A 57671-nucleotide genomic window follows, 5' to 3' on the forward strand; every position below is an offset into this window, starting at 1 on the left:
GCGCCGATGGTACTGCACCTGGGAGGGTGTGGGAGAGTAGGACACCGCCACAACACACTTACGGTGGGGTCTTGGAACACAATGTTCCAAGACCCCACCGCTTTGTCATACCCACAACACACACCATTCCCTGCTAGGCAAGCACGACTTACTCTCTCAGCAACCTTCCTACTCCAGCGTTAAAGTCGAGGTATGAGTGAAGTTTCCGAATCCTTAAGCGCTATGTCGCAGTTCCGTGATGAGTTGAATGCGCGCGAAGTTCTTGCTGAACTTTTCACTGACGCGCACACCGCCTACACCTTTACTGATGAACCGGTTACGGATGAGCAGATTCGCGCCGCTTACGATTTGGCTAAGTGGGCACCGACTGGAGTGAACGGCCAGCCGCTTCGCGTTGCAATCGTTCGTGGTGGAGAAGCGAAAGAGCAGCTGCTGAACGCCCTTCCCCTTGGCAACAGGGAGCAAGCTCAAGGCGCACCTTTAGTGTTGGTGTGCGGTGCCAAGCAGGATTTTCAGCATGACCTTCCTTCGCTTCACCCGCGCGGTGAGCGCTATGAAAAACTGCTCACGGCCAATGAGAAGATGCGCACGCTTATGGCCCATACATCAGCCACGATTCAAGTTGCTTATTTGATTCTGGCTCTTCGGGCACAGGGCTTGGAAACCGGTCCCATGAACCCCGACGACGCACGACTTCTTCATGACTACTTCTTCCCCGGAGAGGACATCGAGCCTATTTTGGTGATTAATGTTGGCCACGCGGGTGCGAATGCATACCAGGAACGCGGGCCACGGGTGGGGTACGATGAGGTGTTTCGCGAACCGCAGGTTAACGCCTGAAGCCACGAGGAGGATGCCATGGCTGATGAAGCACGAGTTCGAAAAGTTCAAGATCGTATCCAGGAGACGGTCGCTTCTCTTTTGGGACGTCGCATCAAGGATCCGCGCCTAGGCTTTGTCACGATCACCGACGTTCGCGTGACCGGAGATCTCCAACACGCCTCGATTTTCTACACTGTGCTCGGAAATGAAGACGACCGTGCCGGTACCGCGCGCGCCTTCGAATCAGCAAAGGGCCTTATTCGTAGCGAGGTTGGTAAAGCCCTTGGCATTCGGCTCACTCCCAGCCTGGAGTTTATCCCGGATGCTCTACCAGAAACGGTAGCCTCGCTCGAGACCGCACTCGCATCAGCGCGTGCACACGATGAAGAAGTCTCACGTCTCGCGGTCGGCGCAAGCTACGCTGGCGACGAGGATCCCTATCGCAAGGCTGATGACGAAGAAGACGAGCAGGACGAGCGTTAATGTCTGCTGCTTCGGTGAGCTCGGGGCTTCTGATCGTTGACAAACCCCAGGGAATCACAAGTCACGATGTTGTCTCGCGCGTTCGTCGCCTCGCGCATACACGCCGTGTTGGTCACGCAGGAACGCTTGACCCAATGGCGACCGGCGTCTTGGTCCTTGGAATCAACAAAGCGACACGACTTCTCACGTGGATCACTGACCATTCAAAACGTTACGAAGCTCGCCTACGCCTCGGCGTGGAGACGACAACTGAGGACGCGGAAGGGGAAGTGACGCTCGCGCGAGGGTGCACCGGCCTCGATAGTGAAGAATTTGCGCGCACACTGGAGCGCTTTCGCGGGCTAATCTCGCAAGTTCCCTCCGCAGTCAGTGCAATTAAAGTTGACGGAAAGAGGGCTTACGCGCGGGTTCGCGCCGGAGAAGAAGTGAAGCTCAAGCCTCGGCAGGTGGAAATTTCCCTGCTCGAGGTCAAGGGCGAATCGCATCCTCACAGCGTCACTTACAACGTTGAAGGGGAAGAACGCCTTATCCCCTGCGTAGATGTCGATATCGTCGTTGAATGTTCCGCCGGAACATATATCCGTGCTCTCGCCCGCGATATCGGTCATGCACTTGGCTGCGGTGCGCATTTGATTGCACTGCGACGCACTCGGGTTGGAGAGTTCTCTCTTGAAAGTGCATACACTTTAGATTCTCTTTTCGAGGCCCAGCACCGCGACGGGGAAGACCTACCGGAAAATGAAGGAGCTCCGCTCCCGTTGACATCGCTCAGCGAGGCAGCGCGTGCAATGTTCCCCGTGCTTGAACTGACGCAAGCCGAGGCTGGTGCTTTCGCCCATGGGCAGGCGCCTCGCCGTTCTGCCCATGAAGTTCGCGACTTTGCTGAGCGATGTGGGGGAAGGGACACAGCTTCGACCTGCGGTCCCATTGCCGCCATCAATGGTGAAGGGGAAGTCGTCGGACTTCTTGAGATTCGTGATTCTCGTTTGAAGACAATCCTTGTTTTTTAGAAAGTGACCACTGTGAAGATTTGGCGTTCGATTGAAGAAATCCCGAACGAGATAACGTCGGTGGTGACAATCGGCAATTTCGATGGGATGCACGAGGGGCATCGTCAGGTGATTGCGACAGCTGTTGCTCGGGCAAGAAATAGGGGGGTGAAGGCTGTTGCCTGCACTTTTGACCCCCACCCCCGCATCGTTCATAATCCTGACACTGCGCTCAAACTCATTTCTCCGCTGAGGGATCGTTTGGACGCGATGGCAGCAACCGGTTTGGATGCGACTTTTGTTATTCACTACGATGCTTCGGTCTATTCCCTCACCCCTCGAGAGTTCGTCGAGAAATACCTAGTGCAGGCGCTGGGAGCAGTTGAAGTTGTCGTCGGCAAAGACTTCCGTTTCGGCCGTGAAAATTCCGGCGATCTTACGACTTTGACGCAGCTGGGCCAAGAATTTGGTTTTACAGTCGAGTCAGTCGAGGACGTTGAAGCTCCTGAAGGGCGCCGCTGGTCATCATCTTGGGTGAGAGAACTCCTTGAAGCAGGCGACGTTTCTGGTGCGGCGCGTGTGCTTGGTCATCTTCACCGCATCCGCGGCACGGTTGAGCATGGGTATAAACGAGGCCGTGAGTTGGGTTTCCCCACCGCAAACCTGTGCAATGACATTGAAGGTGTCGTTCCAGGTGATGGTGTCTACGCTGGATGGCTTGTCAGGCATGTCGGGGACAGTGGTGCGGCAGAGTTCCTTCCCGCTGCGATTTCTGTGGGGACAAATCCTCAATTTGACGGTGAAGTACGCACTGTTGAAGCGCATGTTCTGGGCAGAAGCGACCTGAATCTCTACGGAGAGAACGTATCGATTATGTTCGTGAGTCGTATCCGAGCGATGGAATCTTTTGATTCCTTGGATGCCCTGCTGTGTCGTATGGATGAGGATCTTCGGGTTACTGCGTATGTTCTAGGCGTTGGTGTACCAACGCGCGTTGACCCACAGGCAGTGACTGCGCGCTGAACTGCGCCATAGGCTCTGATCTCGGTTGACGCTCGTGCTACAGATCACGACAAAAGCTTTGAGATGAGATGCTAAACTTGCCTATGCCGTCATGTCGGCCACGGATAGTATGCGCAGGGGATGGCCCTGTGGCTCCGTGCAACAAGTATGAAGGAGAAGCCTGTGCCACTGAGCAAGGACGTCAAGGATCAGATCATCGCCGAGTACGCTACCCACGAGGGTGACACCGGCTCCCCCGAGGTCCAGATTGCGCTGCTGACCCAGCGAATCAAGGATCTGACCGAGCACTTCAAGACTCACAAGCACGATCACCACTCACGTCGTGGTCTGCTGCTGCTGGTTGGTCGTCGTCGTCGCCTCCTCGGCTACCTCGCTGAGGTCGACATTGAGCGTTACCGCTCACTGATCGAACGACTGGGCCTGCGTCGCTGATTGTCATCCGGCTCGATTCCCTGTTGGAATCGAGCCGGATCACTACGTGTGGGCAAGGCGCTCGCACAATAACTCAATAGTTTGATAGAGGCGTGAACGTGCGCGGTTTTCGACAGTGGTTTACGGCTTCTCTGGCGCCCAAAGCGATATGGGAAGAGCCGGATCAAAGCCGTGGACTTCGATCGAAGGCCGATACGAACGCCCAAGTAGTGTGAAACACGTAAATTCAAGGAGAACACACATATGATGGAAGGCGAAGATATCGTCTCTGCAGAGGCGATCATCGACAATGGTCGTTTCGGTAAGCGCGTTGTCCGCTTTGAAACTGGCCGCCTCGCCAAGCAGGCCGCAGGTGCGGCCATGGCCTATCTTGATGATGAAACTGCGATTCTTTCCGCAACCACCGCGGGCAAGCAGCCCAAGGACCAGTTCGACTTTTTCCCGCTGACCGTTGACGTTGAGGAACGTTCCTACGCTGCGGGTCGTATCCCCGGATCCTTCTTCCGCCGTGAAGGCCGTCCCGGAACCGAGGCAATTCTTGCGGCTCGTCTGATCGACCGCCCGCTGCGCCCCGGATTCAAGAAGGGCCTGCGCAACGAGGTTCAGGTTGTCGCAACCGTCCTGGCTGCACACCCGAACGACGCCTATGATGTGCTGGCGATCAACGCGGCCTCCATGTCGACCCAGATTGCTGGTCTGCCCTTCTCCGGCCCCATCGCCGGTACCCGTCTGGCTCTCATCGACGGCCAGTGGGTGGCATTCCCGCGCTGGTCGGAGATGGAACGCTCTGTCTTCAACATCGTTGTCGCAGGCCGTATCGTTACCACTGAAGATGGCGGCGAAGACGTTGCGATCATGATGGTCGAAGCTGGCGGCGGCGAAAACGAATGGGACCTGATTCAGGCAGGCGCCGTTGCTCCTACCGAAGATGTGGTCGCCGACGGCCTCGAAGCTGCTAAGCCCTTCATTCGCGCGCTGTGCGAAGCCCAGATGAAGGTTGCTGCTGTCGCCTCGAAGGAAACCACCGAATTCCCGATCTTCCTCGATTACACGGATGAGCAGTACGCCGCTGTTGAGCAGTGGGTTGGCGACAAGCTCGCCAAGGCACTCCTCACTGAGGGCAAGCTTGCTCGCGAAGAAGCTGTGGACGCCGTCAAGGCAGAGATGCTTGAAGCGTTGGCCGAAGAGTGGCCCGAAGCTGAGAAGGAACTCAAGGCAGCTTTCCGCTCCCTCGAGAAGCAGACCATCCGTAACCGCACTCTGCGCGAAGAAATCCGCATGGACGGTCGTTCGCTGCGCACCATCCGCTCCCTGAGCGCAGAGGTCGAGGTTCTGCCTCGAGTCCACGGTTCCGCTCTCTTCCAGCGCGGTGAAACCCAGATTCTGGGCGTGACGACACTGGCCATGCTCCGCATGGAACAGCAGCTCGATAACCTTTCGCCCATTACGGCGAAGCGCTACATGCACCAGTACAACTTCCCGCCGTACTCGACCGGTGAAACCGGCCGCGTTGGCTCGCCCAAGCGTCGCGAAATCGGCCACGGTGACCTTGCAGAGCGCGCTCTTAAGCCCGTGATTCCTTCACGCGAAGAGTTCCCCTACGCAATCCGCCAGGTCTCCGAGACCATGGGATCCAACGGTTCTTCTTCGATGGGTTCTGTGTGTGCATCGACCCTGTCGCTGCTCCAGGCTGGTGTGCCGCTGCGCGCCCCCGTCGCAGGTATTGCAATGGGCCTCATGACCGGTGAAGTTGATGGCAAGCAGAAGGCCGTGACCCTGACCGACATCCTGGGTGCTGAAGACGGCTTCGGCGATATGGACTTCAAGGTCGCCGGTACCCGCGAGTTCATCACCGCTCTGCAGCTGGACACCAAGCTTGATGGCATCGACTCCCAGGTGCTGCGTGGCGCGCTGGCACAGGCTCGCGATGCACGTTTGCAGATCCTTGATCTGATGGAGCAGGCAATCGACGCTCCCGATGAGATGAGCCCCTACGCTCCTCGCATCATCACGGTCCAGGTCCCCGTCGACAAGATTGGCGAGGTCATTGGCCCCAAGGGCAAGATGATCAACCAGATCCAGGAAGACACTGGCGCGGAACTCACCATTGAAGACGATGGAACCGTTTACATCGGTGCATCGACCGGTGAAGCTGCAGAAGCTGCACGTGCAATGGTCAACCAGATCGCCAACCCGCAGATGCCCGAGGTCGGGGAGCGCTTCGTGGGAACCGTCGTCAAGACGACCTCCTTCGGCGCCTTCGTGTCCCTGACCCCTGGCAAGGATGGTCTCCTGCACATTTCGCAGGTCCGTCGTCTGGTCGGCGGCAAGCGTATTGATTCGGTTGAAGATGTGCTGCAGGTTGGCCAGCAAGTCGAGGTCGAGATTCACGAGATTGGTGACCGCGGTAAGCTCAGCCTGTACGCCGTCGTCGATGGTGAAACCGGTGAACTCGAGGCCAGCGATGAGCAGCCTCGTCGCCGCGAGCGCTCAGAGCGTCCCGAGCGCCGTGAGCGTCGCGAGCGTCGTCCCCGCACCCGCACCCGTCGTCGCCGTGAAGACGACGAGGCCGCGGCATCTGAGGGCTCCGACGAGGAGTGAGACTGCTCTGAGGACGCTGTCCTAGGACGCGTTGACGAACCTTAAACCCTGTGTGGGGCGAAGGAAATCCTTCGCCCCACACGGCATATTTGTGCCTTTGCAACAGCCTGTTTATCGCCATAAGGGTGTCATCTCAGTTATCTAAAAACGGTAATTATCGACGAATCTCGTCTGAAAAAATTTGATTCTTTGGGTCTAAAGACCCCTCATTTTCGTGTGGGGCCATTGATAGCGTTGGGGACGTGGCAGCAATTATTGCCTGTGACATATCGTGTTTCGACACCGATGTATGTTCGCAGAAATTCACCGCCCCCAGTGGTGGGATGCTGCACGAACAAGCCGCAATTATGGACGAATGTAGTCCAGGATATGTGCGGTATCACCCTAGTCTGATGAACTCTATTCTTCAGTGATAGAAAGGTCTTTCACATGTTGGGTTCTGCAGAGAGAAAAGCGAGTGACCTGAGCGCGGGTCACCGCATCTTCCTTCTGATCTTGGTCTCGATCGGTAGCTCGATCATTTACACCCCCGCCTATCTTCAGTATGTCTTCGAAGAACCGCTGGGTAAGGCCCTCATCGCCTCGGGTGGTGCTACGCCCGAAAACGTTGCCACCACGCTGGGTACGCTTCTGAGCGCATACGCTATGACCGCACTTGTGTGCTATCTGCCCTCCGGTATCGTCGCGGATATTGTTCGCGTTCGTACCCTTTCGTGGGTCGGTTTCGGTCTGACTGCGCTGCTGACCTTCTGGTACGCAATGTTCCCCTCGCTGACCACGATTCGCTTCCTGTTTGTCGCGATGGGCGTCACAACCATCCTCATTTGGTGGGGTATCCGTTACAAGCTGGTGCGCCTGATCTCCGATGAAAATGGCTACTCGCGCAACATCGGTCTTTCTTACGCTTTCTACGGCCTCGCCGGTCTGATCCTGGGCTTCTTCAACTCATGGCTGGTTGCCCACCTCGCATCGCGTGGTGACATCATCCCCATGCGTACCCTGCTCTTCATCCTGGGTGGCCTGATCATGGTCCTCGCTGTCCTCTCCTTCTTCTTCATCCCGAAGTTTGAAGGCGAAATCGGCTCCACTGAAGGCGGCTTCTCGGTTAAGCAGATCGGACAGGTCTTGGCGAACCCCGTCGTGTGGCTGGCAGCTGCCACCTTGTTCTTCGTCTACTTCTTCTACACCGGCGTGAACCAGACCACCGGCTACATGAATAAGGTCATGATGCTTGCTCCCGCAGTGGTTACCATGGTCGCAACCGTCCGTACCTATGGTATTTCTCTGGTCTCGGCTCCCTTCTTCGGATGGGTTGCTGAGAAGGTCGGTTCGCCTTCGCGTGTTATTGCAGCTGCTTCGTTGCTGGTTGCTGTGCTCTTTGCTGGATTCGCTGTCCTACCCTCGGGTGCAAACGCTATCCTCACCGCTGGATTGGTGATCGTCTTGGCCTTCATTGCCAACGGTGTCTTCGGCATTGTTTCCTCGCAGCTCACTGAGGGTAAGGTCGCTCCCGCGGTCTTTGGTACGGCCTCGGGCCTGCTCTCGGTCATCGGCTTCCTTCCCGATACCTTCTCCTACACCTGGTTTGGCTCGATTCGCGACGCCGCAGGTGATGCACAAGAATCAGCGTTCCATCAGATCTTCATGATCCTTGGCGGCGCAGCCCTTCTGGCAGCAGTTTGTGCGATCGCTCTGGTTGTCGTGATTCGTATTCGCGAGAAGAAGAACGTCGAGGCCTGAAAACCACGTACTGAGGAAGGAGGACGTAGTGGCACACAAACTTGATGTTCCCAGCATGTGGAGCGAGCAGATGGGCGCCGTCGTCGCCAAGCAAAACGAGCTGGCAAAAGACGCATACTCGACCGATCAGAGCATCGAAGAGATGCGACAGGCCTATCGCAGTGAACGCCGTTTCTGGAACGAGGGCGGTCCGCATGTAGAAAGCGCGGAAGATCGAATGGTCCCGACGCGCCACGGGAGTATCCCGGTGCGCCGCTACGTCCCCCAGGCCTCGGAAGAAGAAAATAACGAATCCGCTCGCCCCCTGATTGTTTATGTTCACGGTGGCGGCTGGTTGATCGGCGATGTCGATACCCACGATCGCATCACGCGCACGATTGCCTCGCTCACAGGAGCCATCGTCGTTTCAGTGGGCTATACGCTCTCTCCGGAAGCGCAATACCCGCAGCCGATCGAAGAAATTTCAGACGTCACCGACTACATCGTCCAGCACGCTCAGGAGTGGGGAATTGATCCTCAGGATGTCTCCTTCTCGGGGGACAGTGCGGGTGCAAATATGGCATTCGGTGCGCTGCTCTACCTTCGTGATCACGGCAAAGCTGTGAACGCGCGCAGCATGTTGCTCTTCTACGGAGCATACGGCTTGCGTGACTCTCGTTCGATGCGACTGTTGGGTGGTCCTTGGGATGGGCTTACCGAAGCCGATTACGAGTACTATCTCAAGGCCTACCTTGGGGACCTTGAAAAGATTCGCGAACCTTACGTGAATATTTTGGATAACGATATGTCTTCGGCAGTCCCTCCCTGTTTCATCGTGGCCGCAGGCTTGGATCCTCTCAAAGACGATTCCGAGGCGCTCCACGAACTGCTTGATATCGCGGGAGTGGATAACGAATTCGTCGTCTATCCGAAGGTCATCCACGCATTCCTTCATCATTCTCGGATGTTGGATGACACGATGGATGCGATGCGGCGGGCCGCTGACTTCTTCCACAGCCACAAAATCTAAGAAACTCACATATTTCATATCACTGACGATAGGAAGCAAAATGGACTTTTCATTGAGCGAAGACCAGCAATTGATGGTCGATGGATTCACCGAATTGATGGAGTCGCGTAACTGGGAGAAGTACTTCCAGGAATGCGATGAACGCTCCGAATACCCCCAGGAATGGGTTTCGGCCATTTGCGAGCTCGGTTTTGACCAGATCCTCCTTCCTGAGGAAAACGGCGGTCTGGGGGCCGATTGGGTAACGCTTACCGCAGCTTACGAGGCCCTTGGCCGCGCCGGTGGCCCCACCTACGTTCTCTACCAGCTTCCCTGCTGGGATACCGTTTTGCGTGAAGGTACCGAGGAACAGAAGGAAAAGATCCTTTCCTTCGTCGGCACCGGTAAGCAGATGCTCAACTACGCAATGACCGAGCCGAGTGCAGGATCATCGTGGGATGACATGCGCACGACCTACACGCGTAAGGACGGCAAGGTCTACCTGAACGGTCACAAGACCTTTATTACTTCCTCCAAGTACGTGCCTTACCTGGTTGTTATGGCTCGCGATAGCGACAACATGGACACCTACACCGAGTGGTTTGTCGATATGTCCCTGCCGGGCATTACCAAGGAGCCCCTGCACAAGCTGGGTCTGCGCATGGACTCTTGCTGCGACATCTACTTCGATAACGTCGAACTTCGCGAAGAAGACCTCTTTGGAACCGAAGGAAATGGATTCCGCCGCGGAGTCGCCGACTTCGATCTTGAGCGTTTCCTTGTCGCTCTGACCAACTACGGCCAGGCCTACTGCGCCTTCGAGGACGCAGCGCGCTACGCCAACCAGCGTGTTCAGGGTGGACAGGCAATTGCACGCCATCAGCTCATCCAGCTTAAGTTCGCGGACATGAAGGTTGCGCTCACCAATATGCGCAACATGCTCTACGAAATTGCATGGAAGCACGATAACGGTCTGCTTGGCCGTGGTGACTGCTCGATGGCGAAGTACTACTGCGCACACGCAGCATTTGAAGTCGTTGACAATGCTCTTCAGGTTCTGGCAGGCGTCGGTATTACCGGTGAACACCGTGTCCAGCGTATGTTCCGTGACCTGCGTGTTGACCGCGTCAGCGGTGGTACTGACGAAATGATGATCCTCACCGCAGGCCGTGCAGCTCTGAAGGAATACCGCTGATCGGCGGGAGGTGTATCTGATGTCATTACCCGTTGATAAGCCGTCCTACGGCAACCTTGACGGCCTGAAGGTCGTTTACTCGGCAGTGGAAATTGCCGTTCCTACCGCATGCGAAATCATGTCGGAGTGGGGTGCCGATATCACCTGGATTGAGAACACCTACAGTGGTGACTCTGTGCGTGATACCGAGTTCGTCAAGGAGATGGAACGACGTAATCAGCGCTCCATCTCGATGAATCCTTTCACGGATGAAGGAAAAGAGATTATCCGCGCGCTGGTCAAGGATGCGGATATCTTCATCGAATCCTCGAAGGGCCCGGTGTGGGCACGAAAGGGAATCACCGATGACTTCCTGTGGGAGGTCAACCCCCGCCTAGTCATTGTGCACGTTTCCGGTTTCGGCCATGTTGGTGATCCCAAGCGTGTTCACTCTGCGGCATATGATCTGACCGTCCAGGACTATTCGGGTTACGTGTACCAGAACGGTACGCCTGAAGAAGCAATGACGGCAGCTCCCTACACCGGTGACTACTTCAACTCGCTCATGGTGATCTCTTCTGCACTGGCTGCGGTCTTCCGCGCTCAGCGCACCGGAGAAGGTGAGTCGATCGACATCGCAATGTATGAAACGATGCTGCGCGTTGGCGCCTACTACATGATCGACTACATGAATAAGGGAGTGCTCTACCCGCGTGCGGGCGCACGCCATCAGAACCTGTGTGCGATCGGCCAGTACAAGACCAAGGATGGTGTTCTGGGTCTGTGCTGCTACGGCATTCCTCAGAACAAGTACCTGCTCGAGGTCATTGGTCTGGGTGATCTGTGGGGGACAGAAGAGTACCCCGAGGACACCTCAGCGCTGTGGCTTGACGGCCCCAAGGCCTCGTTGATCGAGCAAAAACTGGAAGAGTACCTGCTCACCCAGAACGTCGACGATGTTGAGGCAGATTTTGTTGCCCACAAGATCGCTGCTCAGAAGTGCTTGGATTTCGACGACCTCATGGCCGAAGAGCACACCAAGCTGCGCGGAAACTTCATGGAGTGGGAGAACCGCGAAGGGGAGACGATCAAGGGCCTGAATACGGTTCCTCGTTTTGCGCATCGCCCAGGTGGCTTCTGGCGTCCGATGCCCGCATTGGGTGAAGACACTCGAGATCTCCTCCACCGCAGCGGTTTCTCAGATGCGGATATCGAGCGTTTCAAGGCCTCCGGTTCCATCAAGTTCGCCGAAGAGGACTGATTCGTGACGATTCGGGATGAGATTCACTCGCGCACTAATCTGCGCGGCATCTGGGAGGATGCGGTTAATGCAGCCCCAGAACGCAGCTTCCTCATTTTTGAGGATGTGTGCGCTGGCGTGCGCGTTGAACGCTCCTACCGTCAGACAGATGAGCAAGTGAATCGATATGCGAATGTCCTTCTCAAACTGGGCTTTCGCAGCGGTGACCGCATTGCACTCTACCTGCCCAATAGCATCGAGTTCATCGAATGCTTCTTGGCGATCGCGAAGATCGGTGCGGTCATCGTTCCCCTGGACACGAAGGGAACATCTTTTGAACTTGCGGGGCTGATCGGTGCCAGTGGCGCTCGCGCGGTGATTTGTACCCGAGGCTGTTCGCTGACCCTCGACGAGGCCGTGTTGGCCTCGGGAGTTCAGGTGCTCTTGGTGGGAAGTGATGCCGGTGAGGAGGAGTCTTCTCTACCCGCTCTCAGTCGGAGCTGCTCGCCTCAGCTGGATTACGATCCGCAGCTTGAAGCGCTGAGTCTTTTGGAAATTATGTTCACCTCTGGGACGACCGCGTCTCCTAAAGGTGTCATGATCACGCATGCCAATGCCGTATTTTCAGGAAAATACGTCAACTGGGAACTGGCGATGACCAGTGATGATCGCTACGCGACTTCTATGGTTGCCAGTCACGTGAATTTCCAGCTCTCAGCCTTCATTCCGGTCATCACCGCTGGAGCGACGCTGATTCTTCTTAGCCGTTACAGCGCACATCGTTTCTGGAAATCGGTGTGTCAAACCCGAGCGACTTTGGTCCAGGGAATGGCACTGATTGTCATGACGATGCTTGCTCAACCCGTGGATCCAGAAGAACAGAACCACTGTGTGCGTCAGATGCACTATTTCCTGATGCTGTCTGATGAAGATAAAGAACGCTTTGAAAAGCGTTTTGCTGTTCCACTACTCAATAACTATGGCTCGACCGAGACCCTGGTTGGAGTTGTCACCGATCCGCCCGTGGGGGAGCGGCGCTGGCCTTCGGTGGGACAGGTTGGTCCTGGCTATGAGCTCAAGATTTGTGATGAATCCGGAGCAGAAGTAGCGCAGGGACACAATGGTGAGATCCGCATTCGGGGTGAGATGGGGATCTCGCTTATGCAGGGGTACTGGCAGCGCCCCGATGCGACTGGGGAGGCGGTCATCGATGGGTGGTATCACACCGGTGACTGGGGATACGTTGACCCCGACGGATGGCTCTTCTTCGTCGATCGGCGACACGACCTCATCAAGCGCAACGGTGAGTCGGTGGCCTCGGGTGAAATTGAAAACCTTCTTCGCCAAATCCCGGAAGTGAGCGATGCGGCGGTCGTTGGAGTACGCCACCCCGTTCGCGGGCAAGATATTCATGCCTTCCTCACCCTCCACCCGGGTAAGGAGCTGAGCCCTGACAGTGTGTTGGAGTTTTGCCGCCAACGACTGTCTTCCTTCAAAGTTCCCAACGAGGTACGAATCGTCGATGAGCTGCCTCGCGGTGAATACGGCAAAGTCAACAAAGAATTACTCAAAACCCTGTGAAAGGAACAGGCATGGCAATCAATACGGATATGGTCGGACAGACCTTCGGTCCTTTCGTCCGTGACTACACTTTCCGTGATCTTGAGCTGTTTGCTCTTGGCTGCGGTGCAGGTATCGATGGCAAGGACGGCCTCGAATACCTCAACGAGCACGATGAACGTAATCCTCAGCTCAAGGTTCTGCCCATGTTTGGTGCGATGCTCATCGTGGATTCCGAGGTCACTCGTACCATTGACTACGGCTACAACTATGCGGGCTCCCTGCACTGGGGCTTCGATATTCGTTTCCACCAGCCGATCACTAAGATGAGCGATCACTTGGAAACTATGGTTCGCCTTGAAGGCCTCTATGACCGTGGTGAGGGTCGTGGCCTGCTCGCTCAGCATATTGGCGACACCTACGATTCGGACGGAAACCTGCTTTTCACGAACGAATCTTGGGACTGCCTGATTTACGACGGCGGTTGGGGTGGCCCCAAGCCTCCCAAGGACATCGTTGAGATGCCAGAGCGCGAGGCTGACGTCGAGGTTGTTGAGCGTATTCCTGAGAACCAGGCTTTGATCTACCGCCTGTCGGGCGACTATCACCCGCAGCATATCGACTGGGATTATGCAGCTGAGAACGGTGAGCCTCGTCCCATTCTTCACGCGATCTCTTACGCGGGTGTTGTTATGCGTCATGCAATCAACGCTTTCGTTCCCGGAGAACCCGAGCGCATCACCCGTTTCAAGACCCGCATTACTTCGCCGGTTCTGCCCGGTAGCACTCTGAAGACGAAGCTGTGGAAGGTCGGAGAAGGCGAGCTCCGTTTCCAGCTGGTGGACGAAGATGCTGATGTCACCGGTGCGAAGCCGCACCTGAACTGGGGGATTATCGAATACCGCTGAAGTAACCTTGAAAGCATAGATGCGTGATCACACGATGATCTGCAGTTCTGCTATCGAGGTGTTAGAGGAGATACACGCAGTGAAAAAGGACGTAACAGATCTCGAAGATCTGGATATGTCGGGTGTGCTTTGGCGCATCATCGCATTTTCCAGTGGTGGTCCATTCCTTGAAGGCTATGTTCTAGGAATTATCGGCGTGGCGCTTTCACGCCTGGGTACCGATATCGAGATCAGTAATTCCATGTCGGGCTTGCTGGGAATTGCCGCTTTGGTCGGTCTTTTCTTAGGTGCCGCAGTCGGAGGATGGCTGACGGACCTCATTGGTCGTCACAAGATGTTCATTCTTGACCTGATTGTCATTGTCGTTTTGTCGGTACTGTGTGCCGTCGTTACGTCTCCTCTGCAATTAGTGGCTCTGCGCTTCCTCATCGGTGTGGCAATCGGCGCCGATTATCCGATTGCCACATCGATGATCGCGGAGTTCTCACCGCGCAAACATCGCGCAATGTCGATGGGCATGATCGCTGCTGCATGGTATCTCGGTGCCAATGTCGCAGCTCTTGTGGGCTACGCGCTTTACGAAACCCCTCACGGCTGGCGCTGGATGCTGGCGTCGTCTGCGATCCCGGCAGTACTAATTCTTATCGGACGTTGGGATATCCCCGAATCTCCCAGGTGGTTGGCATCGAAAGGCCGCCAAGAAGAAGCCGATCGCGTTGTCATGAAGCTTTTCGGTGAAAATGTCCGCCTTCCTGCGCAAGAGGTTGCCGAGAAAACTGAGTTTAAGAAGATCTTCAGTGGTGTTTATCTGCGTCGCGTGATCTTCGTTGGTGTGATTTGGCTCTGTCAGGCAATTCCGATGTTTGCTCTCTACACCTATGGCCCCACAATCGTTGGTTCCATTGGCCTTGGAGAGGGACGCAATTCGCTGATTGGTGAGCTTGTTATCGGCACCTTCTTTATGCTCGGTACATTCCCCGCAATGTACTTGGCTGAACGCGTGGGGCGTCGTCCGCTCATCATCTGGTGTTTCTTCGGCATGACGATTGCGCTTGGTCTGATCGGTTTCTTCCCGCAGGGGGGAATCGTTCTGATTTCCATTTGCTTCATCGCCTACGCACTTCTTGCTGGCGGTCCGGGCAACCTCGAGTGGCTTTACCCCAACGAGCTCTTCCCAACCTCCATTCGCGCCTCGGCAATGGGTGTTGCTATGGCTCTGAGCCGAATCGGCACCGTCTACTCAATGTTCGTCCTTCCGGCATTTATCGCCGATTACGGGATCTCGGCAACCATGCTTGCCGGTGCGCTCATTTCGGCACTTGGATTTGGTGTTTCCTTCGCTTGGGCCCCCGAAACCAAGGGACTGAGCTTGGACGTTACAGGATCAGCGGACTTCAAGGGGCGCTAAACGATGTATCGCATTGATTCAGTGGTTGTGAGCGCGTACCGCACGAATTGCTACGCGCTAACGAATGAAGGCGGGACGATTATTGTCGACCCGGGCGACCAAGCGAGCTTCCTACAGCAATGGACGCAGGACTTGGACGTCGTCGGTATCGTGCTCACCCACTGTCATTGCGACCACATCGGGGCAGTTAATGAACTTGTCGCTCAACACGGGTGCTGGGTCGCCTGTGGAGCTGCAGATGTTGCTGGAACGCGCGACTTGCATCTGTCTGGATTCGATGTCGAAGGTATCGACTACGTCGTGGATCACGTTGATCGGCCTTTGAAGGAAGGCGATGTCATTGAGTGGGGGAGCGATCGCCTTGAGGTGATCGATACCCCGGGACACACTCAGGGACATATCTGTTTGATCGATCGCGCCAACTCGATCCTGTTCAGCGGCGACATGCTATTTGCCGGAACGATTGGACGGACTGATTTTCCCGGGGGAGACCGGGCGCTTATGGCCTCATCCTGCGCGAAACTCGCAGAGGTTAATCAGGATCTTCGCGTACTTCCCGGGCACGGTCCAGCCACCACTTTGGCGGCAGAGAAGGCGCAGCTCACGCACTGGGCGCGCGTTCTCTGTCCGCGGGAAGTGGCTCAGGATACTGCGCGTAGTGACGAATTGAGATTGCCATGAAGCTGATCGTCAATCAAAGCTTCAAGGTAACGCGGAACCTTCAGCATGAAGCAGTCGATGTAGTCATCGGGCAGGCAGAAGGTGCGCATCAGAACCGAGCCTTCAATCGCGTCAAGCAGGCGGGTCACCGACAGGGTGTCCTTAATCTGCCCCGCGCTCTTGAACTCCCACAAGCGTGTGCGAATCGCACCCAGGGGGGTAACGAAAATCTGGTTGTGAATCAGGGCGATCGTCGGATCGTTCGTTTCACCAGCCTCGACGAACAGGCGACGAACTGCCCGACGATTCGGCCCAAGGTACTCGCGAAGGCGGAATTCGGCCTCGTTCATCAAAACTTCCCGCGCGCTATTCCCGCGTGGGCCAGGGCAACGAACCAATCGCGCGAAGGCGTCCTTCAGGAGGGCATCGCGGGTTTCCCAGCGTGTGTAAATGCTGGATTTGCCCACTCCGGCAGCGCTGGCGACCTTGGTCAGGTTGAAAGCGGCCCAGCCGACCTCTCCGTAGAGCGTCAGGGCGCTTTCGACGATCTTGGTTTCGACCACTTCATCGCGTGGCCGACCAACTTTGGGCGCGTCTTGTCGAGGATTCGGCACGACTTGCACCTTTCTTTCATAGCTGCTGGTAAGCGCCATATTACTCGCACCTTGCGGGTTAATGCGTGCGCTTTTCGGGAGCTGAGAAAACTTGGGGAGTCTTCCCTGTATCTATCCGAAAACAACACTCAAGAGAGAAGGACACGATGAGTATCGTTGTCGCGTATAAGTACGCTGCAAACCCGCAGGATACAACCGTGGGTTCTGATGGTGTCGTTGACTGGTCGCGTGCGAAGGCCGCGGTGAGTGAATACGACCCCGTTGCCATTCAGGTGGCACGCACTGTCGCAGATGCTAAGGGCGAAGAGCTCGTTGGTATTTCCGTAGGAGACGCACTGGTGTCCTCCTCAATGGCAAAAAAGGCTGCTCTTTCGCGCGGATTCGACCGTGCGTTGGTCGTTGCCGATGATGCCGCTCGTGATCTGAACGCCACTGCGGTCGCAGCTGCGCTTGCCGCTCTGGTTCGCAAGGTTGAAGGCGCGAATATCCTCTTGACGGGCGACTCTTCCATTGACGAGTCCGCCAAGATGATGTCTGCTCTGGTCGCAGGTTACCTGGGATGGCCCTGTTTCCAGGAGGTTTCCGCGGTTGAGGCCAACGGAAATGGATGGACCATCACGCAGGCTACCGCCTCTGGTACACGTACGATCACGGTCGATGGCCCCGTCGTCGTTGCCGTGACAACAGATGCTGCGACCGTCAAGGTTCCCGGTATGAAGGATGTTCTGCAGGCAGGAAAGAAGCCGATGGACACCGTTGCTCTTGCAGATCTGGGTGTCGAGCCGATTTCTGTTGAGGTCACCGGCCGCCTGCGCCCGGTCGCTCAGGAACGTAAGAAGGAAATTCTCAGTGGTGACGACGCCGCTGTGAAACTGGTCGAGGCGCTGCGTAGCGCTGGTGTGCTCTGAGAAAGGACTTGGACAATGACTAACACATGGATCATTACGACATCGAATCAGATTGCATCCCTCGTCGAGGCCGCGCGTGCGATCGGTCCCGTAACCGTCATCGCTCTTGGCGACGAGGCCACCGGCATCGCTGGTGTTGACCGCGTTGTGGCCATCGGTCGTGGAAGCAATGCGCCTCTTGAGGCTTTTGCCCCCGCAGTGAACGCTGTGTTGGAAGGCGCTGGCGCAGATATCGTCTTCGCCGCGAACCGTCCCGTTGAGCGCGTCCTTGCCGGCGCTGTCGCAGCGCGCCTGGGCCTTCCCCTCATCAACGGTGCGCTCCGCGTTTCCGCTGGCGAGGCCGAAGTTTCGCGCTTTGGTGGCCTGACGCAGGAGACCATTTCCTTCCCCGGCGGCGCTGTTGTCGTCCTCGAAGGTGGAGCCCCCGTCGAAGGCGCAGAAGTTGCGCCCGAGGCCGGCTCGGAAGAACACTACGAGGCCAGCGTGAGCGCTGTGGAGCCCGCTGGTTCAGGTCCCGCCAATCTTGCTGCAGCGCGTCGTATCGTCGCAGCCGGTCGCGGCTTCAAGGCCGAGGAAGATCTGCAGATCGCCCGCGACCTGGCCGCAGCACTGGGCGCAGAGCTCGCCTGCTCCCGTCCCCTGGCTGAAGGAACCGCGTGGCTGTCCAAGGATCGCTATGTTGGTGTTTCCGGCATGCACGTTGCTCCGGATCTGTACCTTGCTGCCGGTATCTCCGGTCAGGTTCAGCACACCTCGGGTATGTCCGATTCGAAGGTCGTCGTTGCTGTCAATAGTGATGCCAATGCCCCGATCTTTGAGGTTGCTGACTACGGAATCGTGGGCGACCTCTACGATGTCCTGCCTGCGATTACCGCAGCACTTTCCTGAGGAAGAGTATGTCTGAAGAAGTAGAGGTTGATTTCGAGGTCATCGTCATCGGTGGAGGTGTAGCCGGTTGTGTTGCCGCCTACACTCTTGCCGGACAGGGACACGAGGTCCTTCTCATTGAGCGTGCGATGGAACCCGGTTCCAAGAATCTCTCGGGTGGTGTTTTCTACTGCCGAGTAATGGAACAGGTCTTCCCGGACTTCATTCATGAAGCTCCTGTAGAACGCCGAATCACACGTAATATCGTCAGCCTGCTCAATGAAAAGTCAGCGGTCAACATTGACTACTGGGATCAGCGTCTTGCTGAGCCCGCTAATGCAGTCACAGTGTTGCGCGCAAAGCTCGATTTGTGGCTGAGCGAGAAGTGCGAGGAGGCCGGTGTCACCGTGATGCCGGGTGTGAAGGTTGACTCCCTCATCATCGAAAACGGACAGGTTGTTGGTGTTCGTGCTGGGGAAGATGAGCTGCGCTCCCACGTTGTGGTTGCAGCAGATGGGGTGAACTCTTTCATTGCCCAGCAGGCGGGAATCCGCGCTAAAGAGCCGAAGAAACACCTTGCAGTGGGTGTGAAGTCGGTGATCGCTCTCCCCGAGAAGGTCCTTGAAGATCGCTTCAATGTGCGCGATAACTGCGGTGCAGCCTACGCAATGGTTGGGGATGCGACCCAGGGCGTTGCAGGTGGAGCGTTCATGTACACCAATAAAGATTCCGTCTCTATCGGTGTTGTCATGCGCCTTGATGACTTGGAAGCATCGGGCTTGTCCTCTTCGGATGTTCATGATCACCTGCTGACTCATCCGGCAATTGCTCCTCTGCTTGAGGATGGGGAATTGCTCGAATACGGGTGCCACCTGACCATCGAAGATGGGCCTCAGATGGTGACGCATGATCTCACCCGTCCCGGTTTGGTGATTATTGGTGATGCAGCTGGATTCACTCTTAATACTGGTTTGACCATTCGAGGGATGGATCTTGCTGCGGGATCTGCGCTCGCGGCTTCAACGGCGGTTCATTCTGCCCTCGAATCCGGTGATTTCTCTCAGGCAGCGATGGATCGCTACCTCAGTGAGTTGAAGTCTTCCTTCGTTGGGCAGGACATGCAGACCTATGCGAAGGCTCCCGCTTTCCTTGAGCGTCCTCGCATGTACAAGGACTACGGTCGCCTTGCTGCAGAGGTTTTCTACGGAGTCTTCAACCATGATCTTCGCCCGCGTCGCCACATCATGAAGGTTGCGATGGACGCGTTCAAGGCTTCTGGCCTGCGTTTGCGTGATCTCATTAGTGACGGCTTGGCCGGTATCAAGGCGTTGTGAGGCAGGAGGAACAATGAGCACATTGAAAATTGAGAGTGTTCCCGCCCGTCTTTCGCGTAACACTTACAACCTTGACGAGGAAGAATCTCATATCGAGGTCAACCAGGAGCGCGCTCGTGCCACCGGTGCCGGCAAGCTCTTGGAGCGAATCTGCCCGGCACATGTCTACTCGGTAGAAGAGGATGGGACCGTTGGAGTGGAATATGCCGCATGCCTAGAATGCGGTACCTGCTTGGCTATTGCCCCTGAAGGTGTTTTGAAGTGGCACTATCCCAGGAGCGGTTTCGGGATCATGTTCCGAGAAGGCTAAGGGCTTCTCCATTTGAAGTGGTGGGTTGAAAGCGTCTGCTTTCAACCCACCATTCTTGTTGTGTCCCTCGAATCCATAACTGCCTCAATGCATTCGGTGATATTTCCACGGGTGAGGGAATGACCCTCTGCAGAATTCCCGCCTACATGTAGAGGACGCCATTCAAGTGATGCAGTCTTTCTTTCTCCATGGAGTCTTTGTGGGCCATGAGAATTTAGATGAACCTCAAATATGGGAAGATCCCGAGTCGCTGAGGTGCTTTGACCTATCGGAAACAATCGATGCTCATCCGCATGCGTTCCCGTCGCATGTGCATCGGCGTCGATGAATGTGCACGAGGAAGATTCAGCGCTAAGACATATGAGGAGTGAATGTAAGTGTGATCGCTTCGCGCGCATGACGATATCCGTGCAATCTTCTAGGCACAAATGTTTGGCGGAAGAAGGAGTGGTGGAGAGGACCAACGCTTCCATTCCGCTTCGTCCCAGTTCCCGGGCAAAAGGGAGAAGGAAAGTGCAGGCGGCTTGTTCCACTTCTTTGCGTGCGCCTAAAAGCCCGACACCAACGATGTTTTGGTAACCCAAGCGAAGTGCTTGGGCTGATGGATCAACTCTGTATCCCAAAGTTTCTGTCGCCTCGTGAACGCGCTGGGTGAGCGCATCGCTGACGTGAACGCTTCCCCGCAGGACATGAGAGACAGTCCCAACGGATACTCCAGCAAGAAGAGCAACGTCGGACATTGTTGGTGTTTTGGCCATGAGAGCCCCCTTTCTCTGGCCAACACTGTGCCGTAATCGCACGCCTGCCGGGTGCAGAACAAGTAAATTGTGGAAACACGCCGATGGGGTTCTTCCCTGTGCATAGGGAGACTGCGCCTTGCACGCGTGCATATTAAGCTGGTCATCAGGCGACCCTAGGAGGAGAAATGCTGCGACGCCTGACGGACACGATCGTATGTGGAGTACTGCTGATCTTTGATGTGCTGGCGTGGCTCATTGTCGGAACCTTTTCGGGTTTTGATCGTTCAGAACCGGGAAAGATTGCTTCAGTGTCCTTGAGTGCACTCATCATTGTTGCTGTACCCGCACTTGCAACGTGTATGATCGCGGCGCTCGCTCGCATGATCACAAAGACTTCCGCACGTCGTTTCTACGCGTGGGCGCTCTTCCTGAGCGCTGTGGCTGGGGGATTTTGCTACCTCACCGCAATGGTCTCTTCCTTCCAAGGAATGGAAGTCGGACTGCGCTGGATGGCATGCTATTTCGCAATCCAAGCGATTATCTCCCTGGTCCTGTTGATCGTGGGCCTTACCGGTGGCATCCCGCAGACCGCTGAAGACGCACACGCTTTGAACCAAGCCGCGCTGAAGAGGTCGTCTTCTGCCGCGAAGCCTTCCTCCGCTGAGGCCTCGGCCCCAACCGTGCGCACCTCATCCGCCGTCCCTCCTGTTCCATCAACTAGTTCCACGCAAAAGCCAACCGCTCGCGCAGACGCCGAAGCGGCCTCGTCAGAAGAGAAAAAGGAACGTTCATGACCAACGATGAATTCCGGGTGCTCCCGCTGGAATCGACCGGCGATGGCGCGCAGCAATGGGAGGACTCGGGATCGACGGTGACTCGAAGCGTTCTCGACAATGGACTACGCGTTATCACCCAAAAGATCCCGGCGACACGTTCTCTTGCACTGAGCTGGTGGGTCGGCGCGGGGTCTCGCGACGAAGATCAAGACAGCGCAGGTTCAACGCACTTTCTTGAACATCTTCTCTTTAAGGGCACAGCTCGGCGCAGCGCTTTTGATATCGCACAGGCATTTGACGCCGTCGGGGGCGAATCAAACGCTGAAACCGGGAAAGAACATACAAACTACTGGGCTCGAGTCCTCAGTGATGACACGGCGATGGCCATTGATGTTCTCGGTGACATGATCTCAGGATCGCTCATTGATCCCGAGGAATTTGAAACCGAGCGCGGCGTCATTTTGGACGAGCTCGCGATGTCAGAGGACAACCCTCCCGAGGTTGTTCACGAGGCATACCAACTGGCAGTTTTTGGCGACAACTCACTGGGGAGGCCCGTGGGGGGAAGCCAAGAGACCATTAGAAGTGTCAAACGGGACGACGTCTGGGACTACTATCGACGCGTCTATGCCCCTTCGTCTTTGATCATTGCTGCAGCGGGGGATATCAATCACGACGAAATCGTTGAGAAGGTTTGTCGCTCTCTTAGTGGTGCTTGGTCGGAAGAACTTTCATGCGCTCAAAGCCCCAGGCCGCGACGTTCAACGCAGATGACGAACAGCGATGAATATCAGCCCGAACGCGTGACTCGCTACCGTCATATTGAACAAGCACATGTCATCGTCGGCGGGCCATCCATGCGTGCCGGAGATGATCGCCGTCCCGTCATGTCGGTTTTACTATCGATTTTGGGCGGTTCAATGTCCTCCCGTCTCTTCCAAGAGATTCGTGAGAAGCGTGGTCTTGCCTATTCGACCTATGCATTTGATTCCGCCTATTCGAACGCGGGTGCATGGGGAATGTATGCGGGGACTTCACCTGAACGAATTACTGAAGTTGAAAAACTCATGCTTGGAGAGTTGGAGAAACTCGCAATTTACGGGCCTAGCGAGGAAGAACTCATTCGCGTGCGCGGGCAACTTCGAGGTGGAATGGCTCTGGGCTTGGAAGATACGCTCTCACGAATGTCACGACTGGGACGTTCCGAGCTTAACGGCCGGTATTTCACTGTTGATGCTGCTCTTGCTCGTATTGAAAGAGTTCAAGCTGAGGACGTTCGCGCGCTAGCGGAAGAACTCGCTGGGCGAAGTGTCTTCACCGCCGAGGTCTTGCCGGGGGAGCGTCAGTGACGAAGCGAAGTGTTCGTCCTGCGCGCCTGAGCGACGTGAACGCGATTGCTGCCCTTGCGCAAGAATCTTTCACAGAGATCTTTAACGCGTGTTCCCTCCCTCTTGACCATCCGCTTCGAGGCCACGTGCTGGGAAGTACTCGCGAGCTGTGGGAACGTACCCTTTCCACGCAGGGAAAGAACGCGGATTCAGGACACACTTTCGTTGCCCTCGAAGGGGAAAGTCCCGTTGGTTTGATCTCGATCATCTCTGCGCCGGTTCAGTCTCTTGAGCTTGGGCAGGCTAAGGAAATTCCTGCTGGAGTAGAGGTGACAACGCTCTATGTTCATCGCAGTTTCCGTCGAAGCGGACATGGATCGCGTTTGCTCGCAGCAATTGTTGATACTCTCCAACCCGCTTCCCTTCGAATGTGGCTGGCACCCGAAGATACGCTGATGCTCCGTTTCCTTCAGGGAAGTGGTTTTCTACCAGCGGGACTGAAGCGCTCGTTCATGTTTGATGAGGCGCTTCAGGTCCGGCGTGATGAGCACTTGTGGTGGGCACTTCGCTCCTAGCTTGTGTTCCGAGTGGGCCGTGAAAGTCTAGACGTGGCACACTTATTGCATGATGCCTCTGTACGACAACTTGCCCGAACCTGCCCCCTTGGAAAAGGGAAGCCTCCGGATTGTCCCCTTGGGTGGCTTGGGAGAAGTCGGTCGAAACATGAACGTTTTGGAGTTCGATGGCAAACTCCTCGTTGTTGATTGTGGCGTGCTTTTCCCCGAAGAATCCCAGCCCGGTGTCGATCTGATTTTGCCTGATTTCTCTTGGCTTGAAGATCGTTTGGATGACATCGTTGGTATGGTGCTCACTCACGGTCACGAAGACCACATCGGTGCGGTTCCCTATCTGCTCAAGTTGCGTGAAGATATTCCGATTTACGGTTCAGATTTGACTCTTGCTTTCGTTGAACCAAAACTTCGCGAGCATCGTCTTTCCGCCGATAACCTGCGTGTAGTCGCCGAAGGGGATCGTCAGGCGATCGGTCCTTTCGACTGCGAATTCGTCGCCGTCACGCACTCGATTCCCGATGCTCTTGCGCTTTTCGTACGCACTCCCGCTGGAAAAGTCCTCATCACCGGCGATTTCAAGATGGACCAGCTTCCCCTTGATCATCGCCTTACAGATTTGCGTTCTTTCGCCCGCTTCGGCGAAGAAGGCGTCGATCTGTTCATGGTGGACTCGACCAATGCAGAAGTTCCGGGCTTCGTTACCCCTGAGCGCGAGATCGGTCCTGTTCTCGATCAGGTTTTTGCCGAGGCCACGGGGCAGATTGTCGTCGCATCCTTCGCTTCTCACGTTCACCGCGTGCAGCAGGTCTTCAATGCAGCCGCTCGCCACGGGCGTCGCGTTGCTCTTGTTGGACGTTCGATGGAACGCAATATGCGCATTGCTCAGGAAAAAGGCTACCTAGCCATTCCCGATGGCTTGATCGTCGATTCCAACGAGATTTCTCTTCTGCCTGCAAACCAACGTGTATTTATGGCAACCGGTTCGCAGGGCGAACCGATGGCCGCACTTTCGCGGATCTCTCAAGGTTCACACCGCTTTGTCAGTGTGGATCCCGGCGATACTGTCATTTTTGCCTCGTCGCTGATTCCCGGGAATGAAAACTCTGTGTACCGGGTGATCAATGACTTGACTCGCTTGGGCGCAAAGGTTGTTCACCAGGCCAATGCGAAGGTTCACGTGTCCGGTCACGCTGCTGCCGGCGAATTGATCTACTGCTACAACATCGTTCAGCCTGCAAACGTCATGCCTATTCACGGGGAAATCCGTCACCTTGTTGCCAATGGCCAATTGGCTGTTCTCACCGGTGTGAAACCCGAGAATGTTGTTCTTGCAGAAGACGGCGTTGTTGTTGATCTGTGTGATGGCCATGCCCAGGTGGTTGGTGCAGTTCCCTGCGAGTACATCTACGTTGATGGTTCTTCCATTGGAGAGATTTCCGAAGACGAATTGGCGACTCGTCGTACCCTGGGATCTGAAGGCTTCGTCAGCGTGTATGCCGTTGTTGAGCGTGAATCTGGGATGGTTTTGGCATCGCCGACGATTCGCGCGATCGGTATGGCCGAAGACTCCTCGGTATTCGACGAGATTCTTCCCGATGTGACGGCGGCCCTAGAAGAAGCGGCTGCTGGTGGAAATGTCGATCCGCATATTCTGCAACAGGCAATGCGCCGGGTCATTGGACGTTGGGTTGGTCGTCACCTGCGCCGTCGTCCCATGATTGTCCCGGTTGTTGTTGAACAGTAGATTTCGTGCGAACGAGCTCAGACAATCTGGAAGTAAAGGTAGGGTAGAACTATGAGCGGTCGTTTTATCTCGACGTATTCGGTTGTTCTCTCACTTCCAATGCGCATTTCCAAATTGCCCGAGCGAGGCGGTTCCATCCATGCAGCGGCGGCAACCTCTCTTCCTGCCGGCGGATTTACTACTTTGTGTGCAGCAGCGAAGCTTGGGGTTCCCACCGCAACTGCGTCTCCGCTGGGGACGGGGCCGAATTCCTTCATGGTCCGTCAGCTTCTTGCCGAGGCCGGAGTCAAGATCCTGATTCCCGAGCTTGTCGGTGATATCGGAGTTGCGATTCAGCTGATTGAGGACGATGGTTCGATGACCTCAATCGTGACGACAGGCGTTGAATCAGAGCCTTCTCGCGAGTCTCTCGACCAGTTAGATCTCCATGATGGGGATCTCGTGCACATTTCGGGTTCTGACCTAGTTAGTGAAACGAGCGCTGAAGTTCTTGTTGGCTGGGCAGAAAATCTTCCAAAGGGAATCACAGTTCTGGTCTCTGCCTCGCCCTCCGTCGCTCAGGTCCCCGCTTCAGTATGGTTGCGCATCCTGAGGCGCGCGGATATCGTTTCGCGCAATATTCGCGAGGCAGGAACTCTATCGGACATTCTTGGTGGCTATGAACCCGGACTGAGTCTGCAAGATGCTACACGGGAGGACGCTGTCATCGTCCGTCGCCTCGGCGTCATGGGATGTGAGGTCTTTTTAAAGGAAACCGGCGAAAAAATCAGCTTGCCGGCTTACGAATCGAATACGGTCGATACCGCGGGGGTCGGAGACACACACATTGCAACAATGTGTGCAGCATTGCTCCTTGGTCATGATCCTGTTGAAGCAGCGCGAATGGCTAACGCAGCTGCGGCAATTACCATCTCGCACGAATCAGCACTTCCTGTTCCCACTTGGGAACAGATTCATGCAGTGATGAAACACGGTGATGTGACGCATTAGGAACGCTGGATTTCGGCGTGCCTTCAGGGTTTCGCGCCTCTCCGGCGGTAGCGTTTTTCTACCATGGCACGAAAATCCCCATCTTCAGCATCTCCGAAATCTTCTTCGCGATCCGGGAAGCCCACTGCGACTCCAGGGCTTCTTGCTCGTATCTTTTCCGGCATTGGTCGAGGCTGTCTTGCAATGATTCGCGCGTGGCGCGCAACCGATGCACAGGTGAAACGCGATGCCTTGGCTTTCGTTGTGATGGCCGCTGCTGTTCTTGTCGCTTTACGCGAGTGGTTTGGCATCTCGGGGCAAGCCGGTGATTTTATCCATCATGCGGCCGCTGGATTCGTCGGCATTTTCTCCGTCGTGCTGCCGATTATTCTTGTTGCCTTTTCCGTCGAACTCGTTCGAGTGCGCGCGGGTAACTCGGCTCTTCCTCACCGGGTTGCGGGCTGCCTTGGGATCGTTTTTTCCCTCACGGGACTTGTCCATGTCAGTAAGGGAAACCCCGCGTTTGATTCTGCGCAGTCCATTGAAACGGCTGGTGGAATCCTCGGATGGTTCATTGCCCGCCCGCTGGTTTTAATGCTCTCGTCATGGGGAGCTGCAGCGATTCTTCTGCTGCTCTTTGCCTACTCAATTTTGCTTGCGACGCGGACTCAAGTTGCCCAGGTCCCTGGGCTGATCCGAGATCTTATCAACCGCCTCTCAAAGAAAACAAAGCCGGAAGAAGAAGCTGATCCGATCGCTCGCGCGCGTGAAGATGCGCGCCGTTCTCTGGCTGCCGGAGATGACCCCTTCCTCGATTCCTACGATGGGGACGAGGAGTTTCGCCGTGCGGTTGAGCCCTCTACCGAGGAGGAATCACCCAAGCGCGTGGATGCCCAGCGTACTAGGCTCATGCCATCGGCCTCGGCACAGGAGGGGACTGCGGAGAAGGCAACGCCTGCACCAATGGATGCGCCGACGGAAGCTATGCAGGTTCCCGCGCTCTCTGTCACCGAGAACATTGAAGAACACTCTGATCCTGAACCTCCTGCGCACACGGAAGAACCCGCCGGAGGATTCCAGGCAGAGCTGGATGAAACGCTGTCCTATACCTTGCCCTCGAGTGAACTTTTGGTTCGAGGCGCTCCGCACAAGACTCGTTCGGCAGTCAATGATCAGGTCGTTCAGTCTCTGCGTCAGGTTTTTGCCGAATTTAACGTGGATGCGCAGGTTACGGGCTTTTCTCGAGGCCCGACAGTCACTCGCTATGAAGTTACGCTTGGTCCGGGCGTGAAGGTTGATCGCCTGACAAATCTTTCAAAGAATATTGCCTATGCCGTCGCTTCGGCCGATGTGCGTATTCTGGCGCCGATTCCTGGAAAATCAGCGATCGGTATTGAGATTCCGAACTCTGACCGCGAAACCGTTGCTCTTGGCGACGTCCTGCGCTCTGGAGCGGCGCAGCGTAACCAGCACCCTCTGGTTGTTGGTGTTGGTAAAGACGTTGAAGGTGGCTATGTTGTCACCAACTTGGCGAAGACCCCGCACCTCTTGGTCGCCGGCCAGACCGGTTCCGGTAAGTCCTCCTTCGTCAATTCAATGATCACCTCGATCATGATGCGTGCGACCCCTCAGCAAGTTCGAATGATCCTTGTTGATCCCAAGCGCGTGGAATTGACGATTTATGAGGGGATTCCGCACCTGATTTCTCCGATCATTACTGACCCGAAGAAGGCAGCGGAAGCGCTGGAATGGGTCGTTAAGGAGATGGACGCGCGCTACGACGACCTTGCGACCTACGGTTTCAAGCATATTGACGATTTCAATAAGGCTGTCTCTGCCGGTCAAGTTAAGGCGTTGCCGGGATTGAACCGCGAGCTGCGCCCCTATCCCTATCTGCTTGTTGTCGTCGATGAGCTCGCCGATTTGATGATGGTTGCTCCTCGAGACGTGGAAGCTTCGGTTCAACGCATTACCCAGTTGGCGCGTGCTGCTGGTATCCACTTGGTTTTGGCAACCCAGCGTCCCTCAGTTGACGTTGTGACCGGTTTGATTAAGGCGAATGTTCCCTCCCGCTTGGCCTTTGCGACTTCTTCGCTAGCCGACTCTCGAGTGATTTTGGACCAGCCGGGTGCAGAAAAGCTGATCGGTCAGGGCGATGCTCTTTACCTGCCTTCGGGAGCGAGCAAACCTATGCGTGTCCAGGGCGCGTGGGTGACCGAATCTGAGATTCATGCCGTTGTCTCTCACGTCAAGGAACAAATGCAGGCTCAGTACAGGCCTGACGTTCTCGCTCCTGCAAAGACCGCGAAGGTCGCTGAGGATATTGGCGACGATCTTGATGATCTTCTTGCAGCAGCAGAACTCGTAATTTCTACGCAGCTCGGGTCGACGTCGATGCTTCAACGAAAGCTTCGTGTTGGTTTTGCGCGAGCAGGTCGCCTCATGGACTTGCTGGAATCGCGTGAAATTGTTGGTCCTTCCGAGGGATCGAAAGCGCGGCAGGTCCTTGTTTCTCCAGAGCAACTTCCTGAAGTTCTAGCGATGCTGCGTGGCGAAACCTCTCCCGAACCCCCTTCGCAAACCCCTGCTGTTCAAGAAGAAGTCACGCAGACTTTTACTGAACAGTCGTCTAACGGGCCTCAGGACGAGTACGATGGGGGTACGTCTCCTTCGGATCCATACACCGGACACGACTTCGGTGGGAGGACTGACTGGGTTGACGAAGAGCCTGAAGACAACGAAGACGCCTGGCAACTGACAGGACGATAGACAGCAAAGGGGCAAAATCGTGGGTACTCACGTGTCGCGTGTCGAGCGCCATGCGAAGGTCTCTGCGATCAATGTGCCGAATGCACTTACTGTTTTGCGTTTGATCCTGGTACCGATTTTTATCTACCTCAAGTTTCAGGATCTGTGGAGTGCGCAGTGGTGGGCGCTTGTGGTCTTTTGTGTTGCCGCAGGTACTGACCAGCTTGATGGAAAGATTGCCCGCGCCTACGGCCTCGTGACGGATTTTGGCCGCGTCGCGGATCCCATTGCGGATAAAGCCTTGACTCTGAGCGCTTTTGTCATCTTGAGTATTCAGGGAGTTTTGCCCTGGTGGTTCACAATTCTGGTCGCAATTCGTGAGCTTGGAATTACGGTCATGCGTGCCTTCTTCTTGAAGCGCGGAATTGTTGTTGCGGCTTCGCAATCAGGGAAGATCAAGACCTTCCTTCAGGTGTTGGCTATTTTCTTGCTCCTGATCCCATGGGACTACTTCTTGGCGCTTAACCTGGCAAATAAGCCGTGGGCCTCGTTTGGTCTGATGACTGCGCTGTGTGTCGCTGGAGCAGCTCTTGCTGCGACTTTGTGGTCTGGTGTTGCCTACGTCCGCGAGGGGATGCGTCTGGCTCGCGATAGTGAGGAGACCCCGGTTCAGGATGCTGAACAGGAGAACTGAGCTTCGGTTCCAAAGTTGAGTGCCATTGGCGCAACTTTGATTTTTGTCGTGTATGGTGGGAATACAACACGATGGGATGACGTTAGGATGGACATGATGAAGAAGCAGAAGAACACTGTGCCAATGTCTGCGCGTCCATTGAATGAATCGATGATGCATAAGGTTGCCCAGACGGGCTATCGTCAATCTATGACACTTTCTCAGACAGCACCGGTTGCGCCTCTCTTGCGCACAGAAATTGGTGATGTGCTGCGCGAAATCCGTCGCAAGCAGGGACGTACCCTTCGTGAGGTCTCCTCGGATGCGCAGGTGTCTTTGGGCTATCTCTCTGAAGTTGAGCGTGGTCAGAAGGAAGCGTCTTCGGAGCTTCTTGAAGCAATTAGCGTAGCTCTCGGCGTTCCTTTGTGGTACATCCTCCGCGAGGTCTCAGAGCGCATGGCGATCCTTGATGGAACTGTTGTTCCCGATACTGTGCCCGATGATTTGCTTCCGGTGGCTTTGATCTCGTGACACTGTCAGAGTTTTGGGATGCCGTCGACGAGGTCTTTGGGGCAACTCTTGGGCGCTCGTTGACGGCAGACCTATATCTGCCCGCGCTACGTGCGACCTGTGTCGAGGCGCTGGAGCAGGGAATTTCCCCGGACGAGGTGTGGGGGGAGCTTGTGCGTGAGAGTGGCAGCGACGAGGCTGTGCGCTGGGTGCATCGAATGAATTCGAAAGATCGCGAAAAGCTGCGTCGAGCGATTCGTCGTTAATGGCGTGTCGGCGTGCGTCGAACATCTGTTCCATTTATTCTGTGGAAGCAGTGAAATGTGGGCAAGTTTTCCACAGAAGAAGAAAACTGTTCGCAAATGCCAGTGGTCGAGCATAACTTCACTGAGTAGTCCTCGGAGAGGGGATCTGCTACATAGACCAGGAGACAGTAATGGCCGGAGAGGCTTCGACGAAAGGTACCACCATGGCAGCGCCGCGTAAGGGCTCCTCATCATCAGCTAATGGGGATCGCAATAAGGCTTTGGAACTTGCCCTGTCGCAAATTGACAAACAGTTTGGTAAAGGGTCCGTCATGCGACTGGGAGACGACTCGCGTCCGCCAGTTCAGGTGATTCCTACCGGTTCTCTAGCGCTGGATGTTGCGCTGGGAATTGGCGGTTTGCCACGTGGTCGAGTCATCGAAATCTACGGTCCAGAATCCTCTGGTAAGACCACTGTCGCCTTGCACGCTGTTGCCAGTGCACAAAAGGCTGGAGGTAACGCAGCTTTTATCGATGCTGAACATGCACTGGACCCGGTCTACGCGCGTGCCCTTGGTGTCGATACAGATAATCTTCTTGTCTCTCAGCCTGACACCGGCGAGCAAGCTCTTGAAATTGCAGACATGCTCATCCGTTCCGGAGGCATCGACATCATCGTCATTGACTCCGTTGCAGCTCTTGTTCCCAAAGCTGAAATTGAAGGCGAAATGGGGGATTCGCACGTTGGCTTGCAGGCTCGTTTGATGAGCCAGGCTCTGCGTAAGATTACCGGTGCCCTTTCGGCCACGGGAACGACTGCCATTTTTATCAACCAGCTGCGTGAAAAGATCGGCGTTTTCTTTGGCAACCCGGAAACAACAACCGGTGGTAAGGCACTGAAGTTCTACGCCTCGGTCCGTATCGACGTACGTAGGATTGAGACGCTCAAGGAAGCAGGCGCGCCGGTTGGTAACCGGACACGTGCAAAGATCGTTAAGAACAAGATGGCTCCGCCTTTCAAGCAGGCTGAGTTCGACATTGTCTACGGCAAGGGCATTTCACGAGAAGGCTCCATCATTGATATGGGCGTCGAAACTGGAATTATTCGTAAATCCGGTTCATGGTTCACCTACGGGGATGACCAGCTCGGGCAGGGCAAGGAAAACGTACGCCAGTTCTTGTCCGATAATCCTGAGCTTGCAGATGAAATTGAACAGAAGATCCTCGTCTCTCTAGGAATTGGACTTCAGGATCAGCCTCAAGATGACGCCGCTGCTGTTGAAATGGATTCCTCGATCGAGGACGCCGGCTTCTAGTCAATGGTCCGCTACTACGACCCGGAAACAACATCTGAGGAAGACGCACGTCCGCGTGAACGCACTCGTAGCCCCGCCCAGCGACAGGCTCTTATGCGTGAACGCAATGCTGCCCTAGAAGGTAAGGCAGCATTTGACGCCGCAAAAGAAGTCGCGCTGCGTCAACTCGATGTGCGCGCTCGCTCACAACACGAGCTCGAAAGCGCGATGACTTCGCGGGGGTTTTCCTCTGAGACCGCACGCGAGGTCATCGAACGCTTGGCAGAGCTTGGTCTTGTCGACGACCTTGCCTTTGCTCGCGCTTTTGCTCGGGGACGTTTTGAAGCCGGAGGAAAAACTGGATCTGCACTCAAGATGGATCTTTCCCGTAAGGGACTTTCCTCGCAGATCATTGCCCAAGTACTCTCAGAAATTGATGCTGACGAAGAGTATTCACGGGCGCATGCGTTGGCAGAAAAGAAGATGCGCTCACTGACAATGCATGATCGACAGGTGATTCGTCGGCGACTTTTTTCGATACTCGCTCGAAAAGGGTACGCACCTCAAGTGTGTATTCGCGTCATTGACGAACTGCTTGAAAGTGAGGACTGCGATGAGCTGTGAAGAAGTATCGTGCGCGGAACTGATTAATTTGCTTGAGGCACACAAGAAAACTATCGCCGTCGCTGAATCCCTTACGGGTGGCTTGCTTGCGGCTGCATTTGTGGAAGTACCGGGTGCCTCTCACGTATTTCGCGGGGGAGTATGCACCTATGCAACGGATACGAAGCACTCAGTGTTGGGAGTAAGTGAGCGGAGGTTAGCAGCTACCGGGCCGGTTGACCCGGAAGTAGCGAAGCAGATGGCCATGGGGGTTCGCTCACTCATGGATTCAGATTTTGCACTCTCAACGACTGGAGTTGCCGGTCCCGGGCCCTCGGACGGGCACCCGGCCGGTACTGTTTTCGTTGCTTGCGCATGGAACGGAGGAAGTACTTCACGGCAGCTGAATCTGTCGGGGGAGCGCGATCAGGTGCGAGCGGGTGCAGTGTGTGGCGCACTTGCTCTTCTCAGCGATCTCCTCAAGACGGAACTTTTGGCCTCGGCACGTTAGAATTTCCGACGATGAGTGTTGAAATGATGGACTTCCCGCGGACCTATGCGGTGCGCACCCTTGGGTGCCAGATGAATGAGCACGACTCTGAACGTATTTCAGGGCTTTTAGAGAAGGCAGGTCTGGTTCCCGTCGAACGCGTACCCGCCGCAGCTGCGCGAGCAACAGATGCGGGAGACATGGGCGCGGACGTTATCGTCATTAACACCTGCTCCGTTCGTGAAAATGCCGCCACACGGCTTTTCGGCAATCTTGGACAATTAGCAGCAGTCAAGCGCGAACGTCCTGGAATGCAGATTGCTGTCGGAGGATGCCTTGCTCAGCAAATGCGTGATGGCATCATCGAGAAGGCACCCTGGGTTGATGCGGTTTTCGGCACTCACAATATCGATGTGCTCCCCGCTCTATTGCGCCGAGCCGAGCACAACCGCCAGGCCGCAGTAGAAATTGAAGAGTCGCTGAAGGTCTTCCCCTCAACGCTTCCTACTCATCGTGAAAGCGCGTACGCGGCGTGGGTATCGATTTCAGTTGGTTGCAATAACACCTGCACCTTCTGCATCGTTCCCCATCTGCGAGGAAAAGAAAGAGACCGCCGTCCCGGTGAGATTCTCGAAGAAGTCCAGGCCGTCGTTGATGAAGGCGCGATCGAAGTCACTCTCTTGGGGCAAAACGTCAATTCTTATGGCGTGAGCTTCGGACAACGAGGTGCCTTCTCTGACCTCTTGCGGGCAGTGGGACAGATCGAGGGCCTCGAGCGTGTGCGCTTCACCAGTCCGCATCCCGCAGCTTTTACCGACGACGTCATCGAAGCGATGGCACAGACCCCGACGGTCATGCCCTCCTTACACATGCCCCTTCAATCAGGCTCGGATGCAATCTTGCGACAGATGCGGCGTTCCTACCGTCGTGAACGTTTCATGGGCATTCTGTCACGCGTACGTGCAGCAATCCCAGACGCTGCCATTACAACTGACATCATTGTCGGATTCCCCGGTGAAACAGAGGAAGACTTCCAACAGACTCTGGAAGTCGTTGAAGAAGCTCGCTTCACCTCAGCCTTTACATTCCTCTACTCGCCGCGCCCCGGAACTCCAGCTGCTGACCGTGACGATCAAGTGCCCCAAGACATCGCACTCGAAAGATACAAGCGCCTCCTTGCGCTCCAAGAGCGTATTTGCGCAGAAGACAATGCGGCTCTGGCTGGACAGGAAGTCGAAGTCCTTGTCGCCGCGGGCGAAGGTCGAAAGGACGGCAGCACACACCGCATTTCTGGTCGCGCGCGCGACAATCGTTTGGTCCACGTCGCTCTTCCTCTTGGTATGAGTGAAGCCGATCGCCCTCGTCCCGGGGATATGCTCCGCGCGCGCGTCACTTATGGCGCTCCCCACCACCTCATTGCCGACTCTGCCTTAGAAGAGGGCGGGCTCTTTGAATTGCGTCGTACACGCGCAGGCGATGCTTGGCAGGCGCGTCAAGCCCATGAGGAAGACTCAAAGATTTCTTTGGGAATTCCGCGGATCCGCGTCGGTTCCTCAGGGGCGTAATGATCGACCGCGAAACCCCAACTGCACGGCTTGGAGCAGAGCGCAACTTAATTGTTGCGCTCGTCGGACCGACGGCCTCGGGAAAGAGCGATCTTGCGCTAGACCTTGCGCAACTACTCCCGCAGGAGATGGGGGCCAAGCAAAGCGAACTCGTATCAGCCGACGCGCTTCAGCTGTATCGCGGAATGGATATCGGCACGGCTAAAACTCCGCTCAACGAACGTCGAGGAATTCCTCATCATCAGATCGATGTCCTTGATATCAGTGACGAGGCCTCTGTTGCCGCATATCAAAAATATGCACGAGCAGACATTGCGCAGATTCACGCGCGTTCAAATCTGGCTGTTGTTGCAGGTGGTTCTGGACTATACCAGCGTGCTCTTTTAGACCATTTAGATTTCCCCGGTACCGATATGGAGCTGCGTAGCAGGCTCGAGGAAGAATCACGAAGTCCTGGGGGAGTGGAGCAGCTCTTTGCACGCCTCGAAGAACTGGACCCTCTTTCTGCCTCACGTATCGATGCGCATAACGCTCGGCGGATCATCCGCGCACTTGAAGTGATCGAGCTGACTGGAAAGCCCTTCTCCTCGTCGATGCCTCAGTATGTGTATGCTGCGCCGGCGGTCATGATTGCTCTACGCTGGCCGCTTGAAGAACTTGATCAACGGATTTGGCTGCGTACACAGGTGATGTTTGAGCAGGGGCTTGTCGAGGAAACACGAGAACTGGACAAGCAAGGTTTGAGGGCAGCAAAAACTGCCGCAAAAGCAACTGGCTATGCCCAAGCGCTCGCGGTTATTGATGGAGAACTCACAACTGAGCAGGCGATTGACTCTGTTGCCCTAGCCACCAGACAGCTTGCGCGCAGGCAGATCAAGTGGTTGCGTCGCGACCCGCGCATTGTGTGGATTGATCGTTCCTCGCGTGACACTTCCATGTCTGCCGAGGCCGCGCTCAGCCTTGCGCGAGAAACCGTCCTTCGCTCCTGCTCTCTTTTTGATATCGCATAGGCCGTAGTTCAAGAAGGCGACTTCGCAGCTATTAGGCCTGAGCGCGCACCTCGATAATCCGGTAGCCCTTCTTCGACGCAATCTTTTCGGAAGGAAACCCTTGATCGCAAAGCCACGAAGTCAAAGAATCCGCCCCAAGGTTCTTTTGAACGACAAGGTAGGCGACACCGTCGTGGCTTAAGAGGGAAAGCCACGTGGTCAGTAACTCGTGGAGAGCTTTCTTACCGATGCGGATTGGCGGGTTTGACCAAATGACATCAAAGGTTACTCCCTGAGCCGCAACGATTTTTAAGGCTTCCTCGGCGTGGAGTGCTTGAACGTTATCTGCCTCATTGAGAGAGGCGTTGCGTGCAGTCAGATCGACTGCACGAGAGTTAACGTCGACCGCCCACACACTGGCCTCGGGAGACTCCAGAGCCATCGTGACAGCAAGGGGACCCCAGCCGCAGCCCAAATCAAGGAAGGTTCCACGCGCGGGAAGATCGGGGGCCTCGGCAATGAGCTGGCGTGTCCCCAAGTCAATGCGTCCGCCAGAAAAAACGCGATCGCTTACCCACATTTCGAGGTCGAAGCCCCGAACATGGTCGCGAAGAAGATGCAGTTCGTCGGCGGAGGCTGGTTGCGAATCGGTGAAGTACTGTTCATCCACGCTGTTAAGACTACTTGACGTGGGGTGGGAGCAGCGAAACAACGCGACTTGTCCACAAGGAAGCCCGAGAAGACAGCAAACATGGGAAAATAGAAAACACTATTCTCACGACTTTTGGAGACGATTGATGTCAGAAGATTCCACTGAGCGGGCACGAGGCGTTGTCGCGCGAATTCTTGCGCGTACCGGAACCGCATTGGAATCGACAGCAGGGCAAGAACACTACTCGCAAGCCGGTGAACTCGAGCGAGAGGCACGAGCAGGTACCAGGCGTATCCAAGGTTTGTCGACGGAACTTGAAGAAATCTCAGAGGTCGAGTACCGGCAAATTCGCCTTGAAAAAGTTGTTCTTGTTGGCTTGCGGACAAGCGGGAGTGAAGAAGAAGCAGAAAACTCGCTGCGTGAGCTCGCTGCTTTGGCACAGACAGCAGGATCTCAAGTTCTTGATGGTGTGATTCAGAAACGAAGCCATCCTGATCCAGCAACTTATTTAGGCTCGGGAAAAGCACGTGAACTTGCCGAACTTGTCGCGGCAGACGGGGCTGATACCGTGATTGTCGATGGAGATTTGGCTCCTTCGCAACGCCGTGGTCTTGAAGATGTCGTCAAAGTGAAGGTTGTTGATCGCACTGCGTTGATCTTGGATATTTTTGCACAGCACGCTAAATCACGTGAAGGCAAGGCTCAAGTTGAGCTGGCACAACTTGAGTATCTTCTTCCACGATTGCGTGGTTGGGGCGAATCGATGTCTCGCCAAGCCGGTGGACGAGTTGCTTCAGGTGAAGGCATCGGTTCACGTGGTCCAGGTGAGACAAAAATCGAATTGGATCGTCGTCGCATTCGTACTCGAATGGCGAAGCTGCGCGAGCAAATCCGTCGGATGGAGCCGGCGCGCCGCGCTCAGCGCGCCAATCGCGAGCGCTCGAAAATTCCGGCGGTTGCGATTGCCGGTTACACGAATGCTGGGAAATCGACACTTCTCAATGCTTTAACCGGGGCGGGAGTGCTGGTTGAAGATGCTCTATTTGCGACCTTGGATCCTACTGTTCGACGCACTCAGACCGAAGACGGACGCGCGTACACGCTTTCCGACACCGTCGGTTTTGTCTCGCGTCTTCCCACTCAGCTTGTCGAGGCTTTTCGCTCGACTTTGGAAGAAGTGGGGCAAGCTGACGTTATCGTCCACGTTGTTGATGCCGCACACCCTGATCCCGTTGGGCAGATTCAAGCGGTGCATTCCGTTTTTGAGACGATTGACGGGGCGCGGGACATCCCAGAACTGATTGTCTTTAACAAGGTCGATCTCGCTTCCTCCGAACAACGAGCATTCGTACGTTCCTTGGTTCCCCACGCCGTGCTTGTCAGCGCGGCCACAGGGGAGGGGATCGCTGAGCTCCAGCATGCGATTGCCGACATGCTCCCACGGCCAACCGAAGTCATTGATTGTGTCGTTCCCTATGCTCATGGCGCTTTGATCCATCGAGTGCACGAAGAAGGAGAACTCATCTTCGAAGATTATCTCGAACAGGGACAACGCATTCGGGCACGCGTTGGGGGTGCTTTAGCTGCAGCGGTGCGCGCTGTTGCCTACTCTGAAGGCTTGGCAGGCGAAGACGCGAGCGGCGCCGAAAAGGATGAGTCGTGAGTCGCGGGTCTTCGCTCAAAGCACTCAATCGAGCTCTCAGCGATATTGGTGGTTCCCCGCGGCCCGGGCAAGAAACCATGGTAAGTGCAATATGTGATGCACTTGCCGCGCCAGAGAACCTGCTTGTTCAGGCGGGGACCGGAACGGGTAAATCCCTGGGGTATTTGATTCCCCTCATGGACTTTGCGATGAATCGAGACGAGCGTGTCCTTGTCTCGACTGCGACAAAGAACCTCCAGCACCAAATCCTCACGAAAGATGCGCCGGTAGCAGCCGATGCTATTGAAGCGACGAGCGGTCGGCGGCCTCGTGTTGCTCTCCTGAAAGGCTGGAATAACTACCTGTGTAACTATCGTCTTGGCGGGGGATACCCTCTCGAAGGAACCCTTTTCGACATGGGACCTGAGCAAAGCGAAGACGAAGAGGGAACCCATACCACTGAAATGGGCGCACAGATACTTCGGCTTCGATCGTGGGCTGGAGACACCGAAACAGGGGACCGCGATGAGCTTGACCCCGGGGTGGATGATCGTGCATGGTCGCAGGTGTCAGTGTCAAGCTTGGAATGCCTTGGAAAGCAGTGTCCAATGATTGACAACTGCTTTCCTCAAATGGCGCGCGAGCTGGCCCAAGATGCTGATGTCGTCGTGACGAACCATTCTCTTCTTGGAATCAATGCCCTAGGCGAGGGGGACCTCTTCGGTCCGATCGGCGCGCTCGCGGTCGACGAGGCCCATGAACTCGCTGACAGGGTGCGCGAACAAGCCTCAGTGTCGCTGTCCGTGAAGATGCTTTCAAGGATCTCGAGGCGCTTGCGTTCGTTGGCTTCGATGGATACTTCGGCTCTGGATAGTGTGGGTGCCCAGCTCGATTCGGTGATTCGCACTCTTCCAACCGGGCTTCTTGATGACCGTGCACCGCTATCGGGGATTCTTTCTTCCTTTGACTCGGCTTGCCGTGATTTGGAGACACAGTCCAGCGCGCAGCAGTTAGAGGCAACAACAAAAGTCATGGTGAAGTCCCTCCTTGACCAGCTTGCGCAGGTGGGAGTTGCGTGGGGGAGAGATCCCGAAAAGAGCGTGACCTGGATTGAGCAAGATGATGATCGAGGCCTAAGCGAACTTGTGATCGCACCTCTTCATGTTGCCCCTGCCCTTGCCGAGCATGCATTTGGGGAAAAGCCGACGATTCTGACTTCGGCAACCTTGCGCTTGGGAGATAGCTTCGAGCCTCTTGCCTACAAGACCGGGGTTATGATGGCGCCTCTGCCGTGGAAGGGGATCGATGTAGGTTCTCCTTTCGATGCGGCCAAACAGGGAATCCTCTATATCGCCGCTTCGCTTCCCGCTCCTCGTCCAGAAGGCCCCAGCGTTGAATCTTTGGAACACATGAGTCGTCTGGTACGTGCCAGTGGCGGTGGCGCTCTTGTGCTTTTTTCCTCGTGGAAAGGTGCCCGTGCGGGAGCTGAGCAGCTTCGAGCTGATGGGATGAAAGATGTCATGCTCCAAGGTGAGGACTCGCTGAGTACTTTGATCAAACGTTTCCGTCGCGAACGTGATTCAGTTCTTGTAGGAACGATGTCTTTGTGGCAAGGCGTTGATGTGGTTGGAGATGCGTGTCGCCTTGTGGTCATTGACAAAATTCCATTCCCACATCCTCACAACCCCATGGTCAAGGCCCTGACGCGAGATGCTGATCGACAGCGGCAGAGTGGCTTTTGGCAGGTGAGTGTCAATCACGCGGCCCTCATGATGGCGCAGGGAGCCGGACGTTTACTTCGATCACACGAAGATCGTGGAGTCGTTGCAGTTTTGGATTCACGCCTTGCGACACGGAACTATGGTGCTTATATCCGTGCTTCCATGCCTAAGCTCTGGCCAACACACGACATTGATGTTGCGTGCTCTGCCCTTGAGCGTTTACAGGCGGATTTGCCAGAAAAATAAAGCGGTACAACTCACCGCTAAGTGGGAGTTTAGCCCTGTCATCCGCTTGAGTGATCTGCAACAATAGACGTGCTCAGTCGTTTAGGAGGTCATTCATGCCCACCCATGCTCAAAGTCTGTATCCCGGATCTTCAGGCCGTCCTTCGAAGATCGCAATTGTTGGTGCCGGTGCGGTCGGTACTGCTGTCGCTTATGCCTGTTTGATGCGCGGGGATGCTCGTGACATCGTCCTTCATGACATCAATAAGCCCAAGGTGGAAGCTGAAGCCTTGGATATGGCGCACGGTATCCAATTCACCCCCTCTGGTTCCGTAGAGGGATCCGACGACGTGGAGATCGTTCGCGGCGCTGACCTGGTGATCGTCACTGCAGGAGCGAAACAGAAGCCGGGGCAGTCTCGTCTGGAATTGGCTGGATCAACCGTTGACTTGATGCGCAAGATTTTGCCCAACCTTCTCAACGTCGCTCCCGAAGCGCGCTATATGTTCATCACGAACCCGGTAGACGTTGTCACCTACGCTGCGCTTAAGATTACGGGCCTGCCTCGTAACCAGGTTTTTGGTTCGGGTACCGTTTTGGACACTTCACGCCTGCGCTACCTAGTCTCTTTGGAAACCGGAGTCGCAACCCAGAATATTCACGCCTATGTCGCTGGTGAACACGGCGATTCCGAGGTGGCACTGTGGTCCTCTGCTGAAATTGGCAACGTTCCTTTGCGTCACTGGGGACCGACCCTGTCCGGCAAGCTCTTTGACGCTGAGCTGCGTCAGCAAATCGCATTGGACGTTGTGAACTCCGCCTACAAGATTATTGAAGGCAAGGGTGCAACAAACTACGCAATTGGCTTGGCTGCCTCGAACATCGCCCGCGCGGTGCTTCGTGACGAAAACCGCGTCCTCACGATTTCGACCCTCTTGGAAGATTGGGAAGGAATCTCGGATGTCTGCATGGCTGCGCCGACACTGGTTGGACGAGAAGGCGCTGGGCGCGTGTTGAATCCGCCTTTGACGCTGGCTGAACGTGACGGTTTGACCGAGTCTGCAACGCGTCTGCGTCAAGTCGCTCGCGATCTGGGGTTCTGAGCACTCAACTGTTCGTATAAAAGTTGTGGCCAAGGCATAGGATGCCTTGGCCACAACTATTTTGTTTTAAAGGGATCGGATGACGGTGACGACTCGTCCCATAATTGTTGATTCATCGCCTGGGATAGGTGCGTAGTTTTCATTGTGGGGGAGCAGCCAGACATGGCCCGAAGTACGTGAAAACTCCTTGACGGTTGCTTCCCCGTCGATCATTGCTGCGACGAATTGTCCGTTGAGTGCTGTTGACTGGCTGCGGATCACGACGAAATCACCGTCGAGGATACCGGCATCAACCATAGAGTCTCCGTGCACTTCAAGCATGAAGAGTTCCCCATGGCCTGTCAGGCGGGTGGGGAGTTCGAAAATATCCTCGATTGATTGTTCTGCCGTGATGGGTGCACCCGCAGCAATTCTTCCGACAAGAGGAATTGCCGAGGCTTCTTCATCAACGTGAGCGGTGGGAATTTCAACAGTGACGACTTTGGTGGAGCCTGGAGTCTTCGGTTCTTTCTCTTCCCCTAAAACCGATTTGCCAAGCTCTGAGACCTCAAGTGCACGAGGAAGTCCGGGCACTTTCTGGAGGAAACCCAAACGCTCGAGAGTGTCGAGGTGATGCTTGACGGTTGATGGGGAAGACAATCCAACGACCTGCGCGATTTCTCGCACTGATGGAGGGAAACCGCGAGTACGTACTTCGGTGTTAATCAGGCGCAGAATCTCGATTTGCCGCTCGGTCAATTCTGTGTCGCTGCTCACGATAATTCCTTCGAGGCTCAAAAGTGGATGGAAATGAAAGTGTCCCGTGGTCCACTCTCACCGTTAAGAATACGGGAGAAATCAGCTAAATCAAACATATGTTCGAAAATGGCTCGACATTTCTCGAAAGAATTGCTATCGTACAAGTGTTCGACGAACATGTGTACGACCGAAAGGGGAACATTGTGAGCACACTGACTGTTACTGCCACTCAAGAGGCAAGCCGTCGTCCGCACCTTGAAATCGTTCGTGATGAACCTCTTGCACATGTCTATGACATCCGAAACGCGCCTTCTGCTCGTCGCCGTCGACAGGTTCTTCGCGCGGACGATCCCTCGATGCGACGCCATCCCGTCTTGGTCCAGCGCACTCAGATCAATCTGCGTCGCGCACTCACCTCAGGTCTTGCATTTGTCACCGCTGTGGGGATTGCGATCGGGGCTGGTCTTGCTCTGCAGACTTCCTCATACGATGGCCCGACGCGGGTTGTGTCCGTTTCCAGCGGGGATAGCGTGTGGAGCTTGGCTCAAGGTGTCGATACTTCTCGTCCCTTGCAGGACGTCGTGACAGACATCGAGCAGCTCAATGACATTCAGGGAGCTCTTCAGGTTGGGCAGGAAGTGCGCATTCCGACTCGTTAAAGCTTCGTGAAGTATCGCCTTGATCCACCGTGTCATAGTTGCGAATCGTGACGATCAACCGTAGCGTTAGAGGGTGCATTGCCCCTTCTGTCACAACCCCGATTCGCGCGTCGTCGATACGCGTATTGCGGATGATGGCGCCTCGATTCGTAGGCGAAGGGAATGTACGTCCTGCAAAAAACGATTCACCACGCTAGAGACTTCATCCTTCCAGGTTGTAAAACGCTCGGGTGTGATTGAGCCTTTCTCGCGTAATAAAGTCGTTGCTGGCGTGCGGAAAGCGTGTCAGGGGCGCCCCGTCAGTGATGACGAATTGGCTCTTCTCGCACAACAGGTTGAAGAACATCTTCGCACCTCAGGGGTCTCCTCAGTGTCCAGTGACGAAGTCGGGAAGGCGATTTTGCCCTTCCTGCAGGACCTCGACGAAATCGCGTACTTGCGTTTCGCCTCGGTCTACCACGCCTTCAACTCGCTTGATGACTTTGCCCGGGCGATTGACACCCTGCGCCAACGCTCGCAAGAAAAAGCTCAAGCCAGCAAAGCGCGCGGCTAAAAACGCGGGGTTATTCGTCCCAATCCTCCATCCCCCGGGGCAGCTCGTGGCATGTGAGCGCGTGTAAATCATGGGTCGCACGCGTGAGAGCAACGAAGAGATCTCCGCTTCCCTGCTCCAAAATTTCCCGAGGTTCAACGACCACTACGGAGTCAAACTCCAAACCTTTGGCGCCTGCTGCAGTCAGGTAGCTCACTCGTTGATCAAGCGCTGAGGCTCCCGATTCATCCGCATGCCACTGGCGTGCCTGGGAATCTGGCACAATGACGCACACTCGGCCATTTCCCTCGCCTTCCTCCAAATTCAAGCGTTCTTCCATTGCGCTTACCGCAGCTTGAACGCGAATCCGTAAATCGGCCTCGTCGCGAGCGCGGGAAGCACGGTAGCAATGCGGAACGTCGCGGACGGCCTCCATGGGATAGAGCACGGGTGAGCCGTGCAATGCCATTACAGACTGCGCGATCCGAGTCAGCGTTCGAGGAGTTCGGTAGGAGATCGAAAGAACAAACTCCTCGCTGAATGCGCGTGCCGCGGGTCCAAGTGCCTGCTTCCATGAAGTCGGACGGCGGTGTCCACGTTTTTGATCAAGGTCGCCGACAACAGTCATCGAACGAGTCGGACAACGTCGAAGAAGACAACGCCACGCCATGGGGGAGAGGTCCTGGGCCTCGTCGATGACGATGTGCCCATAGGTCCACGCGCGGTCGGCGCGCGCCCGCTCAGCCAAAGGAACAACTGCGCGGACCTCTTGGGTCTGACGCATCAGCATCTCAGCAGTCACGATGCCGCCACCTAGGCCCGTTGCCTGCAAAGCATCGTTTGCGCGTTCGCGTTCTTCCTTTTCGCGTTGTTTCTCGGCCCGCGCGCTCTGAGCTGAGGCCACATCAAGGGTGCCCAGAAGCTCTTCGAGCTCGTCAATGAGAGGAATATCAGCAGTGGTGAAGGGCTCGTCGGCACTGCGCTTCAAAGTCGCGAGTTCTTCAACAGACAGGGGAGAGCCAGCGGCGCGATTGGCAGCGGCTAAGAGAGCGGGACGAAACCACAGTTTGCGTAGGAATGCTGGAGCTTGGGTTGGCATCCAGGCAAGGTTGATGGCGCGCCTGGCATCGATTGAATCGCGAATCTCGGCCATCCATGAATTGAGATCGTCAGGATCAATATCGGCTGCGCTGTGAGCGTCCCCCGCTTCGATAATGATCCTGTTCGCCAAGAGTTCCATGAGTCCCAATGCGAAAGACTCGCGGACAACATTGTGGGGGCGTCCGCTGCGGCGTGCGCGCGAAATTGCAGAGCGCACCTCTTCAGCGCTCAAGGTAACGCGTCGGTTCCAGACCTGAAGGACCTGATCGCTGTCGGGATTGCGGGGGATGAGGCGCACGGCCTCGCGAAGGATGCGGGCAAAGGCGGCGCGTCCTTTAATTTCGGCGCATTCGGGCGATTCCTCGCCACGGCTCGACACTCCCGGGACGAGGTCGCCGATGGTCATCTGGACGACTCCGGACTCTCCAAGAGAGGGGAGAACCTGCTCGATATAACGCAAGAAGGTCCGTGACGGGCCAATGATCAGTACTCCCGAACGCTCAAGGCGTTCGCGCTGGGTGTAGAGCAAGTAGGCTGCGCGGTGAAGGGCAACGGCAGTTTTTCCTGTTCCCGGTCCGCCCTGGACGACAAGGATCCCGCGGTCACTTGCTCGAATGACTCGGTCCTGCTCGCCTTGAATCGTCGCGACGATATCGCCCATTCTTCCGCTTCGTGCCGAGGAAAGAGCAGACATCAATGCTCCTTCGCCCTGCAGAGTTAAGCCATGCGTATGGGCCTGCTCGGCGTCCAAGAGCTCGTCTTCCACGGAGGTGACGGTGCGTGCGCGAGTAGCGATGTGTCGCCTGCGAACAACGCCTTGGGGGTCTTGGGCTGTTGCTTGGTAGAAAGGCGCAGAGATCGGTGCCCTCCAGTCGACAAGGAGGGGAATAGAGTGCTCATCAAGCAAAGAAACACGGCCGATATAGTGCCGAGATTGGTCACTCATATCGAGGCGCCCAAATACCAGACGTTCTTCGACGTTATCGAGGCGTGTCGACAGCTCTGCAAAGTGCGAGGCCAAGGCATCGCGCTCGGTCCATCCCTGCGCATTTCCCACACCGTGATTCGCATCGATTTTTTGGCGCTGCTCGCGGTATTGCGTTCGCAGTTCATCAAGGCGCGAATAAGCGCGATCAACGAAGCTTTGTTCTTCGCTCAAGTGATCTGCGGTGCGAGCTGAGTCAGACATCGGGACCTCTCGGTAGAAAAAGTCTGGCGTTCTATTTTGCCGTATCTGGACCCCAAATTCCTGTGATATGCCCTTGGCGCAATTGTGGGATTAACCGCGCTGGAAGGATGTAAACAATGTAGTTTTACTATGAGTAGTGCCCACTGGGGGCGAGTTTGACACCGAAGGAGGGGAACATGACCGAAACCCAGACTCATGGGGATAATCACCAGGCTCCCCACACTCGCGCGCGAATTCTGGTGACGTATTTCGACGGCGCGATGGATGCGGGCGCTTCCGGCCGAATGGCTGTTGAACAGATGCTTCGCTCCCTTCCCGCAACGCATGTTGCAGACTTTGATGCTGAAGACTTCATTAACTACCGTTCGCATCGCCCGGTCATCACAGTGAAGAGCTGGGTGACGGAAGAGGTAGAAACTCCGAAGATCTCTCTTGACCTTTTGCGTGATGACCGCGGAGAGTCTTTCCTGCTCCTCCATGGTCCTGAACCCGATTACCGCTGGGAGACTTTTGCATCCCGCGTTCGAGAAATCATTACCGAGGCCGGGGTTGAGGTGGTTTTCGGGATGACCGGGATCCCTTCCGGTGTTCCTCACACGAGGCCGACTCCCGTCCACGTCCATACGACCGATCCTTCGCTTGTTCCCGCGCAGCCACATATGTCGGCGCGAATCCAATACCCCGGGTCGATGGTGTCTTTCCTTCAGTGGCACCTGAAGAAATCGGGGATCGATGGGATGACTCTTCTTGCGATTGTTCCCTATTACATGTCGGAATCGGCCTATCCTGCGGCTTCTTCTGCTCTGCTTCGTAAGCTCTCCGAGTTTTCTGGTCTCTCGCTTCCCGTGGGGGATCTTGAACAGGGAGCGGCGGAGGACTTTGACGCTTTTGCTGCCCTTGTGGATGCTAATCCCGAGGTTCAGCACACCGTCCGTGCCCTTGAGGAACACTACGATTCCTTCTCCGGCGATGGGTTAGGGATTCCCCTTAATGCGGTGCCCTCAGCATTTACGGTTGGTTTAGGGGCTGAAAAAGAAACTGAGATAACGGGGATCTCCGACGCCATCGAGGCCTATCTTGCCTCAGTGACCGAAGGTGCGACGGGAAACACTGAGCCCTCTGAATCCGACGAGAAAGTTATTGAAGAAAAGCCCTCTGTTGACGATCTTCTTGCCGAGGCCCTCAAACGCGTTGCCGAGCGCAAAGAAGGCTCCGACTCGGCCGTGGGTGCACACGTGCCTCGCCACCGCGGCAGTGCTTCCGCTGCGGAGGACAGTCCCGAACGCGCCGAAGGGCCTGCGCCAGAGAGCCAAGAGGGCTCTGCCGAATAAACCCGAAACTAGGTGCCTGCCAACTCGCGGGGCGCCGGGGAATCTCTGTGAAGGCTAGGCCTCGTCAGACCCCCAACCGATTTCCGCGTCACTCATGGCCCGCGTCCCAGCCTGCCACTTCGATAGGTCTTTGCCGCGCAGAGGGCGGGCGGGAAGAGGAAGCTTGCGAAGAAGACGGTCGAGCTCGGCCTCGTTAACGGATTGCGGCGAATACTGGGCGAGGAAGACGATATTTCCTCGTCGCGCCCCACGCCCGACTTTGGGGTCGCACAGGGCTTGGACATCTGCGAAGCTCTCCCGCATACCTGCCAGGTCAATGCGTGCGTTGTCACTACCTCCGTGCGCGCTGTTGGCCAGCAGAAGACCACCTTCGCGAAGAACGCGATGACACTGCGCAGTGAACTCAAGGGTTCGCAGCTGAGAGGGGACAGATTCCCCGGCAAATGCGTCGCGGACAATGACGTCAAAGGAAGAGCCTCGAAGAGAATCAATGACCGCGCGCGCCTCGCCGATTCGTATTTTGAGGATAGGAGAGCGCGGAAGATCGAAGGTCTCGCGCGCAAAGCTTGCGATCTTTGGAGAAATCTCAACAACCGTATGACGCGATGAGGGAAAGAGTAGCGACCATGCCCAGGGGAGCGCGCAGGCCGCGCCTCCCAAATGAAGAACGCGCAGCGGCGCGGACGAAGGAAATGTTGCTTGGAGCGCACAAGTTGCGTGCTGCATGTACTCAAAATCGAGATAAGTGGGGTCCGACGTGTCGATGCAGGATGATTCGGCGCCATCGACAAGAAGTGTTGCGCGCGGGCCGTCCCACCGTACCTCGAGTGATGGGGAGTCTAGAGTACTCATAGAACAACTCTAAGCGGGAAGGAGGATCCGATGTCGAACGCTCCGCGCGATAAGCGTCGCAAACGCTTTTGGGGAGACGATGATTCTCAAACGAATATCTTGCACATTGACATGGATTCTTTCTTCGCGCAGGTTGAGATTCGTCAGGACCCATCGCTTGTCGGTAAGGCCGTCATCGTGGGGGGAAGTGGGAATCGAGGGGTTGTCACTTCTGCGACCTACGAGGCCAGGGGTTTGGGTGTGCGCGCCGGCATGCCTATTGCTCGCGCACGTGCACTGTGCCCGACAGCAGTATTCATTCCTGGACATTTCGAGCTCTACCGCATGTATTCGTGCAAAGTCATGGAGATTATCGGGCGTTTCAGCCCACTTGTTGAGCAAGTGAGCGTCGACGAGGCTTTTGTTGACGTCAAGGGGTCAAGGCTTCGTTTCGGAACCCCCACTCAGATCGCGCGAGATATCCGTACCCAGATTCGAGGGGACCTCGGCCTGCCGGCGTCGGTGGGGATTGCCTCGACGAAGTCGGTGGCCAAAATTGCCTCCTCGAATGCCAAGCCGGACGGTCTTTTGTTGATCCCCGCCGAGGCCACCATTGAATTCCTTCACGGACTTCCAGTTGGCGCCTTGTGGGGAGTGGGAGCCAAGAGCGGGCAGATCCTTGAACGTGAGGGGATCCAAACGATTGGGGAGCTTGCTGAGCATCCTGTGCAGCGCTTGGCTCGTCTCCTTGGGGCCGCGGCTGCACACCAGCTTCATGATCTTGCGTGGGGAATTGATCCGAGGCCCGTGTGCGTCTCGCGTGAAGAAAAGTCAGTTGGTATGGAGAGAACCTTCGAGCTTGATATTCGTGATCGAGGCGTTCTTGAGCAATTTATTACCAAGGCTGCGCATGAATGTGCCCGCCGATTGCGCGAAGGCGGGTGGGTATGTCGTCAAGTTGCGATCAAAATGCGCGGTGCGGACTTTTCAACGATCACTCGTCAGCAGCGCCTGGCTGCTCCTACTGACTTGGGAAGAGAAATTTCGAGGATTGCGCGCGAATTATTTGCGCGTGAGACTCTTCCGAGCGGGGGAGTGCGACTTTTTGGAGTGCGAGCAGAGGGACTCATTGCTCGAGAAGAAGGTTTTGAAGTCACGCTTGATCAGGACGAACGCCCTGAAGCTGCTGAGCGCGCCATGGATCAAATTCGTGGGAAGTATGGGGCAGGGGCAATCTCGATTGCATCTTTGCTTGACGAAAACAAGTAGAATGGCCCCATGGCACTTTCTGATTACGAGAAGCAAGTTCTTGAGGAGATGGAAGCACAGTTCGACCATCAGCCTTCCTCCTTCCGTGATCACGTGCGCGAAGACGCTCATTCGCCGCGTTCTTCTTCGAAACTTTCCCCCAAGCGGGTTGCTGTTGGCTCCTTGATGATTGTCGCGGGTTTGCTGATTTTGGTTGCCGCTGTCTCTCTGGGGTACTCGGTGCTCTCTTTGATCGTTGGGGTCGCGGGTTTTCTTTTCATGCTTGGTGGTGCTTGGTATACCTTGCAGGCTCCGCGGGTTTTGCGCCCTGGAGCGAAGAGGTCTTCTTTTATGCAGCGTCAAGAGGAACGTTGGGATCGCCGTTCCGCAGATGAATAACTGAATTTTTCGGATGGATGCCTGGTGAGCGTGCTCGCCAGGCATCCATTTTTTGTTGTTGGGTGAAGTGCGCGCTGTCGAACGCAGCGTTTCCCCACTTTCCTCCACCTCTAGTTGCTCGAGCATATTTGTGCTGGTCAGAGGCGATTCCTGAGTTTTTTGACGAGAAACGCTGAAAATTTCCCCCACTTTCCTCCACTCCTATTTTTCCTTGATATTCCGCTGATTTATGTAGTTAATCGGTCACTGTAGCGTGGGAAAAGGTCCCAAAATGGCAAAACGTGGAGTAAAGTGGGGGAAGATGTCACGGAGGGGAAGGCGGTGAATGATGTTCCTTGGCACTTACGAGCCCAAGCTCGACGACAAGGGACGCGTGATTCTGCCTGCCCGATTCCGGGAGGACATGGAAGGTGGCATTGTTCTGACTCGAGGTCAAGAACACTGCATCTACGCCTTTCCCGCCCAAGAGTTTGAGCAAATGACAGTGGAACTTCGACGAGCGCCACTGTCATCCAAACAAGCGCGCGACTATGTCCGTGTGCTGCTCTCGGGGGCGTACAAGGAGGTTCCGGATAAACAAGGAAGAATCACTCTTCCCCCGGATCTTCGTAAATACGCCGGTCTTGACCGCGAACTCACCGTCATTGGTGCCGGGTCGCGCGCAGAGATCTGGAATTCGCAGGCGTGGAACGACTACCTGTCCGTCCAGGAAGACGTGTTCTCACAAACTGAAAACGAAATTATCCCAGGAATGTTCTAGCCCGTCATTCCAGGTCTCCTCCCGATGTTCTGACGTCACTTCCCCGATGGCAGAGCACGGTGGGGGACCTGGAACGACGGGTACCCATCACACAGAAGGAGGGCAGAAGTGTCTGCTGACCGCGATGCATCGCGCTTGCATGTTCCTGTCCTCCTCAACGAGTGCTTGGACATGCTTGCTCCCGCTATTGAAGCTCCCGGAGCGGTCCTCATTGACGCGACCTTGGGGATGGGCGGCCACACCGAAGCAGCACTCAAGCGTTTCCCCCAACTGACCGTCTTCGGCATCGATCGCGACCCCGCAGCAATTGAGCTTGCATCAGCAAGACTTGCGCCCTTCGGCTCCAGGTTCCGAGCATTCCATACGACTTACGACAACATGGCTGAAGTTGCCGATGAAGCGCCTGGTGCAATGGTTGATGGCATTCTCATGGACCTCGGCGTTTCTTCTCTTCAGCTTGACGAAGAAGAACGTGGCTTCTCGTATTCGCACGACGCTCCTCTCGACATGCGAATGAATCCCACCGTCGGAGTGAGCGCTGCCCAGCTCTTGGCCTCGGCCTCGAAAGAGGAAATCACGCGGATCCTTCGGGTTTACGGGGAAGAGAAGTTCGCCTCGAAGATCGCTGCGCGCATCGTTCGTGACCGGGAAACTCAGCCGCTCACGCGAACCTCACAATTGGCGCAGATCGTTCGAGACTCGATCCCGGCCGCCGCGCGACGCACCGGAGGAAACCCCGCAAAGAGGACCTTCCAGGCCTTGCGAATTGCGGTCAACGATGAGCTCACGATTCTCGAGGCCGCACTTCCCGCAGCTCTCGAACGACTTCGTGTGGGCGGAAGAATCGTCATCGAGTCCTATCAATCTTTGGAAGATCGCCTGGTCAAGGACATCTTTCGACGTGGGGCAACAGACCAAGCCCCCGCGGGGATTCCCCTCATCCCCGAAGAACTTCAAGCTCGCTTGCAACTCCTTACTCGAGGAGCGCAGTTGGCTGACGACACAGAAAAATCCCATAATCCGCGTTCCGCATCCGTGCGGCTGCGCGGCGCACAGATGATACGTCCCTGGAAGGAAAGACCATGAGCGGAGCCACCGCGCGCGCACGCGCGACCTCTCGTCCGGCCTACGTAGGTGAGGAAATTCGACCACTTTTGACGGTGGTCGACTCCACGCGTCCTCGTCGCTCGGTCATTCCCATGACGATCATCGCGCTGATCATGATCGCAATCGCTATTGTGGTTCCCATGGTGATTAACACCCACATGGCGCAGACCTCGTACGAGATTCGCGAGTACCAGATTCAGCTCAATGAGCTTGAAGCACAGTCATGGACTCTGCAGACTCAACTTCAAGAAAAGGCTTCTCCCGTTGAACTGGAGAAGGCAGCGAAGGCGCAGGGAATGGTACACGCCGGTAAGCTCGGCACTATTCGTCTATCGGATGGCACAGTTGAGGGCGGTGTCGCCGCGCGATGAGGTTGTGGCAGCGCACACGCAAAGCGAGTGATACCACTGCGAATCGCGCCCGTGGGATCGGGAGGATGTTCACCGTCCTCTTTGCGTTATGCGTTCTTCAGCTATTGGTCATCCAAATTTTCCAAAGCTCGACACTTTCATCGGAAGGTGAAAGAGTTCGTACAGCCGTCAGTGAAATTGGTGCAAAACGCGGCAACATCCTCGATGTGAATGGCGTTGTCTTAGCAGATTCAGTTCAGGCCTATCACATTGCCGTCAACCAGCGAGCAATCACGACCTACGAACACAAAGACGACGACGGTAAAGTAATCGGTCGAGGCCCAGCGGAAGCAGCTAAGCAACTCGCCCCGCTCTTAGGGATGAGTCGCGCCGAATTGGGCGGCATGATGCTGGGGGATTCTACGTATGTCTACCTCAAGAAAAATGTCGATGCGGTGACATACCGTGAGATCCGCAAGCTCGATATCACTGGAATTGAATGGGAGTCGGTGTTCGACCGCGTCTACCCGAACGGTAATACTGCTGCTCCGATCGTTGGCGCGGTGAATTCGCAAAGCGATGGTGTTTCCGGACTTGAGGCGTACTTCAACAATTTCCTCCAAGGAACAGCAGGGGAAGAAGCTTACGAGATCTCGCCCAACGGTGCGATTATGCCCGGTGGGAAGCGCACGACCAAAGAGCCTCAAGATGGTGGTTCAGTACGGACAACCCTCCACGCTGACCTTCAACACCTCGTTCAAGACCGTCTTGACGAACGCGTGCGTAAGCACAATGCAGACTGGGGAGTCGTCGTCATTTCTGATGTGTCGACGGGACGTATTCTTGTTCTTGCCGATTCGGGGTCCACGACGCCGGATGCCGCAAAGCCTCAATCTGTCATGGGGGTGCAGGCTCCCTACGAACCGGGTTCGGTGGGCAAACTGTTAACTGTGGCCTCGGCCCTGGAAAAGGGAACGACTACGCCAACGAGTCAATACAGCGTCCCGTATAGCATTAACCCTCCCGATGCCGGCGGCCCGATCAAGGATTACCACGAGCACGGAACTGAGACTTTGACGTCGACCGGCATCCTTGCGGAATCCTCGAACGTTGGAACGATTGAGATTGGCGAGCAGGTGGGCGATCGCGATCGCTACGACTTCATGACGAAGATGGGGCTTAACCAGCCCACTGGAATCGAGTTGGCGGGCGAGTCTCAGGGCATCATGCGCGATTTCGACAATATTCAAGGCCGAGATCGCTACACGATGATGTTCGGGCAGTCCTACGCCGTTACCGCCGTCCAACAGAATCAACTCATTCAGGCAATCGGAAACCGCGGAGTGATGATTGCGCCGCGAATTATTGACTCAACGGTCGATTCACAGGGGCGTGCCGAGAAAGCTACGGCTCCTCAGCCGAAGCAAGTCATGTCGGCGGATCGCTCAAAAGAACTCATCACCATGATGGAGTCTGTTGTCACTGATGAATTGGGTACTGGCCAGACAGCAAAGGTCGAGGGCTACCGCATTGCTGTGAAGACGGGTACGGCAGACATCAAAGTCAATGGAGCTGACGCGGTCGTATCAAACACTGCCGGTTTGATTCCAGCGGAATCTCCGCGTTTGGCAATTTCGGTTGTTTTGTACAACCCGCGTGTGGGCGGCTTGTCTTCGGATTCTGCGGCTCCGCTGTGGGGAGAAGTCGCGACCGAGGCAGTGCGAAACCTGGGGATTCCTGCATCTACAGAAACTGCCCAGCTGTATCCCACGAGGCCCTAGTACGCTAGTGTGCAGTAAATGGGTGAAACCCTAAGGAGAAGCATGCATAGGTCCAGCAAGTGGATCGCTCAAGCATTGGGCGCACAGCTCCACGGCACTGATGTTGAAGTGACCGCGACAGTTGAAACGGATTCTCGAGAAATTACTCCGGGTTCTCTTTTCGTTGCACGCCGCGGTGAGACTAGCGATGGGCACCAGTATCTTGAAGCGGCGGCTTCGCGTGGTGCAGTGGCAGCAATCGTTGAACATGTCTGTGATTCGCCGCTTCCCCAAATCGTTGTTTCAGACTCAACCTTCGCCTTGGGAGAGCTTGCTCGCGCCTATCTCAGCGAGTTGCGCCAGTCCCAGCCGCTGGATGTGATCGCAGTGACGGGTTCGGCTGGTAAAACCACGACAAAGGATCTTCTCGCTGCAATCATGAGCGAGGATGCACCAACGGTTGCTCCGCAATTGTCTTTCAATAACGAGGTCGGTCTTCCCCTGACAGTTTTGCGTGCCGATGAATCGACGCGTCACCTGGTCCTCGAGATGGGAGCGTCGGGGCCCGGTCACATTGATTACCTCACGCGTATCGCGCCCCCTGACGCAGCCATTGAACTCATGGTGGGTCACGCGCACTTGGGTGGCTTCGGCTCTGTTGAGGGCGTTCGCGATGCAAAGGCAGAATTGATTCGAGGCCTCGTTCCTTCGGGGGTGAGCATTCTCAATCGCGATGACCCGCATGTGATGGAGATGGCTCCACTGGCTCCGGGACGTATCATCACCTTCTCTGCCGCCGGAAATGCGGAGGCTGAGGTCTGGGCTGAAGACCGTCATCTTGATGAGCAGGGGAGGGCTGTCTTTAATCTTCATCTCGACGGCTTGACTTTCCCAATGCATCTTGGTTTGGTCGGTATCCATCACGTCTCAAATGCCTGCGCGGCAATCGCAGGCGCGTGGGTTTTGGGTATCGCGCCGGAAAAGGCTTGCGCGGCTGTTAATGGCCAAGCAGCGTCGAGTCCTCATCGCATGAGCATTCACGAACTCGAGCTTGACGGTCGCCACATCACTCTCATCGACGATTCCTACAACGCGAACTTGGATTCCTTCCGAGCAGGATGCCGTGCTGCTGCGGATCTTGCAGCAAGGCGCCCCCTGGTCATTGTCGCCGGTGGAATTCTTGAACTTGGCGAGGCCTCGGAAGAAACGCATCGCGAAGTTGCGCGGTTCTTTGAAGGTGCGGGTGCGCGCTGCGTGCTTGCTCTCGGCGATGAATCTCAGTTCTACTTCAGTGAGCGAGGCGAGGACGACACACATCGTCGCTTCCGGAATGTTGACGAGGTAATCGACGCTCTGCGCGGCATACTGGAAGATAATGCCGTCGTGTTCATTAAGGGATCCAACGGCTCCGGTGCATGGAAAGTTGCCGATCGCCTAGTGGAGGAGGGCACTTTATGATTGGGCTCATTATTGCCTTTGCAGTTGCTTTAGTCCTTTCGATTTCCCTCACCCCGGTCCTGATCCATTACCTGATCCGGCACCAATACGGGCAGTTTATTCGCCAAGACGGGCCGACCGCGCACATGACAAAGCGCGGGACACCCACAATGGGTGGCCTGGTTATTATCCTGGCGACGGTCATTGCCTGGCTGGCTGGAAACCTGATTAATGGCCATTCGCCTTCTTGGTCAGGCTGGCTTCTTGTTTTCCTCTTTGTTGGTATCGGATTCATCGGCCTTCTTGATGACGCCCTCAAGATCATGCACCAGCGCTCTCTGGGGCTGCATGCATGGGCAAAGATCGTTGGTCAGGTTGCTATTGCCTCACTCTTCACGTGGGGAATCGTGGTCAGGCCGAATGTCCATGGTCGTACTCCTGGAATCTTCGATATCTCAATGACGCGCCCCCTGGGATTGACCTTCACGCAATGGGGAATTCTCGCTGCCGTGGTTCTCATTGTCATCTGGGTGAATTTCATCGTCGCCGCATGGTCGAACGCAGTGAACCTGACAGACGGCTTGGACGGCCTTGCTGCTGGTGCGGGTATCTTTGTTTTCGTCTCCTACACCTTCATCTCTTATTTCCAGCTGCTCCAATCTTGTTGGGGCGATACGGTCAATATTTCCGCTTGCTACACCACACGTGATCCTCTTTCCCTCGCAATTTTCTGCACATCTTTGGTTGGTGCTCTTGCCGGGTTCCTGTGGTGGAATGCATCTCCTGCTCAAATCTTCATGGGAGATACCGGCTCGCAAGCAATTGGTGCGGCGCTCGCCGGAGTGTCGATTCTGACCGACACAGAGTTCCTTGCCGTACTGATCGGCGGTCTCTACGTTCTGACAACGCTCTCAGACGTTATCCAGATCAGCGTCTTCAAGATGACCCACAAACGAGTCTTCCGTATGGCTCCTTTGCATCATCACTTTGAGCTCAAGGGCTGGAAAGAAATCACGATCGTTATTCGTTTCTGGCTCATTGCCGCGCTCTTCGCGGTGATGGGTGCCGGTTTGTTCTATGCAGAATGGGTGTCTCGACTGTGAATTGGCAGGGCCGTTTCGCAATCCTTGGGTGGGGAGTATCAGGAAAGGCATCTGCTCGCGCGCTGCTTGCGCGTGGCGCGCAGCTGCGTGCGTTTGATGGGCGTAGCCCTGATACCTCCTCTCATGGTGAAGCGCTAACTCCCGCTCAGCCAGACGAGCTGACTGGCGTTGAGGTCGTCTACAAGGCGGATGCTCAGGCCCTCTCATGCGAGGCAATTGCATGGAACCCTGATTGCATCGTTGTTTCTCCTGGAATTCCCGCACACCACCCAATTTTTTCTGCCTCTCAAGATGCAGGAATCCCTGTCATCGGCGAAGTTGAACTTGCGTGGCGTCTACAAGAAGATTCTTCTCATGCGGGACGGCCATGGCTGTGCGTGACGGGGACGAATGGCAAGACCACGACCGTTGGCATGCTGGGTTCTATTTTGCGTGCCTCCGGAGCTCGAGTTGCTGAAGTTGGCAACATTGGTTTACCGATTTGCGAGGCCGTTGATACCGATGCGGAGGTTTTCGCCGTCGAGCTTTCCTCCTTCCAGTTGCACACGGTTTCTACGGTTTCTCCTTTGGCTTCGGTGTGCCTCAATGTTGACGCTGATCACCTTGATTGGCACGGTAGCGCGGAAGCCTATGCAGCGGACAAAGCAAAGGTCTACCACGCGACGCAAGTAGCTTGCTTCTATCCCTCTTCTGATATCGAGATCGAGCACATGGTCGCCGAGGCAGACGTCATTGAAGGTGCTCGCGCTATCGGTCTGACCCTTGGGATTCCGTCGATTTCTCAAGTGGGATGGGTTGAAGATGCGCTGGTGGAACGAGCTTTCGTGGAAAGGCGCCATATGCAGGCGCAATTCCTCGCCGAAGTCGATGACCTGCGCATCGCGTACCACGATGGGGTAACAGATGCCGCGCGCATGGATGCCACTGCCGCCGCTGGCCTCGCTCGCGCTTATGGCGTGAGCCCGGAGGCAGTTGCTCAGGGGCTTCGTGACTTCCATCCTGCTGATCACCGACGTGCGGTGATCTCTCACGCCGCGGACGTCACCTGGATTGATGATTCCAAGGCAACAAATGCTCATGCCGCTGCGGCTTCTCTGCGTGGAATTACTCCCGGAACAGCTATCTGGATTGCCGGGGGAGATACAAAGGGCCAAGAATTTGGCGACCTTGTCGCAAAAATTGCTCCTCAACTGCGCGGAGTCGTTGTCATTGGGGAAGACCGCAGTGCGATCCTTCGTGCGCTCGCGCAATATGCGCCGACAGTTCCCTTCGTTGAAGTTGATGGACACGAAGACTGGATGTTCTCCGTTGTGAATGAGGCCGTTGCCCTCTCGCGCCCCGGAGATACTGTCGTGCTTGCACCGGCCTGTGCGTCGTGGGATCAATTCCGTTCTTACGCCCAGCGCGGGGAGGTTTTCCGCGAGGCAGTCGCGCGCCTTGAAGCTAATTGGGCTGAGCAATGACCTCTCTTCTTGAGCGTCTCCACATTCCTCGCTTCGAATTTGCACGGCGAAATGAGGAAGATAAGGTCTACTCGCCTGTAGCGACCTACTATCTCATTGCTCTACCTGCACTGATTTTGACGCTATTCGGCTTGGTCATGGGCTTTTCTGCATCAGCAGTTACGACGATCTCCCAAGGTGGTAGCCCATACAGTACCTTCGCTCGTCAGCTCGCAATTACCGGAATCTCATTCTTAGTCGCAGCGATCATCATTCAACGTATTCCCTCATCGCTGTGGTACCGAGCGGCACCTCTGGTTTTCCTGATCGCACTCGGTTTTCAAGGCCTTGTCTTGACTCCTTTGGCTGCTTCTCAAGGCGGCAATACCAACTGGGTGTCTCTCCCAGGGCTGGGAACATTCCAGCCATCTGAGTTCCTCAAGCTTGCTCTGATCATCGCCCTTGGAAGGGTACTGACTCGAGAAGGCGCAAGGCGCCAAGACTGGAAGCAAATGGCGGTCACGGTGGGCGGCACTGCATTTCTCGCTCTTGTTGACGTCATGCTGGGCAAGGACATGGGAACCGCAATGGTCATGGCAGCGGGAGCTGCCGGAGCAGTGTGGGTTGCAGGATTGCCCAAGCGGTGGTTCCTCACCATCGCAGCAGCTGTGATTCCTTTGGGAGTATTCCTTGTCTTCCAAAACCCAACGCGTTTGAAGCGTATTGCTGCGGTCATGCCGTGGAATCGTCCCGCACGGAACCTGTCTGCTCCCGAACAGATTGACCACGCGCTGTGGGCATTGGGATCGGGCGGCCTAACCGGTCTTGGACCGGGGGCATCGCGCGAGAAATGGAATTACCTCCAGGCCGCGCACACAGACTTTATCTTGGCGATTATCGGCGAAGAGTTTGGCCTTTTGGGGTCCCTCACCGTTATTACGTGCCTGTGCCTGATGATTTGGGGAATGCTTCGGCTCATTCGCACCACGAACTCATTCTTCGCCGCCATCATCACCGGTGGCGTTGCGACGTG

At 55.8% G+C, this 57671-nt stretch carries 54 protein-coding genes (1 of these 54 running past the window's edge); 48 read left to right on the forward strand and 6 right to left on the reverse strand.

The genetic code is table 11. From position 1 onward, the window contains the following. Positions 1-192 precede the first annotated feature (192 nt). From ACWNMW_RS06490 to ACWNMW_RS06555, 14 genes are all read left to right on the forward strand, one after another. Positions 193-840 (forward strand): malonic semialdehyde reductase, encoded by a 648-nt coding sequence (locus tag ACWNMW_RS06490; protein ID WP_449490402.1) that lies wholly within the window; start codon positions 193-195, stop codon positions 838-840. 18 nt (positions 841-858) lie between these two features. Further along, entirely contained in the window at positions 859-1305 is a 447-nt protein-coding gene (gene rbfA, locus ACWNMW_RS06495) for a 30S ribosome-binding factor RbfA (protein ID WP_034501659.1), read from the forward strand. Then, a complete protein-coding gene (gene truB / locus ACWNMW_RS06500; protein WP_449490403.1) occupies positions 1305-2315 on the forward strand; it encodes a tRNA pseudouridine(55) synthase TruB in 1011 nt (336 codons plus the stop codon). The genes rbfA and truB overlap by 1 nt, the downstream gene beginning before the upstream one ends. Positions 2316-2327: 12 nt before the next feature. Next, complete coding sequence (locus ACWNMW_RS06505; protein WP_449490404.1) at positions 2328-3317, forward strand: bifunctional riboflavin kinase/FAD synthetase; 990 nt, start codon at positions 2328-2330, stop codon at positions 3315-3317. Between the two features lie 147 nt (positions 3318-3464). Then, a complete protein-coding gene (gene rpsO, locus ACWNMW_RS06510) occupies positions 3465-3749 on the forward strand; it encodes a 30S ribosomal protein S15 (protein ID WP_199805878.1) in 285 nt (94 codons plus the stop codon). Positions 3750-3992: 243 nt separating this feature from the next. Continuing rightward, positions 3993-6350, forward strand: coding sequence for a polyribonucleotide nucleotidyltransferase (locus ACWNMW_RS06515; protein WP_448750603.1), 2358 nt, complete (start codon positions 3993-3995; stop codon positions 6348-6350). A gap of 429 nt (positions 6351-6779) precedes the next feature. Then, positions 6780-8090 (forward strand): MFS transporter, encoded by a 1311-nt coding sequence (locus ACWNMW_RS06520; RefSeq protein ID WP_034501651.1) that lies wholly within the window; start codon positions 6780-6782, stop codon positions 8088-8090. Positions 8091-8118: 28 nt separating this feature from the next. Continuing rightward, complete coding sequence (aes, locus tag ACWNMW_RS06525) at positions 8119-9099, forward strand: acetyl esterase (RefSeq protein ID WP_449490405.1); 981 nt, start codon at positions 8119-8121, stop codon at positions 9097-9099. A 40-nt stretch (positions 9100-9139) separates the two neighbouring features. Continuing rightward, positions 9140-10273 (forward strand): crotonobetainyl-CoA dehydrogenase, encoded by a 1134-nt coding sequence (caiA, locus tag ACWNMW_RS06530; protein ID WP_009407921.1) that lies wholly within the window; start codon positions 9140-9142, stop codon positions 10271-10273. Positions 10274-10292: 19 nt separating this feature from the next. Then, a complete protein-coding gene (caiB, locus tag ACWNMW_RS06535) occupies positions 10293-11513 on the forward strand; it encodes an L-carnitine CoA-transferase (protein WP_449490406.1) in 1221 nt (406 codons plus the stop codon). A 3-nt stretch (positions 11514-11516) separates the two neighbouring features. Next, positions 11517-13073, forward strand: coding sequence for an AMP-binding protein (locus ACWNMW_RS06540; protein WP_449490407.1), 1557 nt, complete (start codon positions 11517-11519; stop codon positions 13071-13073). 11 nt (positions 13074-13084) lie between these two features. Further along, positions 13085-13960, forward strand: a complete 876-nt coding sequence (locus ACWNMW_RS06545; protein ID WP_009407924.1) for a MaoC/PaaZ C-terminal domain-containing protein — start codon at positions 13085-13087, stop codon at positions 13958-13960. A 19-nt stretch (positions 13961-13979) separates the two neighbouring features. Then, positions 13980-15368, forward strand: coding sequence for an MFS transporter (locus ACWNMW_RS06550; RefSeq protein ID WP_449490408.1), 1389 nt, complete (start codon positions 13980-13982; stop codon positions 15366-15368). A gap of 3 nt (positions 15369-15371) precedes the next feature. Further along, entirely contained in the window at positions 15372-16049 is a 678-nt protein-coding gene (locus ACWNMW_RS06555; protein WP_034501646.1) for an MBL fold metallo-hydrolase, read from the forward strand. On the opposite strand, the gene ACWNMW_RS06560 is transcribed toward ACWNMW_RS06555, so the two are convergent. Further along, the gene (locus ACWNMW_RS06560) at positions 16010-16642 is read right to left on the reverse strand and encodes a TetR/AcrR family transcriptional regulator (protein ID WP_449490409.1); all 633 of its coding nucleotides are present in this window, start codon (positions 16640-16642) and stop codon (positions 16010-16012) included. The genes ACWNMW_RS06555 and ACWNMW_RS06560 overlap by 40 nt on opposite strands. A gap of 146 nt (positions 16643-16788) precedes the next feature. Between ACWNMW_RS06560 and ACWNMW_RS06565 the strand changes: the two genes are divergently transcribed. The 4 genes from ACWNMW_RS06565 to ACWNMW_RS06580 are packed head-to-tail and all read left to right on the forward strand — an operon-like array spanning position 16789 to position 20061. Then, a complete protein-coding gene (locus tag ACWNMW_RS06565) occupies positions 16789-17550 on the forward strand; it encodes an electron transfer flavoprotein subunit beta/FixA family protein (protein ID WP_034501645.1) in 762 nt (253 codons plus the stop codon). A gap of 15 nt (positions 17551-17565) precedes the next feature. Beyond that, positions 17566-18438: an electron transfer flavoprotein subunit alpha/FixB family protein gene (locus ACWNMW_RS06570; RefSeq protein WP_034501644.1), complete on the forward strand. Its 873-nt coding sequence runs from the start codon at positions 17566-17568 to the stop codon at positions 18436-18438. A gap of 8 nt (positions 18439-18446) precedes the next feature. Next, positions 18447-19751, forward strand: coding sequence for an FAD-dependent oxidoreductase (locus ACWNMW_RS06575; protein ID WP_314213069.1), 1305 nt, complete (start codon positions 18447-18449; stop codon positions 19749-19751). Positions 19752-19764: 13 nt separating this feature from the next. Then, positions 19765-20061, forward strand: coding sequence for a ferredoxin family protein (locus ACWNMW_RS06580; protein ID WP_034501642.1), 297 nt, complete (start codon positions 19765-19767; stop codon positions 20059-20061). Between the two features lie 41 nt (positions 20062-20102). On the opposite strand, the gene ACWNMW_RS06585 is transcribed toward ACWNMW_RS06580, so the two are convergent. Continuing rightward, positions 20103-20951, reverse strand: a complete 849-nt coding sequence (locus ACWNMW_RS06585) for a LacI family DNA-binding transcriptional regulator (protein ID WP_449490410.1) — start codon at positions 20949-20951, stop codon at positions 20103-20105. Between the two features lie 35 nt (positions 20952-20986). Here ACWNMW_RS06585 and ACWNMW_RS06590 point away from each other — a divergent pair, with 35 nt between their 5' ends. The 14 genes from ACWNMW_RS06590 (at position 20987) to miaA (ending at position 35329) form a co-directional block, all read left to right on the forward strand. Continuing rightward, positions 20987-21595 (forward strand): hypothetical protein, encoded by a 609-nt coding sequence (locus ACWNMW_RS06590; protein WP_449490411.1) that lies wholly within the window; start codon positions 20987-20989, stop codon positions 21593-21595. Then, positions 21592-22926, forward strand: coding sequence for a M16 family metallopeptidase (locus tag ACWNMW_RS06595; RefSeq protein WP_449490412.1), 1335 nt, complete (start codon positions 21592-21594; stop codon positions 22924-22926). Before ACWNMW_RS06590 ends, ACWNMW_RS06595 begins: the two co-directional genes overlap by 4 nt. Then, the gene (locus ACWNMW_RS06600) at positions 22923-23480 is read left to right on the forward strand and encodes an N-acetyltransferase family protein (RefSeq protein WP_449490413.1); all 558 of its coding nucleotides are present in this window, start codon (positions 22923-22925) and stop codon (positions 23478-23480) included. The genes ACWNMW_RS06595 and ACWNMW_RS06600 overlap by 4 nt, the downstream gene beginning before the upstream one ends. A 49-nt stretch (positions 23481-23529) precedes the next feature. Then, positions 23530-25221 (forward strand): ribonuclease J, encoded by a 1692-nt coding sequence (locus ACWNMW_RS06605; RefSeq protein WP_034501639.1) that lies wholly within the window; start codon positions 23530-23532, stop codon positions 25219-25221. A 51-nt stretch (positions 25222-25272) separates the two neighbouring features. Continuing rightward, the gene (locus ACWNMW_RS06610; RefSeq protein WP_034501638.1) at positions 25273-26211 is read left to right on the forward strand and encodes a PfkB family carbohydrate kinase; all 939 of its coding nucleotides are present in this window, start codon (positions 25273-25275) and stop codon (positions 26209-26211) included. A 63-nt stretch (positions 26212-26274) separates the two neighbouring features. Further along, positions 26275-28959: a DNA translocase FtsK gene (locus tag ACWNMW_RS06615; protein WP_314213065.1), complete on the forward strand. Its 2685-nt coding sequence runs from the start codon at positions 26275-26277 to the stop codon at positions 28957-28959. A 19-nt stretch (positions 28960-28978) separates the two neighbouring features. Further along, entirely contained in the window at positions 28979-29632 is a 654-nt protein-coding gene (gene pgsA, locus ACWNMW_RS06620; protein ID WP_449490414.1) for a CDP-diacylglycerol--glycerol-3-phosphate 3-phosphatidyltransferase, read from the forward strand. Between the two features lie 189 nt (positions 29633-29821). Then, complete coding sequence (locus tag ACWNMW_RS06625) at positions 29822-30142, forward strand: helix-turn-helix domain-containing protein (protein ID WP_299064108.1); 321 nt, start codon at positions 29822-29824, stop codon at positions 30140-30142. Next, positions 30139-30387, forward strand: coding sequence for a DUF3046 domain-containing protein (locus ACWNMW_RS06630; RefSeq protein WP_034501636.1), 249 nt, complete (start codon positions 30139-30141; stop codon positions 30385-30387). The genes ACWNMW_RS06625 and ACWNMW_RS06630 overlap by 4 nt, the downstream gene beginning before the upstream one ends. A 203-nt stretch (positions 30388-30590) precedes the next feature. After that, positions 30591-31682, forward strand: a complete 1092-nt coding sequence (gene recA / locus ACWNMW_RS06635) for a recombinase RecA (RefSeq protein ID WP_034501694.1) — start codon at positions 30591-30593, stop codon at positions 31680-31682. Between the two features lie 3 nt (positions 31683-31685). After that, positions 31686-32285, forward strand: coding sequence for a regulatory protein RecX (locus ACWNMW_RS06640; RefSeq protein ID WP_449490415.1), 600 nt, complete (start codon positions 31686-31688; stop codon positions 32283-32285). Beyond that, a complete protein-coding gene (locus ACWNMW_RS06645; RefSeq protein WP_034501634.1) occupies positions 32275-32775 on the forward strand; it encodes a CinA family protein in 501 nt (166 codons plus the stop codon). The genes ACWNMW_RS06640 and ACWNMW_RS06645 overlap by 11 nt, the downstream gene beginning before the upstream one ends. A gap of 11 nt (positions 32776-32786) precedes the next feature. Next, complete coding sequence (gene miaB / locus ACWNMW_RS06650) at positions 32787-34319, forward strand: tRNA (N6-isopentenyl adenosine(37)-C2)-methylthiotransferase MiaB (protein WP_448750623.1); 1533 nt, start codon at positions 32787-32789, stop codon at positions 34317-34319. After that, on the forward strand, positions 34319-35329 hold the full coding sequence (miaA, locus tag ACWNMW_RS06655) for a tRNA (adenosine(37)-N6)-dimethylallyltransferase MiaA (protein ID WP_449490416.1): 1011 nt from the start codon (positions 34319-34321) through the stop codon (positions 35327-35329). Before miaB ends, miaA begins: the two co-directional genes overlap by 1 nt. 31 nt (positions 35330-35360) lie before the next feature. Here the strand turns inward: miaA and ACWNMW_RS06660 are convergent, their stop codons facing one another. After that, the gene (locus ACWNMW_RS06660; protein ID WP_034501632.1) at positions 35361-35978 is read right to left on the reverse strand and encodes a class I SAM-dependent methyltransferase; all 618 of its coding nucleotides are present in this window, start codon (positions 35976-35978) and stop codon (positions 35361-35363) included. 127 nt (positions 35979-36105) lie between these two features. On the opposite strand from ACWNMW_RS06660, the gene hflX reads away from it, so the two are divergent. The 3 genes from hflX (at position 36106) to ACWNMW_RS06675 (ending at position 40651) form a co-directional block, all read left to right on the forward strand. Next, a complete protein-coding gene (hflX, locus tag ACWNMW_RS06665; RefSeq protein WP_034501631.1) occupies positions 36106-37623 on the forward strand; it encodes a GTPase HflX in 1518 nt (505 codons plus the stop codon). After that, entirely contained in the window at positions 37620-39569 is a 1950-nt protein-coding gene (locus tag ACWNMW_RS06670; RefSeq protein WP_449490417.1) for an ATP-dependent DNA helicase, read from the forward strand. Before hflX ends, ACWNMW_RS06670 begins: the two co-directional genes overlap by 4 nt. A 95-nt stretch (positions 39570-39664) precedes the next feature. After that, a complete protein-coding gene (locus tag ACWNMW_RS06675; protein ID WP_034501629.1) occupies positions 39665-40651 on the forward strand; it encodes an L-lactate dehydrogenase in 987 nt (328 codons plus the stop codon). Positions 40652-40717: 66 nt separating this feature from the next. Here ACWNMW_RS06675 and lexA read toward each other — a convergent pair whose 3' ends face one another. Then, positions 40718-41407 carry a transcriptional repressor LexA gene (gene lexA, locus ACWNMW_RS06680; protein ID WP_295894711.1) on the reverse strand — a complete coding sequence of 230 codons (690 nt, stop codon included), beginning with the start codon at positions 41405-41407 and terminating at the stop codon, positions 40718-40720. A gap of 185 nt (positions 41408-41592) precedes the next feature. Here lexA and ACWNMW_RS06685 point away from each other — a divergent pair, with 185 nt between their 5' ends. Together ACWNMW_RS06685 and nrdR are read left to right on the forward strand one after the other, a co-directional pair. Beyond that, the gene (locus ACWNMW_RS06685) at positions 41593-42048 is read left to right on the forward strand and encodes a LysM peptidoglycan-binding domain-containing protein (RefSeq protein ID WP_449490418.1); all 456 of its coding nucleotides are present in this window, start codon (positions 41593-41595) and stop codon (positions 42046-42048) included. A 73-nt stretch (positions 42049-42121) separates the two neighbouring features. Continuing rightward, a complete protein-coding gene (nrdR, locus tag ACWNMW_RS06690; protein WP_034501627.1) occupies positions 42122-42601 on the forward strand; it encodes a transcriptional regulator NrdR in 480 nt (159 codons plus the stop codon). A gap of 10 nt (positions 42602-42611) precedes the next feature. Here the strand turns inward: nrdR and ACWNMW_RS06695 are convergent, their stop codons facing one another. Then, positions 42612-44870 carry a HelD family protein gene (locus ACWNMW_RS06695; RefSeq protein WP_449490419.1) on the reverse strand — a complete coding sequence of 753 codons (2259 nt, stop codon included), beginning with the start codon at positions 44868-44870 and terminating at the stop codon, positions 42612-42614. 176 nt (positions 44871-45046) lie between these two features. Between ACWNMW_RS06695 and ACWNMW_RS06700 the strand changes: the two genes are divergently transcribed. Then, positions 45047-46201, forward strand: a complete 1155-nt coding sequence (locus ACWNMW_RS06700) for a PAC2 family protein (RefSeq protein ID WP_449490420.1) — start codon at positions 45047-45049, stop codon at positions 46199-46201. A 54-nt stretch (positions 46202-46255) separates the two neighbouring features. Here the strand turns inward: ACWNMW_RS06700 and ACWNMW_RS06705 are convergent, their stop codons facing one another. Continuing rightward, positions 46256-47053: a spermidine synthase gene (locus ACWNMW_RS06705; protein ID WP_034501625.1), complete on the reverse strand. Its 798-nt coding sequence runs from the start codon at positions 47051-47053 to the stop codon at positions 46256-46258. A gap of 30 nt (positions 47054-47083) precedes the next feature. Between ACWNMW_RS06705 and dinB the strand changes: the two genes are divergently transcribed. From dinB to ACWNMW_RS06755, 10 genes are all read left to right on the forward strand, one after another. Beyond that, positions 47084-48301 carry a DNA polymerase IV gene (dinB, locus tag ACWNMW_RS06710; protein WP_449490421.1) on the forward strand — a complete coding sequence of 406 codons (1218 nt, stop codon included), beginning with the start codon at positions 47084-47086 and terminating at the stop codon, positions 48299-48301. Positions 48302-48310: 9 nt separating this feature from the next. Beyond that, entirely contained in the window at positions 48311-48679 is a 369-nt protein-coding gene (locus ACWNMW_RS06715) for a DUF3040 domain-containing protein (RefSeq protein ID WP_449490422.1), read from the forward strand. Between the two features lie 328 nt (positions 48680-49007). Continuing rightward, positions 49008-49439, forward strand: coding sequence for a division/cell wall cluster transcriptional repressor MraZ (gene mraZ / locus ACWNMW_RS06720; RefSeq protein ID WP_034501622.1), 432 nt, complete (start codon positions 49008-49010; stop codon positions 49437-49439). A gap of 108 nt (positions 49440-49547) precedes the next feature. Then, positions 49548-50525 (forward strand): 16S rRNA (cytosine(1402)-N(4))-methyltransferase RsmH, encoded by a 978-nt coding sequence (gene rsmH, locus ACWNMW_RS06725; RefSeq protein WP_449490423.1) that lies wholly within the window; start codon positions 49548-49550, stop codon positions 50523-50525. Beyond that, the gene (locus ACWNMW_RS06730; protein ID WP_448750660.1) at positions 50522-50917 is read left to right on the forward strand and encodes a hypothetical protein; all 396 of its coding nucleotides are present in this window, start codon (positions 50522-50524) and stop codon (positions 50915-50917) included. The genes rsmH and ACWNMW_RS06730 overlap by 4 nt, the downstream gene beginning before the upstream one ends. Positions 50918-50982: 65 nt before the next feature. Further along, positions 50983-52677 (forward strand): peptidoglycan D,D-transpeptidase FtsI family protein, encoded by a 1695-nt coding sequence (locus ACWNMW_RS06735; protein WP_449490424.1) that lies wholly within the window; start codon positions 50983-50985, stop codon positions 52675-52677. Positions 52678-52719: 42 nt separating this feature from the next. Next, positions 52720-54114 carry a UDP-N-acetylmuramoyl-tripeptide--D-alanyl-D-alanine ligase gene (locus ACWNMW_RS06740; RefSeq protein WP_449490425.1) on the forward strand — a complete coding sequence of 465 codons (1395 nt, stop codon included), beginning with the start codon at positions 52720-52722 and terminating at the stop codon, positions 54112-54114. Then, entirely contained in the window at positions 54111-55196 is a 1086-nt protein-coding gene (gene mraY, locus ACWNMW_RS06745) for a phospho-N-acetylmuramoyl-pentapeptide-transferase (RefSeq protein ID WP_449490426.1), read from the forward strand. The genes ACWNMW_RS06740 and mraY overlap by 4 nt, the downstream gene beginning before the upstream one ends. Beyond that, positions 55178-56659, forward strand: a complete 1482-nt coding sequence (murD, locus tag ACWNMW_RS06750; protein WP_449490427.1) for a UDP-N-acetylmuramoyl-L-alanine--D-glutamate ligase — start codon at positions 55178-55180, stop codon at positions 56657-56659. The genes mraY and murD overlap by 19 nt, the downstream gene beginning before the upstream one ends. Further along, positions 56656-57671 carry the 5' portion of an FtsW/RodA/SpoVE family cell cycle protein gene (locus ACWNMW_RS06755; RefSeq protein ID WP_034501616.1) on the forward strand. 262 nt of this gene lie beyond the right edge of the window, so only the first 1016 of its 1278 coding nucleotides appear in the window; its start codon is at positions 56656-56658; the stop codon falls past the right edge of the window. Before murD ends, ACWNMW_RS06755 begins: the two co-directional genes overlap by 4 nt.

This window comes from Actinomyces sp. Marseille-QA0893, assembly GCF_976954355.1.

Excerpts from the sequence above, each read along its gene's own strand:
- ACWNMW_RS06490 (WP_449490402.1), top strand. The coding sequence starts at position 193 with ATGAGTGAAGTTTCCGAATCCTTAAGCGCTATGTCGCAGTTCCGTGAT.
- rbfA (WP_034501659.1), top strand. The coding sequence starts at position 859 with ATGGCTGATGAAGCACGAGTTCGAAAAGTTCAAGATCGTATCCAGGAG.
- truB (WP_449490403.1), top strand. The coding sequence starts at position 1,305 with ATGTCTGCTGCTTCGGTGAGCTCGGGGCTTCTGATCGTTGACAAACCC.
- rpsO (WP_199805878.1), top strand. The coding sequence starts at position 3,465 with ATGAAGGAGAAGCCTGTGCCACTGAGCAAGGACGTCAAGGATCAGATC.
- ACWNMW_RS06515 (WP_448750603.1), top strand. The coding sequence starts at position 3,993 with ATGATGGAAGGCGAAGATATCGTCTCTGCAGAGGCGATCATCGACAAT.
- ACWNMW_RS06520 (WP_034501651.1), top strand. The coding sequence starts at position 6,780 with ATGTTGGGTTCTGCAGAGAGAAAAGCGAGTGACCTGAGCGCGGGTCAC.
- caiA (WP_009407921.1), top strand. The coding sequence starts at position 9,140 with ATGGACTTTTCATTGAGCGAAGACCAGCAATTGATGGTCGATGGATTC.
- caiB (WP_449490406.1), top strand. The coding sequence starts at position 10,293 with ATGTCATTACCCGTTGATAAGCCGTCCTACGGCAACCTTGACGGCCTG.
- ACWNMW_RS06545 (WP_009407924.1), top strand. The coding sequence starts at position 13,085 with ATGGCAATCAATACGGATATGGTCGGACAGACCTTCGGTCCTTTCGTC.
- ACWNMW_RS06550 (WP_449490408.1), top strand. The coding sequence starts at position 13,980 with ATGCGTGATCACACGATGATCTGCAGTTCTGCTATCGAGGTGTTAGAG.
- ACWNMW_RS06555 (WP_034501646.1), top strand. The coding sequence starts at position 15,372 with ATGTATCGCATTGATTCAGTGGTTGTGAGCGCGTACCGCACGAATTGC.
- ACWNMW_RS06565 (WP_034501645.1), top strand. The coding sequence starts at position 16,789 with ATGAGTATCGTTGTCGCGTATAAGTACGCTGCAAACCCGCAGGATACA.
- ACWNMW_RS06570 (WP_034501644.1), top strand. The coding sequence starts at position 17,566 with ATGACTAACACATGGATCATTACGACATCGAATCAGATTGCATCCCTC.
- ACWNMW_RS06575 (WP_314213069.1), top strand. The coding sequence starts at position 18,447 with ATGTCTGAAGAAGTAGAGGTTGATTTCGAGGTCATCGTCATCGGTGGA.
- ACWNMW_RS06580 (WP_034501642.1), top strand. The coding sequence starts at position 19,765 with ATGAGCACATTGAAAATTGAGAGTGTTCCCGCCCGTCTTTCGCGTAAC.
- ACWNMW_RS06585 (WP_449490410.1), bottom strand. The coding sequence starts at position 20,951 with ATGCACGCGTGCAAGGCGCAGTCTCCCTATGCACAGGGAAGAACCCCA.
- ACWNMW_RS06590 (WP_449490411.1), top strand. The coding sequence starts at position 20,987 with ATGCTGCGACGCCTGACGGACACGATCGTATGTGGAGTACTGCTGATC.
- ACWNMW_RS06595 (WP_449490412.1), top strand. The coding sequence starts at position 21,592 with ATGACCAACGATGAATTCCGGGTGCTCCCGCTGGAATCGACCGGCGAT.
- ACWNMW_RS06605 (WP_034501639.1), top strand. The coding sequence starts at position 23,530 with ATGATGCCTCTGTACGACAACTTGCCCGAACCTGCCCCCTTGGAAAAG.
- ACWNMW_RS06610 (WP_034501638.1), top strand. The coding sequence starts at position 25,273 with ATGAGCGGTCGTTTTATCTCGACGTATTCGGTTGTTCTCTCACTTCCA.
- ACWNMW_RS06615 (WP_314213065.1), top strand. The coding sequence starts at position 26,275 with ATGGCACGAAAATCCCCATCTTCAGCATCTCCGAAATCTTCTTCGCGA.
- ACWNMW_RS06625 (WP_299064108.1), top strand. The coding sequence starts at position 29,822 with ATGACACTTTCTCAGACAGCACCGGTTGCGCCTCTCTTGCGCACAGAA.
- recA (WP_034501694.1), top strand. The coding sequence starts at position 30,591 with ATGGCAGCGCCGCGTAAGGGCTCCTCATCATCAGCTAATGGGGATCGC.
- ACWNMW_RS06640 (WP_449490415.1), top strand. The coding sequence starts at position 31,686 with ATGGTCCGCTACTACGACCCGGAAACAACATCTGAGGAAGACGCACGT.
- ACWNMW_RS06645 (WP_034501634.1), top strand. The coding sequence starts at position 32,275 with ATGAGCTGTGAAGAAGTATCGTGCGCGGAACTGATTAATTTGCTTGAG.
- miaB (WP_448750623.1), top strand. The coding sequence starts at position 32,787 with ATGAGTGTTGAAATGATGGACTTCCCGCGGACCTATGCGGTGCGCACC.
- miaA (WP_449490416.1), top strand. The coding sequence starts at position 34,319 with ATGATCGACCGCGAAACCCCAACTGCACGGCTTGGAGCAGAGCGCAAC.
- hflX (WP_034501631.1), top strand. The coding sequence starts at position 36,106 with ATGTCAGAAGATTCCACTGAGCGGGCACGAGGCGTTGTCGCGCGAATT.
- ACWNMW_RS06675 (WP_034501629.1), top strand. The coding sequence starts at position 39,665 with ATGCCCACCCATGCTCAAAGTCTGTATCCCGGATCTTCAGGCCGTCCT.
- ACWNMW_RS06695 (WP_449490419.1), bottom strand. The coding sequence starts at position 44,870 with ATGTCTGACTCAGCTCGCACCGCAGATCACTTGAGCGAAGAACAAAGC.
- ACWNMW_RS06700 (WP_449490420.1), top strand. The coding sequence starts at position 45,047 with ATGACCGAAACCCAGACTCATGGGGATAATCACCAGGCTCCCCACACT.
- ACWNMW_RS06705 (WP_034501625.1), bottom strand. The coding sequence starts at position 47,053 with ATGAGTACTCTAGACTCCCCATCACTCGAGGTACGGTGGGACGGCCCG.
- dinB (WP_449490421.1), top strand. The coding sequence starts at position 47,084 with ATGTCGAACGCTCCGCGCGATAAGCGTCGCAAACGCTTTTGGGGAGAC.
- ACWNMW_RS06715 (WP_449490422.1), top strand. The coding sequence starts at position 48,311 with ATGGCACTTTCTGATTACGAGAAGCAAGTTCTTGAGGAGATGGAAGCA.
- mraZ (WP_034501622.1), top strand. The coding sequence starts at position 49,008 with ATGTTCCTTGGCACTTACGAGCCCAAGCTCGACGACAAGGGACGCGTG.
- ACWNMW_RS06730 (WP_448750660.1), top strand. The coding sequence starts at position 50,522 with ATGAGCGGAGCCACCGCGCGCGCACGCGCGACCTCTCGTCCGGCCTAC.
- ACWNMW_RS06735 (WP_449490424.1), top strand. The coding sequence starts at position 50,983 with ATGTTCACCGTCCTCTTTGCGTTATGCGTTCTTCAGCTATTGGTCATC.
- ACWNMW_RS06740 (WP_449490425.1), top strand. The coding sequence starts at position 52,720 with ATGCATAGGTCCAGCAAGTGGATCGCTCAAGCATTGGGCGCACAGCTC.
- mraY (WP_449490426.1), top strand. The coding sequence starts at position 54,111 with ATGATTGGGCTCATTATTGCCTTTGCAGTTGCTTTAGTCCTTTCGATT.
- murD (WP_449490427.1), top strand. The coding sequence starts at position 55,178 with ATGGGTGTCTCGACTGTGAATTGGCAGGGCCGTTTCGCAATCCTTGGG.